This window comes from Brachybacterium sp. YJGR34 (genome assembly GCF_003347015.1).
GTDB lineage: Bacteria > Actinomycetota > Actinomycetes > Actinomycetales > Dermabacteraceae > Brachybacterium.
On the sequence record NZ_PNFB01000003.1, the window covers coordinates 164,397 to 220,343 of the forward strand.

The window sequence follows — 55,947 nt, forward strand, 5'->3', positions numbered from 1 at the left end:
GGTGCCGGGCGTCTCGTGCCGCGGGTAGTCCCAGGACAGCACCCGCCGGGCGAGGCGGTCGGTGACCAGCTGCGAGGTGTGGCCGCCGCTGTTGTAGCGCACGTCCACCACCAGGCCCTCCTTGGTGGTGGCCGCGCGCAGGTCACGGTGCATCTGCGCCCAGCCGGAGGAGACCATGTCCGGGATGTGGAGATAGCCCAGCCGGCCCTCGGAGAGATCGTCGACCAGGGCGCGACGCGAGTCGACCCAGGCCTGGTAGCGCAGCGCGGAGTCGTCGGCCAGGGGCGTGACCGCCACCCGGTGCTCGGCGCCGTCGCGCAGCAGCACCAGCTCGGTGGGCTTGCCCGCGGCGCCGACCAGCGCGGCCTCCACGCCCTCCCGGTGCACGGGGCGGCCGTCGACGCGGAGGATCGCGTCGCCCACCTCGGCGCCCACGCCGGGCGCGAGCAGCGGGGAGCGGGCCTCGGGATCCGAGGAGTCGCCGGGCAGGATCCGGGTGATCACCCAGCGGCCGTCCCGGCGCTCGACGTCGGCGCCGAGGTAGGCCGGCAGCATCGGCGGATCGGCGGTGTAGGGAGCCCCCATGACGTAGGCGTGGGAGGTGCCCAGCTCGCCCTGGACCTCCCACATCATGTCCTGGACGTCGTCCTCGGTGACCAGGCGCTCGATCACCGGGTCGTACCAGGAGGTCATGGCGTGCCAGTCCATGCCGTCCATGTCCGCCCGCCAGAACTGCTGCGCCATGATCCGGTAGTTGTCCCAGAGCATGCCGCGCCGCTCGGCGACCGGGTCGACGGTCAGGCGCAGGCGTCCGGTGTCGATGACCACGCGCGAGGGGTCCTCGTCCTCGACCTTGCGCTGCGCGGGCACCTGCACCCAGTTCTCGCCCTGTGTGATCACGAGCGTCTCGCCGTCTCCGGAGGCGGCGAGATCGGTGACGCCCTCGGCGAGCACGGTGAGCTTCCGGTCCGCGAGGCTCCAGTGCTCGAGCGTGGGTGCCGGGGCCTCGCCCTCGACGCCGGCGCGGGCGCTGCCCAGCACGCCCTGCTGCGGGTGGCGCAGCCAGACGAAGCCGCCGCTGACCGCGGTGAGGTGCGAGTAGGAGCCGGAGACGACCGGGAAGGGGACCAGGCGCGACTCGAAGTCCGCGAGGTCGATGCCGGTACGGGGAGGACGGGAGGCGTCGTCGGCGCCGGCGGCGCTCGTGGAGTCGGCGGCATGGCCGCCCGCCGGGGCCGACGACGCGGCGCTCGAGCCCGCCGCCGCGGCGTGCTCCTCGCTCGCGGCCCCCGCGGGACCGCCGTCCTTCGCGCCGTCCGCGGCGGGGCCCCAGCCGTCGGGATGCGGGCCGAAGGGATCGGGGGTGCTGCGCTCGAGCGGGATGAGGACGGGCCGCTCGGCGTTGACGAAGCCGAGGTCGAAGACCATGTCGTCGTACACCGTCTCGAAGGTGCGCAGGGACAGCAGCGCCAGGTGCTTGCCGTCGGCGCTGAAGGCGGGTGCCGTGTCCTGGTACTTGCCCGAGGTCAGCGCACGACCGGTGGGCTCGGGATCCTCGGTGTCCGATAGCATCAGGCGGCTGAGCTGCCAGGAGTTCGGCTCCGCCCAGACCAGCCAGCGGCCGTCCGGGGACCAGGCCAGGTCGCGGATCTCGCCACCCGAGGAGCGGCCCACCTCGCGCACGTGGTCCAGCTGCGGGACGTCGACGGCGGTCTGTGCATCCTGCTCCCAAGCGGAGGCCCCCGCGGCCGGCGCGCCCTCGCCCCGTGGCGCGGCCGCCGCGCTGCGGGCGGGATCGGTGAGCCCGCGCAGGGTCACCAGGCGCAGCACGTTGTCGTGGGTGGAGATCGCGATCCGGGAGCCGTCGGGCGAGGGGAGGGCGTGCAGGATGCGGCCCACCTCCCCGAGCGGCAGGCGGATCTCCTCGCCGCCGCCGTCGAGCCGGGCGAGGGCCAGGACGTCGGAGCCCACGCCGCCGGACTCCCGGTCCGCGACGGCCTCGACGTCGGAGACGAACAGGGCGTACGGCGTGCGACCCAGCGGGCGCACCTCGCGCAGGCGCAGACCGCAGGTCCCGGCGAGCAGCCGGGCGGGCCCGCCGCGGTGGGTGAGGACGTGGGCGCTGCCCCGCCATTCCACGACGCTCGCGCGGGCATCGTGCACCGGGCGCATGGCCAGCAGGTTCGAGGAGGGGGAGGCCGGGCGCGGCCGACGGGCCGAGCCCACGCCCGAGGCGTGGATCTCGACCTCCCGCGGTGCCGCCTCCAGGGAGTCCATCGCGAACAGGCGCCCGCGGGAGCTGAACACGATGGTGCGGCCATCGGTCGCGGGTTCGCGCAGATAGCCCTGCTCGGAGCTCAGCGTGGTGTGGACCTGCAGGTCGGTCCCGTCCAGCGCGACCGACCAGAGGTTCGCGGAGGCGCGATCGTTCCGCGCGGCGCCGGGGCCGGGGGTGTCCGAGGCGAAGAGCAGGCGGTCCCCGTACCAGGCGATCCGCAGCCGGGAGGCGAGCAGCTCGTCCAGCAGCGGCTCCCAGGGTCGGGCGGCGTGCGCCGCGGCGGGGGCGTCCAGCGGCACGTCCTCGTGGGAGATCCAGAGCTTCACCGCGGTGCCGCCCTGGTAGTGCTTCCAGGAGGCCTGGTCACGGCGCCATGGGGTGGCCACGACCGTGGTGCCCGAGGGGTGGATCGCCACCTCCCCGGACCGGCCCAGCGGCAGCAGCTCGGCAGTGCCCTCGAGATCGAGCGCCCACAGCTGCGCGTCCCGGGCCAGCGGGGCGGCGTAGCTCGTGGAGGCCACGATGCGGCCGTCCGGCAGCCAGCCGACCACCTTCGTGGCCGGCCGCCCCCAGAAGCTCAGGCGGCGCGGAGCGACCTCGCCGTCGGTGGGCACGACCCAGACCTCCGGGCCGCCGGAGGCGCGCGAGGTGAAGGCGACGTGGGTGCCGTCGGGCGAGAAGCGCGGGTAGCCGACCGGGGCGCCCTCGTCGGTCAGCCGCCAGGCGCGCCCGCCCTCCAGCCCGGCGAGCCAGACGTCATTCGCGGCGGTGAAGGTCAGCAGGTCACCCCGGACATCGGGGTGGCGGAGATACGCGGCATGGGCAGGTGTGGTCGACATGGGCCAACTCTATGTGCGGGCCCCGTCACAGGGGCCGAGTTCGCCCGGTCGGAGACCGCTCGCGCAGGCGGGGGCTGGGGCCGCAGTCGGTGGGGGGGGAGGCCGGGTGCGGGGGCGAGAGCGGAGGAAGGGACGGCGGGTGCCGGGTGCCGGGGGCAGCCTTGCTGCAGGCAACTTCACCGTGGAACTGGGGCTCCATAACACGGTGAAGTTGCCTGCATGGGGCATGGGGCATGGGGCATGGGGCATGGGGCATGGCGCCCGGCGCCGGGGTGTCAGCTGCTCGCGTCGACCGCCGCGCCGTCCGCGCGGTGCAGCCACTGGGCCAGCTCCGCCCGGGTCACGGCCGGATCCCCGCTCCAGGACGCGACGTCCTCCGCGGCGGGGCCGATCCCCGCGGCCGCGAGCCAGGCGACGTCCCGCAGGACGGATCCGGGCTCGGTCCCCTCGGGGAGCGCGACCTCGGACGGGATCTCCCAGACGGCGCCGAATCCGGCCAGCGCCGGACGCAGCAGGGCCGTGAGCAGGGCGGCGGCGTCGGCGCGGGTCGCGGGGTCCTCCGGCCGCACCCGCAGCTCGGCATCTCCCCACAGCACCCCGCGGCCGTGCAGCCACAGCTGCGCGGCGGCCCGGTCGCCGTCCGCGCCGAGGTCGACGAGCACCGCCGACGCGGCGTCGAAGGAGACCTCGGGTGCGCCGGCGAGGCGGTGGAGCGCGAGCGCCAGATCGCCGCGGGAGACCTCGGCATCGGGGCGGTAGGCGGTCTCCGTCGACGCCGGCTGCACCCCGGTCTCATGGGCCCAGAGCATCGCCGAGGCCCCGGGATGGTCCGCCGCGACGTCCTCGAACGGGGCGGCGGCCGGCGCCGGGGGTGCGGCATCCGCCGAGGCCGCCGGCGCCGAGGCCCCGGACCGCTCCCGAGTGAGGAGCGCCCCCGTGGCGACCGGGACGGTGATCGCGGCCGCCGCGCCGCCCAGCAGCATCGCGCGGCGAGCGGGCCGGCCACTGCGTGTCCCGCCCCGTCGCTCCGGGGGTGGCTGTGCTCCGCCGACGGCCGAGGTTCGGCGGGGGGTCGCCCCGGCGGCCGGGAGGAGGCGGGGATCCGCTCCGCCGGCGGTCGGAGTCCGGCGCGGGTCCGCCCCGGCGGCGGCAGGGGGACGGCGGGGTTCCGCCCCGGTCGCGGCGGGCGTCCGGGGACCTTCGGGGCGCAGACGAGGCGCGGGAGGTCGCCTCACAGCCACCTCAGCTCCCGCATACGGTGCACGATCGCCCAGGTCACGGCCAGGTTCCCCCAGCCGTTGAGGTGGATGTCGTCCGGCGCCCGCAGGGCCGCGGGGACCACGCCCTCGGCCAGCGCGTCATGGGTCGCGGCCTGCTCGAGCAGGCGCAGCGGGGCCAGCGGTGCGCAGCACAGGCCCTCCTCGCCGGTCAGCAGGGCTGCGAGATCCAGGAAGTGCCGGCCGTAGCGGCGGCTCTGCTCCTCGTTCACGGCGGCCACCGCCTCGGCGGTCTCGGAGCCGATCGGGTCGAAGGGCGTGGGCCAGTGGCCGAGCACCAGCGTGTCCTGGGCGGGGTCGGGGGCCGCGTCCCAGAGGCGTTGGGTGTCCTCGAGGACCTGCGCGACCTCCAGGATGTTGTTCTTGCCCGTCCACAGCACCTGGCGCGAGTCCTCCGTGCGGCGGGCCAGCGAGGAGGTGAAGATGCCCTCGCCGCCGGTCGAGGCGGGGTCCTCGGGCACGAAGAACCAGGAGCCGCTGCTGCCGTCGAGGGCGCCGGGCGCGCCGTCCACGGCGCCGGGGATCCGGATCGGCCCGGCGGGGGCGAGCCCGGAGTCGAGCGCGACGGGCACCCGGCCGTCCTCGGGCGAGGGGTCGGCCAGGCGCCGCAGACGCGGGGTGTCCAGGCCGCGCATGAGCAGGGTGTGCCCCGAGCGGGTGGCGCCGACGCCGTAGGCGTGGACCGGTGCCGGGGCGAGGGCCAGCGCGAGATGCTCGTGGAGGCGCACCGGGAGCGGGGTGGCGTTCGCCCCGCCCTCGGAGCTCATCGACGAGGAGCCCCACAGGGTCAGCGGTCGCGGTTCGAGCGCCGGTGCCAGCAGGCGGCGCGAGGCCTCGGTCCCCGGGGGACCCTCGGCGCCTCCCGCGGGGAGGGGTGCAGCGGGCGCGGCCGGAACGGCGACGAGCTGCGACGCGGGCATCGTGGTCCTTCGTGCGGGTGCTGAGGGCTCCGACAGGTGCCCGCGAGCCCTCACCCTACGGGACGGCAGGGGTCCGGGAAAGGGGTTGCGCGGCCCTCCCCGGCGAGCTCAGCCGTCGGCGACCATCCCGGTGCCGAAGGGCGCCGCCGGATCGGCCACGGCGACGGCGAGGGTGGTGTCCGACTGGCCGTAGTAGGCCAGCCACGTCCCGCGGAACTTCACCAGCCCCTCGACGAAGGTGACGTTGGAGACCAGGCCGTGGGTGTCCTCGAAGGTCTGGGGGCGCAGCCACGGCTCCTGCAGGCGGGCCAGGATCCGGGTGGGCTCAGCGGGGTCGATGGCGATCTGGCCGCAGCGGTAGTCGACATCGACGGTGCCGTCCTCGTGGACCGTGCGGACGGCGCCGTTGGTGAGCATCACCAGCAGCCCCGTGTCGGTCAGGACGGGGGAGGTGCCGATCTCGACCAGGCTCTCGTCGAAGGTTCCGGGCGTGGGGATGTAGATCGGCTCCTGGTCGGTGCCGCCGGGGGTCCAGTGGATGAGGTCGTCACTGGTGGCGTAGTAGATCGCCCCCTCGCCGAAGTACATCCACCAGCGGCCGTCGATCTTCTGGGGCACGATCACGCCGGCCTTCGACCAGTTGCGCTTGGTCTCCTCGCGCACCGCCGCGAAGGTGTTGAAGCCGTCGAACAGAGGGCCGTGCTTCGTCCAGTCCCGCAGGTCCTGCGACGTCGCCAGGCACAGCTGCGCCTCCTCGCGGTCCCACCCGGTGTAGGTGAGGTAGTAGGTCCCCTCGATGAACGCGATGCGAGGGTCCTCGCAGCCGTAGCGCTCGTAGTCGTGCTCGGGAGAGAGGATCGGGGCGTCCTCCCGCTCGAAGGTGTACCCGTCCGTGCTGGTCGCCAGGCCGATGTGGGAGACGATGTCCTCCGCGTGCGCCCGGTACAGCAGCACCACGCGGTCGTCGACGACGAGGGCCGCCGGGTTGTAGAGGTTGCTCGACTCCCAGGAGTCGCCGCGGGGGCGCAGGATCGGGTTGTGCTGGTACGGCGTGAAGGGGCCGAGCGGGAAGCGCGCGTCGCCGAAGAGGCTGGTCGTGGTCATGACGGGGTCTCCTGGAGAGGTGATGGATCGATGGGGGAGTCGGGCGGGGCGGCGGCCTGGGGTCAGCCCTTCACCGCGGCGCCCAGGTCCGAGGGGCGGAAGTGGCGCTGGAACAGGCAGAACAGGATGACGACGGGGAGGGCCAGGGCGCAGGCCCCGGCGAGGATGACGCCGTTGGGGTTGGCCTCCGAGCGCGCCGAGTTGGAGATGAAGTTGGCCAGGGACACGGCCAGCGGCTGGGTGTCCGCGTCCTTGGTGATGAGGAAGGGCCACAGGAATTCGTTCCACGGGCCGATGAAGGTGATCAGCACGACCGTGGCGATCGCGGGCTTGACCATCGGGATCGCGACCGACCAGAGCACCCGCAGCTCCCCGGCGCCGTCGATGCGGGCGGCCTCGAAGATCTCCTCCGGGAGGCCCAGGAAGAACTGGCGGAAGATGAACACGGCGGTCGTGTTGATGAGGAAGGGCAGGATCATCCCGGCATAGGTGTCGCCCAGCTGGTAGTAGGACGCGACCTGCACGTACAGCGGGATCATCAGCAGCTGGAAGGGCACCATCTGCACGCCCAGCATGATGACGAACAGGGCGTTGCGCCCGCGCCAGCGCAGCCGCGCCAGGGAGTACCCGGCCAGCAGCCCGAAGGTGAGCGTGCCCAGCAGCACGCCGGCGGTGAAGACGAGCGAGTTCATCAGCGATCGCGGCAGGTTGATGCGCTCGTTGATGGTCGCGAAGTTCTCGAGGGTCCATCCGCCGGTGGGGAACATGTCCGCCGGGGTGTTGGTGGGGTTCTCCTGGAAGGCGCCGACGACCATGAAGTAGAACGGCGCGATGAAGCCCAGCGCCATGATCGCCAGGATCAGGTACAGCACGACCTGCTTGGGGGAGCGGGACATGTCAGGACTCCTTCGTCAGGCGGGTGGAGAGCAGGGAGAGCAGGCCCACCCCGATCACGAGGATCACGCCGATCGCCGAGGCGACATCGGGGTTCCCCTGCTGGATGCCCTTCTGGTAGATCATGAGCACCGGGGAGCTGGAGGCGCCGTCGGGGCCGCCGCCGTTGGTCAGCAGATAGGGCTCGGTGAAGAGGTTCGCGCCGATGATGATCGACAGGATCAGCACGATCAGCGTCGTCGAGCGCACCCCCGGCACCGTCACGTGCCAGAACCGCTGGATGATCCCGGCGCCGTCGGTGGACGCCGATTCGTAGCGCTCCGCGGGGACGGCCTGCAGTGCGGCGAGGTAGAGCAGGATGTAGAAGCCGAGCTGCTTCCATGTCACGTACAGGGCGATCGACGGCATCGCCAGGTGCTCGTTGACCAGCCACGACGGATCCGGTGCCAGAGGGCCGAGGATCGTGTTGACCAGGCCCTCCTGCGAGAACAGCAGCATCCACACGCCGATCAGGGACACGCTCGCGGTCACGTACGGGACGTAGAAGGCGACCCGGAAGGCCGCCGTCCAGCGCGTCACCGCGTTCAGGGCCGAGGCCAGGATCATCGAGAGCACCACGGTCAGCGGGACGTTGATCGCGAGGAAGATCGCGATGTTGCCGAAGGACTGCAGGACTCGCGGATCGGTGAGGGCCGCCTGGTAGTTGGCGAGGCCCACGAAGTCCGCGTCGATGTCCATGCCGGGGGCGGCGAAGACGTAGTCGAAGAAGGAGATCCACACGGCGTAGGCCAGGGGGTAGGCCATCACGACGGCGAGAAAGACGACGTAGGGGACGGCGAGCGCGAGGCCGAAGGGCTGCTTGCCCAGGATTCTGGTCAACATGTCAGGCTCCCAGGAGGGTGTCGATGGCGTCGGCGACGGCGGGGAACTCCTCGCGCACGGGGCGCTTGCCCAGCACGGCGGAGGCGACGTACCCGTCGCGGAACCGCTGCCAGATCTCGATGGACCCCGGGACGTTGGGGACGTCGGCGACCCGGGCGGACTGCTCGGCGAAGGCCCGGTAGGCGGGGTTCTCGCGGAAGAATTCCGGATGGAGCGCGAGGAGGTCCTGGCGCATCGGCATCTGACCCGTGAGATCGAGCAGGATGCGGTCCTGCTCGGGAGCCGTGGCGAACTGCAGGAACTCCCAGGCGCTGAGCTGGTGCCGGCTCGAGGTGAACATCGAGGCGTTCTTCGCGTCGGCGAAGGTGGTGATCTCCTCCGGGGAGAGGCCGTCCGCCGTGGGAACCGGCATGATCCCGTAGTCGATGGTGCCGTCGTAGGAGGCGATCGCCCACGGACCGGCCATCTGCATCGCCGTGGTGCCCGCCGCCATGGCGTTGTCCGTGGAGGTCTCCGTGGGGGCGAGGCCGCGGGCGTAGATCTCCTCCCAGAACTCCCCGGCGGCGATGCCCTCGTCCGTCGCGAAGGTCGCCCGGTCGTCCTCCACCAGCAGGGTGCCGCCCGTGGAGGCCAGCATCACCGGGTAGTAGTCGAACCAGGACTGGAAGAACTCGGCCGTCGGGGCGGGCCAGATCGCGGAGCGCGCCGCCCCGGAGTCGACGATCGCCTGTGCGCCGTCGAGGAAGCTGTCGTAGCTGGCCATGCCCGGGTCGTCGGGGTCGAGGCCGGCCTGGGCGAAGAGCTCCCGGTTGTACATGATCATCACCGGGTTCGCCTTCCACGGCAGCTGGTAGTAGCGCCCGTCCTCGTGGGCGTAGCCGCGGGCGACCTCGGCCCCCACCCGGCCCTCGATGAAGGCGTCGGCCCCGTCGAAGGCGGAGAGGTCCACGAGACCGCCTGCGCGGACCCAGTCGGTGGTCGCGGCGGGCGAGATCGCGAACAGGAGGTCCGGCGTGGTGCCGGCGACGATGGCGGCGGTGACCGCCTCCTCGGTGCTGGCGCCGGCGGGGACCTCCTGCAGGGTCACCTGCTCCTCGGGACGCTCGGCGTTCCACAGCTCGGCGACGGCCTCGCCCCAGGCGCGCTCCTGCTCGTTGGAGGAGGTCCACACCGTCAGCGGGCCGCGCGAGGAGCGGGCGGCGGACTGATCGGCGACCACGGGGCGGGAGCAGGCGGCGGCGCCGCCGACGACACCGAGGCCCGCCGCGCCGGCGGCCGTGCGCAGGACTGCGCGTCGAGAGATCGTCATGGGACTCCTTCGTCGGGATGCTGCGGTGCACCCCGGTCGGTCGGTCAGGAAGCGGGGATCGAGGGGTGCGTCGGCGCGGGGCCGATGCTTCCGCGCTCGTGGACGCGGACGCAGTCGAGATGCTCGGCGGCCGGCGGATCCCCCAGGAGGTCGGCGAGGAGGCGCTGCGTCGCGCGGACCCCGCTGGCGTAGGGGTCGGAGTCGACGGAGGTGAGGGCGGGGGAGAGGTGGCCGGAGAGCTCGGTGTTGTCGTATCCCGTCAGGGAGAGGTCCTCCGGGACGCGCAGGCCGCGACTGCGGGCCAGCGAGAGCCCGGCGATGGCCATCACGTCGTTGGCGTAGACGATCGCCGTGGGCGGCTCGGGGCCGTCCAGCAGCGCGGCGGTCGCATCGTGCCCCGCCGCGGCGGTGAAGTCCGCCTCGACGACGCGGGTCGGATCCAGGCCGTGGTCGCGGACGGCGGTGACGAAGGCCTCCCGGCGCTCGATCGCGTGCAGCATCGTGAGGGGGCCGGTCACATGGGCGATGTGCCGGTGGCCGGCGTCGACGAGGGCCCCCACCAGGCGCCGGATCGCCGGGGCCCCCTCGACATAGACGGCGGAGAGGCCGTGGCGCTCCGCCTCGGAGGGGCGATGGCCGGTCAGCATCACGGCGGGGAGCTCCAGCTCCGCCATCAGCGCGGGCCGAGGATCGTCGCGGCGGATGTCCAGCAGGAGCACGCCGTCCACGCGCCCGGCGGCGTGACGCCGATAGACGGCCTCCTCCGCTTCGGCGCTGGTCACGACGTTCAGCAGCAGGCCCATCCCGGCGCCGGAGAGCACGGATTCGCAGCCGGAGATGAAGCGTGGGAAGAAGGAATCGGCGGCCAGGACGTCCGGGGTGCGGGCGAGGACCAGGCCGATGGCCGCGGCCCGCGAGGTCGCCAGGGCCCGCGCGCTCTCGCTCGGGGTCCATCCCAGCGTTGCGGCCGCCTCGAGGATGCGCCGACGGGTCTCGTCGGCGACCGGTCGCTTGCCCGAGTAGGCAAGGGAGACGGTGCCCTTGGAGACGCCCGCGGCACGGGCGACGTCGCCGATCGTCGGGCGGACTCGAGGCATCGATGGCTCCTGGGGCGTGACGACCGGCCTGCGACGCAAACCGGTTTGACCCCTGCATCAAACCGGTTTGCAACCCGGTGTGTCAAGGTGTCGGGAAACCGTCCTCCGGCGAGCGGGGCCGATTACAGTGACGCCCATGAACGCTGAGATGCCGATCGGCACCCACCTGGAGACGTCCGAGACCGCGTACCTCCGTGCGCCCAAGCTCAACCGCCACACCTTCTGGTGCGGGCAGAGCGGATCGGGCAAGACCTACGCGCTCGGCGTGGTCCTCGAGCAGGTGCTGCTGCACACGCACCTGCCGCTGGTGATCCTCGATCCGAACTCCGACTTCGTGCACCTGGACAGCCCGCAGGACTCGGCCTCCGAGGAGGCCGCGGCGCAGCTGGCCTCACGGGACGTGCGGATCCTGCGCCCGAGCTCGCCGGGCGATCGGCACCTGCAGGTGCGCTTCGTCGACATGGACATCCGCTCCCGGGCCGCGGTTCTGCAGCTGGACCCGGTGCTCGACGCGGAGGAGTACAACGCCATGCTGCGCGTCGGGGCCGAGTACACCTTCGGGGACGACCGGGGACTGGCGACATGGCTCGAGAACCATGAGGATCCGCTGCTGCGGCGCCTGGCGCTGCGCCTGCAGAACCTCGGCGTGCTCGAGTGGGACATGTGGGCGTGGGGCGGGCGCGACGCCACCGACGTCATCAACGAGCTGCCCGACGCCACCGTCGTCGACCTCGGCGGCTTCGACTCCGCCGCCCAGCTGCAGGCCTCGGCCCTGGCCGTGCTGGACCGGCTGTGGGCGCAGCGGCACGAGCGCACCGGCCGTCTGGTCGTGATCGACGAGGCGCACAACCTCGCCGCCCCCGATGCCGGGACCCCGCTGGCCCGGGCCCTCACCGAGCGCATCGTCCAGATCGCGGCGGAGGGGCGGAAGTACGGCATCTGGCTGCTGCTGTCCACGCAGCGCCCGTCGAAGCTGCACCCCAACGTCATCTCGCAGTGCGACAACCTCGCCCTGATGAAGATGAGCTCGACCCGCGACCTCGACGAGCTCGGTCAGATCTTCGGCTTCGCCCCCTCGGAGCTGCTGGAGCGCTCCCCGCGGTTCACGCAGGGGCAGGCGCTGTTCGCGGGCGGGTTCGCGTCCGAGCCGCAGCTGGTCCAGATGGGGGAGCGGTTGACGCGCGAGGGCGGATCGGACGTGCCCATCGGTCTGCGCTGAGGCGTGACGGGACCTCGCGGCTCAGCTGACGGGGTCCCCCTGGACCGGCCCCTCCGCGTTGGGCCGCCAGCCCAGGGCCGGCGCGACGTGCTCGGCGAAGCTGCGCAGGATGTGCAGGTTCAGGTCCACGCCCGCCTGCGAGGGGATCGTCAGCATGAGGGTGTCCGCGGCCTGGACGGCGGCGTCGGCCTGCAGCTGGGCGATGAGCTGGTCCGGCTCGCCGGCGTAGGTGCGGCCGAAGGTCGAGCGGTGCCCGTCGATGATCCCGACCTGGTCCGCCTCGGCGCCCGGCCGCATGCCGAACAGGAGACGGTCCTGCTCGGTGAGGATCGGGAAGACGCTGCGGGAGACGGAGACCCGCGGGGCGTGCGTGTGCCCGGCCGCGCGGAAGGCGGCGCGATAGCGCTCGATCTGCTCGGCCTGGAGGTCGCCGAACTGGGCACCGGTGGCCTCGGTGAGCAGGGTCGAGCTCATGAGGTTCAGGCCCATCGTGCCCACGCCCTCCGCGCTCTCGCGGGAGCCGGCGCCCCACCAGATGCGGCGGATCAGGTCCGGGGAGTGGGGCTCGATGCGCAGGTCCTGGCCGGGGGAGACCGGGGCGCCGTAGGGTCTCTCGGCGGCGCGGGCCATGCCCTCGCCGCGGATGGCGTCGAGGAAGACCGCGAACTTCTCGCGGGCGATGTCCGCCCCGCGGGGGTCCTCGGAGCCGGTGTAGCCGAAGGCCTCCCAGCCGCGCTCAGCGGGCTCGGGGCTGCCGCGGGAGACGCCGAGGGCCACCCGCGCATCGGCGATGTGGTCCAGCGCGGCCGCCTCCTCCGCGAGGTAGAGCGGGTTCTCGTAGCGCATGTCGATCACGCCCGTGCCCACCTCGATCCGCTGCGTGCGCGCGGCGACCGCGGACAGCAGCGGCATGGGGGAGGCGGACTGCTGGGCGAAGTGGTGGACGCGGAAGTACGCGCCGTTCACGCCGATCTCGTCGGCGCCGACGGCGATGTCCATCGCGTCGTGGAGCATCTGGCGGGCGCTGATGCCGCCTTGGGCGGGGCTGCCGCCGTAGTGGCCGAAGCTGAGGAATCCGAAGGCTCGCATGGGCCCACGGTACCAGGAGATGGTTGAAAACTTCATCAGAGTGATGTGCAAAAGGCCTGTCGGACGCCGCGCAGCGTGCCCTAACGTGGTCAGGGCCGTTCACGGCACGAACGGCTCCTCCGTCACCCGACACCATGATCCGGAGCTCATCGATGACGATGTCCCGCCGTACCCTCGTCGCCCTCACCGCCGCCGCCGTCCCGAGCCTGGGGCTCGCCGGCATCGCCCAGGGCGCCCCACCCACCCCGCGCGCCGAGGCGCCGACCACCCCCGTCGATGCCGCAGAGGCGGTCTCCCGCGCACGCATCGCCGCCGACGTCCTCATGACCGACTACGACCCGGCCAAGGCCTGGTTCCCCTCGAGCTGGTGGAACTCCGCGGTCGCCCTGCAGACCATCGGCGACTACATGCGTCGCACCGGGGACCTGCGCCACCTCGATCAGCTCGACCTCACCTTCGAGCAGAACCAGGGCCCCTTCCCCGCCGGGGAGCTGTCCGGGGACGAGCTCTACGGGAACTTCACCAGCCGGGCCATCGACGACTCCGGGTGGTGGGCGCTGACCTGGATCTGCACCTACGACCTCACCGGCGAGCAGAAGTACCTCGACATGGCCGTCCTCATCGGCGAGTTCATGCTCGACTTCTTCGACACCAGCACCTGCGGCGGCGGGATCTGGTGGGACGAGGAGCGCACCTACAAGAACGCCGTCACCAACGGCCAGTGGATCCGGCTCACCGCGGAGCTGCACAACCGGATCCCGGGGGATGCGGCCTGGCTGGAGCGGGCGCAGGAGGCCTGGGACTGGTACCTGGGCAGCGGGATGATCAACGAGCGCGGCCTGCTCAACGACGGCCTCACCGATGCCTGCGAGAACAACGGCGACCACGTCTACACCTACAACCAGGGCCTCGCCATCGGCGCCGCGCTCGAGCTGCACCGCGCCACCGGCGACCCTGACCTGCTCGAGAAGGCGCGCTACTTCGCGGACTCCGCGCTCGCCGAGGGCGCGCTGACCCGGGACGGGATCCTCGTGGAGTGGACCGACGCACTCGGGGAGACCACCAACGACAACCACAAGCAGTTCAAGGGCATCTTCCTGCGCTACCTCATGGACCTCGCCGACACCACCGGCGAAGCCCGCTACCGCGAGTTCGCCGCGGTGCAGGCGGAGTCCGTCTGGGAGCATCGCACCGTCGCCGACCGCCTCGGTGTGCGCTGGGGCGGCGCCGAGACCGAGGGCTCGCCGAACGTCGCCGACTGGCGCACCCAGGCCAGCGCCCTGAGCGCGCTGCTCGCCGTGGTGCCCGCCGACGGCGCGACGCGCTCCCTCTCCGCGGCGCTGACCTCGCCCCCGGTGGTGGTCCCCGACGACGCCCTCGCCGAGCGCGAGCTCGAACTGACCGTGGGGGCGACCGCGCCCGGGGTCGGCCCCGTGCACGTGCGGCTCGCCGCGGACGCGCCGGACGGCTGGGAGGTGGCCACGCCCCGCACCCTCGACCTCGAGCGCCCCTCCGACGGCGGCCAGGATGCGGTCGCGGAGATCGCCGTCCCCGTCACGGTGACCGTCCCGGCCGATGCCCCGGACGGCGTCCACGAGATCGGGATGCGCGTGAGCGCGCCGGGCGGGCTCGAGCACACCGCCCGCGCGCTCGTGGTGGTGGCCCGGGAGATCGACTTCTCCGGCGGCACCGAGGACGCCGCCTGGCTGTGGGACGGCGGCGGCTCGGGGGTGACCGATGAGCCCGGTCGCTTCGCCGACGGCGTGAGCGCCTTCATCTACCGCTTCCCCTTCCCCGCCAGCACCACCGCGGCGCAGGTCACGGTGACGATCTCGAACCAGTTCGTCGTGGAGCTGAGCGCGGACGGCGAGAGCTGGACCGAGGTGCTGCGCGAGGAGGAGCCGCTGCGCGACGCCTCCAACCGGGGGGAGCGCACGCTGGATCTCGCGCCCTACCTGGCGGGGGAGGAGAAGGACGTGTTCCTGCGCGTCTCCGACGCCTTCCCCGAGGACGGCTGGGGCGGGCAGGTGCACCGCGTGACGGCGGAGTACAGCGGTTCCTGAGCGCCCGGGCCCCGGGGCCCTCCCCGCCGAGGGCTCCGGGGCCGCGGGTGATCCGCGCCCTGACGAGTCGCCATCACCGCCGCCGCCCGGTAGGATCCGTGCCATGTCAGCCGCTTCGTGCTCCGCCGCCTTCGCGGCAGTGATCAGGACCTCCCGCTAGCGGCGGGACGTCCACCACGCACCACTCGTTCCCGGGAACGTCCCGTCGCTCCGTGATCCCTCCGGAGCGGCTCCTCATGCTGCTCCGCTCACTTCTCAGCGACGGAGCAATCGATGCTTTCTGACAAGACCCCTACCTCTCGCGGGCTGAGTCCCGCCCCTGCGCGCGCAGGGCTCGTGCTGGCCACGATGGCCCTGCTGCAGTTCTTCATCGCGGTCGACGTGACCGTGGTCAACATCGCCCTGCCCTCGATCGGCGCCGACCTCGGCGTCGACGGCCACGCGCTGACCTGGGTCGTGGTCGGCTACACCATCACCGGCGGCGGGCTGCTGATGCTCGGCGGGCGGCTCGGCGACCTCCTGGGCCGACGCCGCACCCTGCTGGTCGGCACCACCGTCTTCGGGGCGGCGTCCCTGCTGGCGGGTCTGGCGCCCTCCTTCCCCGTCCTGGTCGCCGCGCGCCTGCTCCAGGGCGTCGGCGAGGCCGTCGCGTTGCCCGCGGCGATGGCGACCATCGTGCTGATGTTCCCCGAGGGGCCGCGGCGGTCGCGGGCGCTGAGCGTCTGGGCGGCGGTGGCCAGCTGCGGCCTGGTGCTCGGCTTCGCCCTCTCGGGGATCATCACCGCCCACCTGGGATGGCGCTGGATCTTCCTGATCTCGGTGCCGTTCATCCTGGTCGTCCTCGTGGCGGCGCTCCTCCTGGTCCCGGCCGACAGGCCCGCAGCCCGTGAGAAGGTGCGCCTGGACCTGCCGGGCTCGCTGCTGCTGACCGCGTGCCCGCTGCTGTTCGTCACCGCCGCGGTCGAGGCCGGCGAGCCGAGGAGCTCGCTCTGGGTGAGCGTCGTGGCGCTGGCCGGCGCGGTGGCGGCGGCGATCGGCTTCGTGCGCGTCGAGGCGAGGTCCCCCAACCCCCTGGTGCCCCTGAGCTTCTTCGCGGACCGCTCCCGGGTGCGGGCGAACCTCACCACGATGCTGCTCAGCGGCGCCCTGTCGACCTCGTTCCTGCTGTTCACCTTCTACCTGCAGGACCGGCTCGGGATCGGCCCGCTCGGCGCGGGGCTCACGATGCTGCCCCTGGCCGTGTCCCTGATCGCGGCCTCGGTGCTCGTCCCGCGACTGCTGGGGCGCTGGGGCGCCCGTGCGTGCGTGCTGCTCGGGCTCGCGGCGGCCGCGGGGGCGATGGCCGTGGTCGCGACCGTGGCCGCGCAGGGCGGCGGAGCGCTCTGGCTGCTGCCGGCGATGCTGCTGATCGCCGCGGGCATGGGCTTCGGCATCGTGGGGCTGCAGTACATCGCCGTCAGCGGGACCACCGAGGAGGACGCCGGGATCGCCTCCGGCGTCCAGCGCGCGGCGGACCAGCTGGGCGGGGCCGGCGGCGTGGCCGTGTACGTGGGCCTCGGCTTCGCCCCGGCGCTGCACGGCGGGGACCCCTTCGTGATCGCCGCCCTGCTCGCCGTCGCGGGGCTGGCCGTCGGCGCCCTGGTCATCTCCCGCCCGGCGGTCGCCGCGGAGGTGCCCTCGCAGGTCGGATAGCAGACCCTGCCTCTCCGCCGCCGGCCGGTCGGCCGCGGCGGGGAGGCACCGGCCGCTGTCGGGTCACCGAGCATCGGGCGGGCACCGGCTGCGGGCCCTCACTCTGCCCGGCGATAGTGCAGGTCCAGCGCGCCGTTGCTCATCGGCGTCGCCGCCAGCAGATCGAGAGTCCGCGTCGAGGGCAGCCCGCCCGCGAACAGGGTGGGACCGTGGCCGGCGATCTGGGGATGCAGCAGGATCCGGTACTCGTCGATGAGATCCAGGCGGTCCAGCGCGGTGGCCAGCTGCCCGCTGCCCAGGAGCACCCCGCGCGGCGTGGCCTCCTTGAGCTCCAGCACGGCCGTGCGGAGGTCTCCGGTGAGGTGATGGCTGCCCGTCCACGGGAAGTCCCGGCGCGTGGAGGAGACCACGTACTTGGGCATTTCCTCCAGGGTCAGCGCCCACTCGCGGATCGCCGACGGCGCCTCCACCTCGCCGCGGGCCACGGCCGGCCAGTAGCTCTCCATCATCTCGTAGGTGGTGCGGCCCCAGAGCATGGCGCCGCTCGTCTCCAGCAGGCGCGTGAAGTGCGCGTGCGTCTCCTCGTCGGCGATGCCCTCGGTGTGGTCCACGCAGCCGTCCAGGGTGGTGTTGATGCTGAAGGTCAGGGTGCCCATGCGTCGTTCCTCCTCGCGAGCCCTCGGCGGTGAGGGCCCCGGGGCCGACGCTACTCTGGGCGGGGTCACGACACCACCGACCCTGGACGGCGCCACCCGGCGGCCCCTGATCGCCGCGCGCCTGCGAACAGCACGTCATCGACCGATGCACCGAGAGAGGACCACGATGTCCCGAGCCGCCGACGCCCTCCAGCAGTGGATCGAGGAGGCCGGCGCCCTCGAGCCCGATGAACGGGCCCCGGCCCTGCGCGCCACGGATCTCGCCGGTGGCTTCGCCGTCCTGGTCGGGGAGGATCAGGACCGACTCCTGCAGCTGATGATGACCGTTCGTGGCACGCCGGACTGGGAGCTCTTCATCGCGGCGATCGGCAGCGCGAAGGACACCGGCGCCCTCGAGACGAAGCTGCTCCCGCTCTGGCTCGAGCACGGTGACCAGGTCAGGTGTGCCGGCGACTTCTTCGTCCTCTACGCCCTGATGCGCGGACGCGGCAAGGACGCGGCGCGGGTCGTCGTGCGGCTCCGGAAGTTCTCCGCCTATTCCGGCCTGATCGCGAAGCTCGACACGGTCATCGACGATCTCCCGCTGGATGACGAGCTGCTCACCGTCGCTGCCGAGGCGCTGAGGGCCAGCAGCAACGGCCTGGACGCGACGGTGCTCTGGGGCCTGTCCGCCTATCTCCTGCGCACCGGGCGGCCCCAGGACATGGACGGCGTGGTCGGCGCGTTCGATGCCTTCCTCACCGAGCGCGTCCCGCGCCCGCGGCTCGCCGGACGCCTCTGCGAGATCATCGACACCTACGCCCGCGGTGACGAGGCGACCCGATGGGCCGAGGACTGGAACCCCCGACTGCGCGCCACCCTCGCGCGCCACGGGGACTGAACCGCTCCCTGACCTGCCGCGGTGATGATCCAGCAGCTCACGGCCACGCGTACTCGACCACCACGGGGGCGTGATCGGCCAGGCGCACGCCGCGGAACTCCCGGTCCACCTCGACGCTCTGCGCGCTGCGCGCGAGCCGGGGTGTGGCCAGCTGATGGTCGATCCGCCAGCCGGTGTCCTTCGCGAAGGACTGCCCCAACCACGACCACCACGAGTACGGGCCATCCTCCTCCGGGCGCAGGCTCCGCACCACGTCCACGAGCGTGCGCGGTGAGAGCTGCTGGGCGAACCACTCCCGTTCCTCCGGCAGGAAGCCGTCGGTCTGCTGGTTTCGGCGCCAGTTGGCGAGATCCTGGCGCGTCGGCGCGATGTTCAGGTCTCCCACCAGCAGGAACTCCCGGCCGCGGGCCCGGGCGGCGCGGCGGGTGGCGGTGAGATAGCGGGAGAAGGCGGCCAGGAAGCCCATCTTCCGCCGATACTTCGCCCCGCCGTCGGGTGCCTCCCGCATTCGCTCGGGGCGCTGCAGCTCCGCCGGCAGGCCGCCCTTGGGGAGGTAGAGCGAGGCGATGGTCAGCGGCGCGTCCGCGAGATCGACCTCGAGATAGCGGCCCTCCCGCGCGAAGGGGCCGAGTCCGCGCGCGAGCGGCACCTGATCGGGTGCTTCGACCTCCTCCAGGGCGGGACCGGCGGCGGACGGAGGGCCGACCAGGTCGGCGCGGAGAGCGCCGGGGGCGACCGCCGGACCGCCCACGACCGCCCGGCCGCTCCACGTCCGGACCGCGGCGGGCGGCCGGCGCGTCAGCATCGCGACCCCGTTGCGACCGGGGAGCGAGCCGGGGTCGAGGGCCACGTGGAACGTGCCGAAGGCCGCCTCGGGGAGCTTCGCGACCTGCGCCCGGACCTCCTGCAGCGCGATGACGTCCGCCCCGCGCCCGGCGAGCCAGTCCCCGAAGCCCCTCCGGTGCGCAGCGCGGATCCCGTTGACGTTGGCGGTGACGATGCGGAGCATGCCCTGAGGCTACGGGCCGGATCGGAGCCAGAATGTGCACAGGAAGGCGCTCAGGGCAGGGCTCCTGTGCACATGCTGGCTCCATATCAGGGTGTCGCGGGCGGCGGCCCGGACGAGACAAGCGCCCCAAAATCCGGCAGCGAGACCCTGTGCGAGGCCATCGGCCCCTACTGTGGAGCGCTCTGCGACCGGGTCACGTCCGTGTCCGCCCCATGCCACGACGATGCCGACCGCCCACCATCCTCCCCGGACGATGGAGTGAGGTCCGGAATGCACGGCGAGGCGTCCCCCGTCGAGCTCGACGGGCGGACCATCGCCACATCCTCGGTCGGGATCTCGATCTCCAGAACCTCTCCCATCCTCCACCGCCCGCGCGCTGACGTGGCAGTGCCCTCACGGAACGGACCGCGCCATGCCTCCGGACGCCCCTCCTGAACCTCCCCCGACCGTCGCCCCGGACGGCCCGTCCGCGCGCCGCGCCCGGCGCGCCGCCGAGCGCTTCCCGAGCAGCCCGCACCGTCCCGGCAGCTCGCTGAACGGGGTCCTCTGGACCTCGGTGGCGCTCGTCGTCGCCCTCCTCGCCGTCGCCGCACTTCGACCTGCGCAGCTGAGCGCCGCGGCCGACGCCGCGATGAACTGGGTGACCGCCACGAGCGGATGGTCCCTGCTGCTCATCCCGCTGAGTCTCATCGTCCTGCTGCTGGTGCTGGCCTGCACCCGCTTCGGCACCATCCGCCTCGGCCCCGACGACTCCCGTCCCGAATACCCCACCTACGCCTGGATCGCGATGCTGCTGGGTGCGGTGATGGGCATCGGGCTCATCACCTACGGCGTGGCGGAGCCGGTCTCCCACCTGGTCGATCCGCCCCACGATCTCGCCGAGCCCGGCAGCCAGGACGCGGTGGTGGACGCGCTGCGCTTCACCTTCCTGGACTGGGGTGTGCACGCCTGGGCGGTGTTCGCCACCTTCGGGCTGGCCATCGGCTACTCCACGCACCGGCTGGGCAACAAGGGGCTGGTCTCCCCGATCCTGCGCCCGCTGATCGGACGTCACGCCGACGGCGTCGTCGGCAAGGCGGTCGACGTCCTGGTGATCCTCTCCACGCTGTTCGGCACCACCACCTCGCTGGGCCTGGGCGCCGCCCAGATCAGCCAGGGTCTGAGCCAGATCACCGGAGTCGATCTGACCGCCGTGAGCGTGCAGATCACCGTGATCGCCCTGCTCACCGTGCTGTTCACGGCGTCGGCGATGAGCGGTATCGGGCGCGGCATCCGCTACCTGAGCCAGGCCACCATGGCGATCGCCGCGGCGCTGCTGCTCTTCGTGCTGATCACCGGCCCCACGAGCTGGCTGATCAACGTCTTCCTGCGGTCCCTGGGCGGGTACGCCGGCGGCTTCCTCGAGATCAGCCTCATGCTGCCCACCGATGGTGAGGAGCTGACGTGGATGCGGGGCTGGACCTACTTCATGATGGCCTGGTGGATCTCCTGGGGGGCCTTCGTCGGCATCTTCCTGGCGCGCATCTCCCGCGGCCGGACCATCCGGCAGTTCGTGCTGGTCGTCCTCGGCATCCCGAGCCTGATCTTCTCCGCCTGGTTCACCGTCTTCGGCGGAGCGGCGATGTTCATGGACCTCGAACGGGGCGCCGCCATCGGCGAGGCCGCGGCGAAGGACGTCAACACGGCCTTCTTCGGCCTGCTCGACCAGCTGCCCCTGACGCCGCTGACCTCGGTGGTGGCCGTCGCCCTCGTGGTGCTCTACTTCATCACCGGTGCCGACTCGAACACCTACGTGCTCTCCGTGATCTCCTCCGACGGGCGCATGGCCCCGAGTCGTCGCGTGATGGGGATGTGGGGGCTGCTCACCGGAGCGACCGCCGCCGTGCTGCTCTACGCCGGTGGTCTGGAGGCGCTGCAGACGGCGGTGATGCTCTCGGCGGCTCCGTTCATCTTCGTGATCCTCGCGCTCGCGGTGTGCCTGGTGATGCTGCTGCGCCGCGATCCGCTGATCACGGGGGAGCCCGTGCCGCCGCCCGTGAGGTGACCTCGGCGGCGGCGCTGCGCTCGCACTGAGCACCCGCCGCACACCGAGGGCCCGGCATCGCTGCCGGGCCCTCGGGGGTTCTCGCACAGACGGCGCTTTCTGCCTGCGCTCCTGCCGGCTCATCCTTCGCCAGCACGTCGCACAGACGGCGCTTTCTGCCTGCGCTCCTGCCGGCTCATCCTTCGCCAGCACGTCGCCCAGGCGGTGCTTTCTGCCTGCGCTCCTACCGGCTCATTCTTCGCCAATACGTCGCGCAGGCCGGGCCTCAGCGCGGAGCGGTCACTCGGCGTCGGCCTCGGTGCCCTTGGCGGGGCGCGCGCCGAGCTCGGAGTCCAGGCGGAGCAGGCCGGAGCCGTCCTCGCCGATCATCCGCACGCGGCCGATGATCTCGCTGACCGTGGCCTCCTCCTCGATCTGCTCGTCCACGAACCAGTTGAGCAGGGGGCGGGAGTCGTAGTCGCCCTCCTTGTCCGCGCTGCGGTAGAGCTCGCGGATGGCCTCGGAGACCTTCTGCTCGTGCGCGAGCGCGGCCTCGAAGATCTCCAGCACCGTCAGGCCCGGCGCCACGGCGGGCGCGGTGATGGTCCCGATGGCGGCGTGGTTGTCGCGGTCCGAGACGTGCTGGATGAACTTGTTGGCGTGGACGATCTCCTCGTCCGCCTGGTGGCGCAGCCACGCGGCGATGCCGGGGAGATCCTGCTCGTCGGCCTCGATGGCGAGCTGGCGGTAGGTGAGGGAGGCGGCGAACTCCAGGGTGATCTGCTCCTGGAACTTCTTCTCGAGATCAGTGCTCATCTTCATGCTCTGGACGATAGCCCTGACCAGGTCCCCTGTCATCCGTGGACAGGCTTACCTCAGCGGTGCCGCGACGTCGGCGGGACCGAGAGCGTCCGTCCGGGCAGGAAGGTCCCGGCGACCACGACGTGGCGCGCCGGCGGGGGCGCCCCCGCGCCGGAGCCGCCGTCCGGGCCGGGGGCATCGGCCGCGTGCTCCAGCAGCTCGTCCATGCGGGCCACGGCCCGCTGCGCCACCTCCGCCACCGGCAGCCGCATCGTCGCGAGCCCCAGCAGGTCCAGGCCGTCGCCCATCCCGTCGAAGCCCACGGTGCTGACATCCTCGGGGATTCTCGTACCGCGCGCGGCGGCGGCGCGCAGCAGGTCGAGCGCCACATAGTCCACCGGGCAGACGATGCAGGTCAGACCCTGCTCCCGCGCGGCCTCGAGCGCCCGGACCACGCCGTCCTCGACCGGCAGGAGGTCGATCGGGACCGTGGTGACGCCGAGCTCGGCGCAGCGCTCGACGAGGCTGCGGGTGCGCAGGGCGAAGACGCGGGAGTAGAGCAGGGGAGCGGTGAGCACGGCGATCCGGCGGTGCCCGAGGGCGGCGATCTCGTCGGCCATGGTGCGGCCGTGGGTGCGCTCGTCGTAGCTGACGGACTCGATGCGGGGGTGCTCGTTGGGGCGGCCGACGATCATCATCGGCACGGAGGTGACGGTCTCGACGAGGTCCTCGGCGGCGGTGACGCCGGTGCCGACGAAGACGCCGGCCACCCGCTGCCCCAGCAGCCGGCGCAGCCCGTCGACCTCGGCGGTGCCGTAGTCGTGGCGGAAGGCGGTGACGGAGATCAGGGTGCGGTCGGCGCTCTCCACGGCGCGGTTCATCTCGGCCAGGAGGTGTCCGTAGGCGGGGTTGGTCGCGTCGCGGACGAGCAGGCCGAGCTGCCGCCCGTGCCGCATGGCGAGCCCGCTGGCGACCAGGTTGTGGACGTAGCCCAGCTGCTTGGCGGCCCCGTGGACCTTGATCAGCGCGTCGGGGGAGACCCGCTCGCCATGGTTCTGGAAGACCCGGGAGACGGTCGAGCGCGAGACGCCCGCGGCGCGGGCCACGTCCTCCATCGTCGGCGGTCGTGGCATGGCGGCTCCCCTTCCCCTCGGCGCCGTCCCCGAGCGGCACCCGCGCGGCGGTCGGCACTTTCGGCGCACCCTAGCGCAGCGGCGGGCACCCGGCGGGAGGAACGGGTGACCGGAGGGTGAAGTCCGAGTTCGTCGACGACCGGCCGGGGCCGCCGGACGGCGAACTCTTGCGGTACCCCGGATGAACAGCCGATGGATCGCGCCCCGCGGTGGCGGCGGCAGGGCATGGGGAAGCGGTTGCCGCTTCGCCATGGGAGCGCTCCCACCTGCAGTGACAGGTGCTGTTCACGCGGGATTCACCGCCGCGCACCCCGCACTGGCGTCCCTGGTCAGACGGTATCTACGGTGAGATCCGTCGACGGCGCCGAGGCGGCATCCAGCAGCCCGGTGGCCGGATCGCGGAGATGCTCCGCGCGACGCAGCCGCCACTCTCATCGCGACGGCCCCGCTCCGGGGCCCGTCCTCCGCACAGGAAGCTGGGAGCGCTCCCATGTCCATCGCAGTCCGACCGAACACCCCCGCGGACCCACCGGTCCCGGCCGGGGCCGACGAGCAGGGGGGTGCCATGGCGACGACCGCGACCACGACGCCGGCCCTCGCGCGTCCGCCGCGCCGCAGCTCCCCGCAGCTACGTCGGCGCCGCCGCCGCGACGCGCTGCTGTTCTGCGCGCTGATCGGCCCGAACCTGCTGGCGATCATCGTCTTCTCCTACTATCCGGCGCTCTACAACATCGGGCTGAGCTTCTTCGACTGGGACTTCGTCGCCCCGACCCCCGAGTTCGTGGGACTGGAGAACTACACCGGCTTGTTCACCTCGCCCGCCTTCGGCGAGGTCATGGCCAACACCGTCATCTTCACCCTGGTCAGCGTGCTGGGCTCGATCATCGGCGGCATCCTGCTGGGCAGCCTGCTGGCCTCCAAGCTCCCCCTGACCGGCTTCGCACAGACCATGGCCTTCGCGCCGCACATGCTCCCCGGAGCCGCCGTCGGCATCCTGTGGCTGTTCATGTTCGACCCGAACTACGGTCTCTCGCGCTGGTTCTTCTCCCTCTTCGGCGCCGACTCGCCGGACTGGACCACCACCTCGGACTGGTCGCTGTGGGCGATCACCATCGCCTACACCTGGCAGCGCCTCGGCTTCGTGACCGTCATCTGCTACACCGCGATCCTCGATCTGCCCAAGAGCCTCTACGAGGCCGCGGCCCTCGACGGCGCCCACGGCTGGAAGCTCTTCCGCCACCTCACGCTGCCGCTGCTGAGCCCGATCACGTTCTTCCTCTCGATCACCGGCATCATCTCCGCCGCCCAGGCCTTCGACATCATCTCGATCATGACCGGCGGCGGTCCCGGGCGCTCCTCGAGCACGCTGAGCTGGATGGTCTACGACGAGGCCTTCCAGAAGTTCGACATCGGCACCGCCTCGGCCGCCGCGACCGTCCTGCTGGTCCTGCTGCTGGTCCTCACCTTCGTGCAGGTCCGGATCGGCGAGAAGAAGGTGAACTACGACTCATGAGCACCGCGACCCTCGAGACCGACCAGGTCACCGGCACTCCCGTCCCGCAGAACCGGGGCCGCCGGCGCGGACCCCGCCGCCCGCTGTGGCTCACCGGCCTGATGTTCGCCGGCGTCCTCGGCGTCATCGCCGTCTTCCTGGTGCCGCTGTACTGGCTCTTCTCCTCCGCGCTCAAGCCCCAGGACCAGATCTACACCTGGCCGCTGCAGTGGATCCCCGGGCAGCTGACGCTCGACAACTTCCTCGAGGCCTGGAACTCCGCGCCCTTCGACCGCTTCTTCCTCAACTCGATCATCACGACCGCGGTGGGGACCTTCCTGGAGCTGACGCTCGCGATCCTGTGCGCCTATGCGTTCGTGTTCGTCGAGTTCCGCTTCAAGAAGATCGCCTTCGTCCTGATCATCGCCTCGCTCATGCTGCCCGGCCACGTGACCCTGATCGTCAACTACATCACCGTGGCGAACCTGGGCTGGCTGAACTCCTACCAGGGCATCATCCTGCCCGGCATCGCGAGCGCCTTCGCGATGTTCCTCCTGTACCAGTACATGCGGACGATCGACAAGGACATCCTGCAGGCCGCGGAGATCGACGGCGCGGGCCATCTGCGACGGATGCTCGCCATCGTGGTCCCGCTGTCCAGCCCGATGATCCTCACCGCGACCCTCATCGTCATGGTCAGCAAGTGGAACGAGTACGTCTGGCCCCTGATCGTCACCAGCACCGCGGACATGCGCACCCTCCCCATCGGTCTGCTCTTCCTGCGCAGCCAGGAGGGCTACTCGAACTGGGGCGTGATCATGGCCGGCGCCGTGTTCGTCTCCCTGCCGATGCTGATCCTCTTCTTCCTCGCCCAGAAGCGCATCATCGGCGGCCTCGCCGCCGGCGCCCTGAAGTGAGGCCGGCGGCCCCCGCGCCGCCTGGTCGGTCCCGCGCCCGAGCGTCGGACCGCCCCACCGCCCGGGCCGTGACCCGGGCGGGCCCCGGGTCCCCTCCCGGGGCGCACCACCCGCCGGACCCCGCCTGAGAACGCACCGGACCCTCCCGATCCGGACCCACCCAAGGAGCGATGCACATGTCCCGCAGTCCCCTCGACCTCTCCCGCCGCGGCCTGCTGACGGCGCTGGGCCTCGGCGCCGGCGCCGCCTCCCTCGCCGCCTGCGGCGCCCCGAGCGGGGGCGGCGACAGCGCCGAGAGCAACATCCGCGACGGCTTCTCCCAGGCCGACCTCACGGTGCCCTCGGAGTACGAAGGCCGCACCCCGATCCTGTTCTGGGCGCCCTTCACGGGCACCAACTACGAGGTGCTCTCCCAGCTGTTCGCCGAGTTCAACGAGTCGCAGGACGAGATCGTCGCGATCGCCGAGTCCGTGGGCAGCTACGCGGACCTCAACCAGAAGTTCACCGCCGCCCTGCAGGCCCGCACGGTGCCCGACATCGTCTGCTTCCCCGAGATGCAGTGGCTGCAGTTCTACCAGTCCGATGCGCTGGCCCCGCTGGACGGCTACTTCGACGACGAGTGGAACACGGACATCTTCATCCAGAACTTCGTCCCCGAGGGCAAGGCGGCCGGGGAGACCTTCGTGGTGCCCTTCGCCCGCTCGACCCCGCTGTTCTACTTCAACAAGACCCGCTACATCGAGGCCGGCCTGCCCGAGGAGGGTCCCGAGACCTGGGAGGATCTCGCCGAGTTCGCCCCCGAGCTCGCGAAGATCCAGGTCGAGGGACGTCCGCTGTCCGCGCTCGCGCTGGGAGCCGACGACGCCTGGCACGCGCAGGCGGACATCTGGGGCTTCGGCGGCGCGAACTCCACCCAGGACTTCGAGGTCACCATCAACGAGGCCCCGGGCGTCGAGTGGCTCGAGTGGCAGCGGGCATTCCTCAACGACGACGGCTTCGGCTACATGGCGAAGGCCGCCGGCACCGACTTCACCGCGGGGCTCACCGCGGGAATGCGCGGCTCCACCGCGGGGCTGACCGGCACCACCGAGGCCGCGGATTTCGAGGTGGGCACCGCCTTCATGCTCTCCAAGGAGGGCGAGGAGAAGGCTGTCCCCACGGGCGGCTCGGGGCTGTCGATCGTGCGCAACGACTCGCAGGACCGCCAGGACGCCTGCGCGGAGCTGTTCCGCTTCCTTGCCGGGCCCGAGCAGTCCGCCACCTGGCACATCGGCACCGGGTACGTGCCGATCGTCCAGGCCGCGGCCGATACCCAGCGGGTCACGGAGAACGTCGCCGCGGACCCGAACTACGGGGTGGCCATCGACCAGCTCGCCAACGCGCGCACCGCGGACTACACCAACTGGTCCCAGGGCGCCGTCACCGAGATCAGCGCCTCGCAGGCCCAGGTGTACGGCGACGACGCGGACCCCCAGAGCGTGCTCGACGCCCTCGCCCCGACGCTCCAGGAGTACCTGGACGACAACCGCGAGGACTACGAGGCCATCGGCTTCGAGGGCTGGAGCTGATCCGAGCCGCACCGCGCCCGCGCCCGTTCCCGGGGGCGGGTGCACGTCGGCCCCGGGCATGATGGACGCCCGGGGCCGACGCGCCGCCGCGGACCCCGCGGCGGTTCGGGGCCCGTCGGGCCCGCACTGAACGAGGAGAACGAGAGCATGACTTCCCAGCTGCCCACTCTGGTGGGGCATCGCGGCGCCGCCGCGATCGCGCCCGAGAACACCATCGCGTCCTTCCGGCGGGGTGTCGCCGAGGGGGTCCGGTGGCTCGAGTGCGATGTGCACCTCAGCGCCGACGGCGCCGATGTGATCCTGCACGACGCCACCATCGATCGCACCGCGCAGGAGGACTCCCCGCTGCGCACCGGTGCGGTCGCAGACCTCACCCGCGCCCAGCTGGACCGGGTCCTGGTGGGCGCGGACCAGCACATCCCCACGCTCGCCCAGGTGCTCGAGGCCTCCGTGCGCGAGGACGGCACCCGCGTCCCCCTGCTGGTGGAGATCAAGGCGCCTGCCGCCGCGGACCTCGTGGTCGAGATCCTGCTGGAGCAGCTGGGCGCGGAGGCGTTCGCGGACGAGGTGGACCGGCCGGCCCCGGCGGTCATCCTGTCCTTCCACGAGGAGCCCCTGCGCCGCGCGGCGGAGCTCGCCCCGCAGATCCCGCGGATGCGCACCACCACGGCGACCAGCCCGGAGTGGTGGGAGTCCTGCCGCGAGCTGCAGCTCGCCCACGTGGGGGTGCGGATCGCCGACGCCCGGCAGGCCGACGTCGAGCGGGCGGCCGAGCTCGGCGCCGCGCTGAACCTGTGGACCGCCCGCTCCGAGGAGGAGCTCGAGCGCGCCCTCGAGCTCGGATGCGACACGATCACCGTGGACGATCCCGCCTGGGCCGCCGAGCTGATGGCCGCCCGCGTCCGCGCCTGATCCCGCGCCGGTCCTCCCGGTCCGCCCCGCCCCGTCCCGTCCCGACCCAGGAGAGTCATGACCTCGTCGTCCACCCCGATCCCGCCCCGCCGCCCCGCGATCGTCGGCCATCGCGGGGCCGCCGCGCACGTCGCCGAGAACACCATGGCGTCCTTCCGCCGTGCGCTCGCCGATGGCGCGCAGCTGCTCGAGTGCGATGTGCATCTGAGCGCCGACGGGCAGGTGGTGATCATGCACGACGAGACCATCGACCGCACCGCGGCGGCGGACTCCCCGCTGCGCAGCGGGGCGATCGGCGCGCTCACCCGCGCCGAGCTGGACCGGGTGCGGCTGGCCGAGGGGGAGGGGGTCCCGTCCCTGGACGAGCTGCTGGCGGCGACCACCGTCCCGGTGTTCATCGAGGTCAAGGTCGCCCGGGCGGCGGCCGCGGTCGCCGCGGCGCTGCGCGCGCTGCCCGCGGACGCGCCCGCCGCCGCGTCCACGGTCATCTCCTTCCATGCCGAGGCCCTCGCGGAGATCCGCCGCGACGCGGAGACCGCGGTGTCCTACCTGGTCGGGACGGTCGACGAGCAGGCGATCGAGACGGCGGTCGCGCTCGGGGCCCGCGGCCTCGGCCCCGCCATCGGCGGCCTGAGCCTGCGGGGCGCGGAGGCCGTGCACGCCGCCGGCCTGGAGCTGAATCCCTGGACCGTGAACCGGCCCGAGCAGCTCGAGGTCGCCCTGGCCTGCGGGGCGGACACGATCACGACCGACGATCCCGGCTGGGTGCGCCGCGAGCTGGACGCCCGGGGGCTCTGAGCGTCCCGACGCGGACCATCGGCGTGTCAAGGGTCGTTGACTTTGCATGTCAAGAACCCTTGACCGTCATGTCAAGGACTCTGTACATTCTGGGGTGTGGACGCGAGGGGTTCCGGGCCGGCCGACCGGCTCGGGAGGCCCTCCGGACCGCAGTGACCACCGCCTCCCGCCTCAGGAGACATCATGTCCACCTCCGCCCGCACCCGCGCCAACCGCGCCTTCGCCCTCCGCTTCGCCGTCGGCATGGTCCTCTACGGGGCCGCCCTCGCCCTCGCCGGGGTCGCCGAGGGCCTCGGCGTCGCCGCCTGGCTCCCCGCCCTGCTGGTCCTCCCGGCTGTCGGCCTGATGGCCTGGGCGAACATCGAGATGTACCGCAGCGGTGACGAGTTCCAGCGACGCAAGATCGCCGAGGCGGTCCTGCTCGCCTTCGTCATCGCGACCCCGCTGATCCTCGCCGTCGGCGTACTGCAGTTCTTCGGTCTGCCGGCGCTGAACTGGATCTTCGCGTTCTCCCTGCTGATGGTCTCCTGGATCCTCGGCACCGTCGTCGCCGCCGCGCGCTACCGCTGAGGAGCCCGTCATGCGCAACGACATCAAGGCACGCCGTGCCGAGCTGCGCTGGTCGCAGGCCGAGCTCGGCGCCGCGCTCGGCGTCTCGCGGCAGACCGTCATCGCCATCGAGAACGACCGGTACGACCCCTCCCTCCCGCTCGCCTTCCGGATCGCCCGGCAGTTCGGCGTCCCGATCGAGGAGATCTTCACCCCCGAGGGCGAGGAGCTCGCCGGGGAGGGGTGACGTGCCGACGGCCCGGGGCGGCGCCCGCCGTCCCGGGTCGGCCGCATGTGGCCTGCATCGCTTCTGCGCACCCTGCATGTTCACTCACTGAACAGGCCGTTCCGCGATCAGCAGGGCCCGCGTACTGTGGGCGGCGCTCTGACCTCCGACCGCCGGGGCCCCGGACTCCGTGGGCCGCCGGGCCCGTGAAAGGACTGCGATGCTCGACTCGACTCTCCAGGACACCTACGACCACGTTCTTCGCCGCAACCCCGGCGAACCCGAGTTCCACCAGGCCGTCCGGGAGGTCTTCGAGTCCCTCGAGGTCATCCAGAACCGTCACCCCGAGTACCAGGACCACAGCATCCTCATGCGGCTCTCCGAGCCGGAGCGCCAGATCATCTTCCGGGTCCCCTGGGTGGATGACAAGGGTGTCGTGCAGGTCAACCGCGGCTTCCGCGTCGAGTACAACTCCGCGCTGGGCCCCTACAAGGGCGGCCTGCGGTTCCACCCCTCGGTGAACCTCGGCATCGTGAAGTTCCTCGGCTTCGAGCAGATCTTCAAGAACTCGCTGACCGGCCTGCCCATCGGCGGCGGCAAGGGCGGCTCCGACTTCGATCCGCGCGGTCGCAGCGACGGCGAGGTCATGCGCTTCTGCCAGTCCTTCATGACCGAGCTGCACCGCCACATGGGCGAGTACACGGACGTCCCCGCCGGCGACATCGGCGTGGGTGCCCGCGAGATCGGCTACCTCTTCGGCACCTACAAGCGCCTGACCAACCGCTACGAGGCCGGCGTGCTGACCGGCAAGGGCCTGGACTGGGGCGGCTCGCTCGTGCGCAAGGAGGCCACCGGCTACGGCGCGGCCATCTTCGCCGCCGAGATGCTGGAAGCCCGCGACGCCTCCTTCGAGGGCCGCCGCGTGGGCGTCTCCGGCTCCGGCAACGTCGCGATCTACGCGATCGAGAAGGCCCGCCAGCTGGGCGGCCTCCCCGTGACCGCCTCGGACTCCTCCGGCTACGTGGTCGACGAGAAGGGCATCGACCTCGAGCTGCTGCAGCAGATCAAGGAGGTCGAGCGCGGCCGCATCGCCGAGTACGCGGAGCGGCGCGGCGACTCGGCGCGCTTCGTGGCCGGGGGGAGCGTCTGGGACGTCCCCATGGACATCGCCCTGCCCAGCGCCACCCAGAACGAGCTCGATGCGGACTCCGCGCGCACGCTGGTCAAGAACGGCGTGCTCGCCGTCTCCGAGGGTGCGAACATGCCCTGCACCCCGGATGCCGTGACCGTGTTCCGCGAGGCCGGCATCGCCTTCGGCCCGGGCAAGGCCGCGAACGCCGGCGGCGTGGCGACCTCCGCGCTCGAGATGCAGCAGAACGCGAGCCGCGACGCGTGGAGCTTCGCGCACACCGAGGAGCGTCTGACGCAGATCATGAAGAACATCCACGCCACCTGCCTGGAGACCGCCGAGGAGGTGGGTCGCCCCGGCGACTACGTGGTGGGCGCGAACGTGGCCGGCTTCCGCAAGGTCGCCGACGCGATGATCGCCTTCGGCGTCATCTGAGCCCCGCCGCACCCTCGTAGCGCCTCCGCGGCGCACCCGTGGCGCCCCCGCTCCGCACCCTCCGAGAAAGGTGCGATTCCGACCCGGATCAGTCCCGATCCTGGGTCGGGATCGCACCTTTCTCGCGTCCGGGCGGTGCGGTGGGCGCGCGGCCGGCTCGGCGCAGCACGCCGGGATGCCGAGTGAGCCGCGGGGCGAGGGCGATCGCGAAGGCGCTCAGGCCCGTCCAGGGGCGCAGGTGCGGGCGGATCGTGAGCACTCGGCCGTCCGCGTCGGTCTCGAGCAGCATCGCGTCGTGCAGCTCCGCGCCGAGCACGCGGGCACGGCCGAGGACCGTGTGCATCCGCCCGTCCCGGTAGTGCTCCTCCCAGCGCAGGTCGCGCAGGATCTCGTAGACCGCTCCGAACAGGATGCCCAGGTCCTCGGGCTCGCGGAAGACCGCGCCGCCGACCAGTGGTGAGCTCAGCGAGGCGCCCGGTGCGAGCGTCCCGAGCAGGGCGGGGACGTCGGCATGGACCGTGGCGCGCAGGTAGGTCTCGACGGGGTCGTCCATGCCCGGGACGCTACGGCAGCGCGGGGGAGACTCGCCAGGGTTCGGCGGGCGCCCCGGCCGCCCATGCTGCGTGACCCACGGCACAGAGGCTCAGCTGGGAACGGTTCTCAGGAACTGCTAGCCTCCTGGGCATGCATCTTATGAAAACCATTATCATGAAGCGGCGAGCGCTCGCCCTCGCCGGGATCGGCGCCCTCGCCCTGGCCGCCTGCGGGACCGGGCCGGGGGAGAGCGGCGGGAGCGGGGCCTCCGACGGCGACAGCGCGGCGCAGTCCCCGGCCTCGGACCGCACAGAGGTCGGCGCCCTCTCCCCGCGAATCGTCCTCGCCCACGACGGCGGGGTGACCACCCTCGACTCCGCCGACGGCTCCGAGCTGGGCAGCGCGGAGCTCGAGGGCTACGTGCGGCTGAACCCCGCGGGCGACGGCCGGCACGTCGCCGTCAGCGCCTCCGACGCGATCACCATGTACGACACGGGCCTGCTCGCCCAGGGTCACGGCGACCACTTCCACTACTACGTCCAGGACCCCGTCCTGACCGACCTGTCCGTCGCGGCGCCGCATCCCGGTCACGTGGTCCCCCATGACGGCCGCACCGCTCTCTTCGCCGACGGCACCGGCGACATCACCGTGATCGACCCGGCCGCGCTCGCCGAGGGCGAGCTGGACGTGGTCGAGGAGACCGCGACCGACGACCCGCACCACGGGGTGGCGGTGCCTCTGACCGGCGGCGGCATGCTCCTCACCCAGGGCACCGAGGACGCCCGCAGCACCGTGCAGGTGCTCGATGCCGAGGGCGAGGTCACCGCGCAGACCGACGATTGCCCGGGTGTGCACGGCGAAGCCGCCGCGCAGCCCACCGAGTCCGGCGACGTCATCAGCCTGGGCTGCGAGAACGGCTCGGTCGTCTACCGCGACGGCGCGTTCCACAAGGTCGCCATCGAGGGCGACTACCAGCGCTCCGGCAACCAGAAGGGTCACGAGGACTCGCCCATCGTGCTCGCCGATCACAAGGTCGATCCCGAGCCCGCCGGCGGCATCGAGCGGCCCACCGAGATCGCGCTGATCGACACCCGCGACGCCACGCAGCAGATCGTCGACCTGGGGGCGGAGTACTGGTTCCGCTCCCTGGACCGCGGTCCCAACGGCGAGGCGCTCGTGCTCACCACCGACGGCGAGCTGAACATCCTCGACCCGGAGACCGGCGAGATGCTCCACGAGGTCCCGGTGGTCGGCGAGTGGACCGAGCCCGACCAGTGGCAGGAGGCCGCGCCGATGATGGCGGTCGCCGACGGCACCGCCTTCGTGGTGGACCCGGAGGCGCAGAAGCTGGTCATGGTGGACGTCGCCAGCGGCGAGATCTACCGCGAGATGGACCTGCCGGTGATCCCGCACGAGATCCAGGTGACCACCGGCACCGCCTCGGGCGAGTACGAGATCGCTCCGGGCTCCGACGGCGAGCACGAGAGCGCCGCGAGCGACGCCGGCGGCGAGGACCACGAGGGACACGACCACGAGGGCGAGGACCACGAGGGCCACGACCACTGATCGACCCGATCCCCGCCGCGCCGTGCACCCCGATCCCGGGGGCGCGGCGCGCCGCTGGTCTCTCCACCCCTCCGAGGGGTCGTCCTCAGAACCCCAGCCCGTCCGCGCGGTCGATGATCGCCTCGGCGGTGGCGACGGTGCGATCCGCATAGGCCTCGCCGAAGAGGCGCACGTGGGCGAGCAGCCCGAAGAACAGATGGGCGGGGAGATCCTGCCGCCAGTCGCCCGGCATCGGGTGCTCCGCCTCGTATCCCTCGAGGATCTCGTCGAGGTACGGCGCCCCGAACAGCGACAGCATCGCCAGGTCCTCCAGCCGGTGTCCGCCGTGCGCGGCGGGGTCGATGAGGGTCGCCCCGTCCGTGGTCCACAGCAGGTTCCCGGACCACAGGTCGCCGTGCACGCGGGCGGGTTCCTCGCGCCCCTGCCCGCTGACGCCGTCGAAGGCGCCGTCGGCGATGACGTCGATCGCCTGGTCCACGATGTCGTGGCCCGCGGCGCCCAGGGTGCTGGTGACCGCATCGGCGAGGGGCAGCAGCCGGTCGCCGGCCCAGTAGGCGGAGAAGTCCTCGCGCACGGTGCTCGAGACCTCGAAGGGATTCTCGAGAGGGCCGAACCAGGCGCCGTCGGCCGGGGTCCAGCCGAACCCGGGCGCCCCGGCATCGTGCAGGCGGGCCAGGTCGCGTCCCGCCTGCCGCGCGGCATCGGCCGTGGGTGTCACCTGCTCGAGCCGTGTCAGGCGCAGCTCGGCCCGGCTCTCCGCGAGGACCTCCACCACGGGCATCGTGCCGGCCTCGGCCAGCCAGCGCAGCCCCGCCGCTTCCGCGGCGAAGAAGCCCGGGGGCAGACCGGTTCGGGTCTTGACGACGTCGCTCATGGGCCCAACATAGGCACGCGGTCCCGGGGTGGGGCCACCCATGCAGGTGAGAGCGGTGCGGAGTCTCTCAGGAGAGGCCGAGCTCCGCGGCGAGGGTCCCGCGCAGCACCGGCAGCACCCGGCGGTGCACGGCATGGTGGCGGGAGCGGGAGGCGACGTGCACGAGCATCGCGGTGCGGTCGTACGCGGTCCAGGCGCGCATCCGCTCCCGCAGCGCGGCGACGTCCGTGACCGAGGCGGGGACCGTCCCGTGCGCTGCGCGGGCGCGCACGTAGGTCCGGACCATGTCGTCCACCTGCTCCGCGTCCAGCGGCACGTACCAGGGGCCGCCGTGCACGGAGCCGCCGATGATCGCGAGGTCGCGAGCGGGGTCGTCGCCCTGGGCCCACTCGAAGTCGATGTACCGGGGCACCGGCCGGACGTCCTCGGGCGAGGCACGGTCCCACACGATGTTGGTCGCGCAGAGATCGCCGTGGGCGAGCACGAAGCCGTCCAGCTGGGCGATCTGCTCCTCGATGTCGGCGACCCGCGCGAGCGCGGCCTCGAGGAACGGCTCCAGGGCGTGCTCGGCGATCACCGCGCCGTGATCACGGCGCCAGGCCGCGGTCTCCGCCTCGACCTCGGCGAGCAGCGAGGGCGGGCCGGGAGGCAGGTCCGCCCAGGGGTCGGCGCCGAGGGCGGCCGCGGCGCGACCGGGGGCGGGGACCGCGTGCAGGTCGGCCAGCAGCGTCGCATGCGCCGCGCAGTGCGCGGCGGTCCAGGCCTCGGGGGCTGCCGCCGTGCCCGGAACGTCCGTGGTCACCACGTACGGGTGGCCGATGGGGCTGGTCGTCGCCTCGTCGTGGAAGGCGATCGGCGCGGGACCCACCTCCGCCGGGACCAGCGTCAGCGCGGCGATCTCGCGATCCAGGCCCTGGTGCAGCGCCTCCGGCGGGACATGCGGTATCCGCACGATGACCGGGGCGTTCTCCTGCGGGATCAGCCGCCAGGCGGCGAAGCGCTCGCCCACCCCGGCGAGGCTCGCGCGGGCCGGGCCGGACAGCGACGCCGGGAGCACCGACTTGTGCAGGCCCGGGAAGCGCACCGGCGTGGTGTCCTCGCGCAGGGGCAGCACGAGTGTCCCCTCCCGCCAGGCTTCGACCAGCCGCTCGCCCATCGCGGGGGAGGCGGGATCCAGCACGGCCGGGGCGCGGCCGGGGGGACTCGATGCCATGGCGACTCCTGTCCGGGTGAGGCCTCGATCCTAGCGACCGCCTCGGCGGCCGGCGGCTCTGGCACGATGAGCTCCATGACCTCGACCGCTCAGCGCCCCGTCGCCGCCGCGCAGGTCAGCCTGCGCCTGCTGGCCCTCGAGGACGCCCCTGTGCTCGCCCGGCTGGAGCACGAGAACCGCGAGGAGCTCCTGGTCGGTGCGCCGCTGCGCGAGGAGGAGTGGTTCACCGCGGCCGGGCAGCGGAGCATGATCGAGCAGTCCCTCGCCGACGGCGAGGAGGGGCGCGGCGTCCCGCTGGCGATCTGGCTCGCCCAGGACGGAGCGGAGCGCCTGGTGGGACGGCTGAGCCTCAGCGGGATCGTCCGCGGCGCCGCGCAGTCGGCCTCGCTGGGGTACTGGGTGGGCCGCGAGGTCGCCGGCCGCGGGATCGCCACCCATGCGGTGCGCGCGAGCCTCCCGCTCGCCTTCGGCGCCCTGGGACTGCACCGCCTCCAGGCCGAGGTGCAGGACGGCAATGCCGCCTCCGAACGGATCCTCACCCGCTGCGGCTTCCAGGAGATCGGCCTCGCGCCCGCGTACCTGCACCTCGGCGGCCGATGGGTCGACTGCCGCCTGTTCCAGCTGGTGGACGCCGGATGGCGGGAGGGGACCCCGGGCCCGGCGGCGGCCGGTCTCTCACCGCGCTGACCGGCTCCATCGAGCACCGGCCCTGTCGGCCGTCGGGCGTCGCCTCTAGGCTGACGTCCATGGACGTCGCCGTCATCGGAGCCACCGGAACCCTCGGACGCCTCATCGTCCCCCGCCTCGAGCAGGCGGGGCATCAGGTGCGGGCCCTCAGCCGCTCCACGGGCGTCGATGCGCTGACGGGGGAGGGGCTCGAGGAGGCCGTGGCCGGGGCGGACGTCATCGTGGACACGCTGAACCACCTCTCCCTGCGCCCGGACCCGGCGATCTCCTTCTTCACCCGCGCCGCGCAGAACATCTCCCGCGCCGCCGAGCAGGGCGGCGTGCGGCGCATCGTGTGCGTGTCGATCGCCGGGGCCGCCGATCCGGCCGTGAACCGCTTCTACGGCTACTACCGCGGCAAGGCCGCGCAGGAGCAGGTCTACGGGATGCTGCGCACCCCGGCGACGATCCTCCGCTCCACCCAGTGGTTCGAGCTCGCGGAGATGTTCGTGGCGATGACGACCCTGGGGCCCCTCGCGGTGCTCCCGGCGCAGCGCATGGCGCCTGTCGCCGCGGACAGCGTCGCCGCGCGCGCGGTGCGCGCGATCGAGGAGGCCGACGGGGCGGCCGATGAGGACCGCGTCATCACCGTGCGCGGCCCGGAGGAGATGACCACGGCACCGATGGTGCGACGGATCCTCGCCGTCCGCGGCGAGCTGGGTGGGAAGTCCCCGCGCCGGCTCCTCGAGCTGCCCTTCCTGGGCCGCTCGATCGCCCGCGGCGGCCTGGTCCCGGCCGATGCCGAGGTGGACGGCGTGACCCTCGAGGACTGGCTCGCGGCCGCCGCCTGAGCGCCCGGGTCTCCCGCGCCGGACGGGCCGCCGCTCAGTGCGGGAGGCCGGCGGCGACGGTGCGCACCGCGTCATCGACGAGCCGGGCCGCGGCGCGGGCCGTGCGGGCGTCGAGGTCCAGGGAGGGGTTCAGCTCCACCACGTCCAGCAGGGCGAGCGCCCCGCTGCCCGCCGCCGCCCGCACAGCCGCGGAGATCAGCGGCAGCGGCACCCCGTAGGCCGCCGGGGCGGAGACTCCGGGGGCGGTCGCGGCCGGCAGCACGTCGAGGTCGATGGTCAGATAGAGGACGTCGAGGCCGGCGGCGAACTCCTCGACCGCCGCGCGGATCCCGGCGGCGCCCGCCTCGAGGCACTGCTCGTCGGTCCACCACCGGACGCCCAGCTCCCGCGCCCGGTCGACGAGCGCTCCTGTGTTCGAGGCCTCCGCGATGCCGAGCACCATGTAGTCCAGCTTCCGGCCGGCCTCCTGCTCGGCCGAGGCCATCTGCGCGAAGGGGGTGCCGGAGGTGGCCCGGGGCTCCTCGCGCAGGTCGAAGTGCGCATCGAGGTTCAGCACGCCCCAGCGGGTGCCCTCGTCGAGACGGCGGGAGCGACGCAGCCCCAGGTAGGAGGACCAGGCGGTCTCGTGGCCGCCCCCGAGGACGATGGTCAGCAGGCCGTCCGGGCTCTCCAGGGCGGCAGCGGTCAGCGCTGCGGCCCGCTCCTGACCGCCTTCGAGATCCTCCCCGACGGTGACGGCGTCGCCCCGGTCCACCAGGGCCACCGCGCCGCGGGCCAGGGAGCCGTGCAGCGCCATCGGGGCGAGGGCCCGACGCAGGGCCTCGGGCCCCTCGGCCGCGCCCACCCGTCCCCGGTTGCGGCGCACCCCCTCGTCGGTGCGGAAGCCGAGCAGCGCGACGTGCGGGCCGTCGGTGCCGTCGTCGCTGTCGTCGAGGACGCGGATTCGCTGGTGCCAGCGGGCGTGCTCTGGTCCGGGGCCGTCCTCGCGGCCGGTCCAGGGGCTGGGGGTCCGTGCGGTCATGGGTGCACCTCCGGCGCCCATGATCGCACCGCGCCGTCGGCCCGGCGGGGCGTCGCTAGGATCGGCACGTGGACGATGTCGTGCCGGCCCGCGAGGGGTCCGAGGAGCCGTCGCCGTGAGCGCCCCGCCGCCCGGAGCGGCCAAGGCGCCCGCGGCCGACGCCACCCTGCGCCTGCTCACCTTCCTCGCCGCCCAGCGCGCCCCGGTCGCCGCGGTGCGCATCGCCGAGCAGCTCGCGCTGCCGCGCTCGACGGTCTACGACCTCCTGGGCGCCCTGGTGGCGCGGGGCTATGCCCTGCACCTGCCCGAGGAGCGCCGCTACGCCCTGGGGCCGGCCGCCTACGAGCTCGCCGCCGGCTACGCGCGCCACGATCCCCTCGCGCGCCTGGGCCGACGGGCGATCGCCGGCATGGTCGACGCGGTGGGGGAATCCGGCCATCTCGCGGTGCTCCACGGGCGCGATGCGCTGTACCTCGTCGAGGAGCGTGCCCGCCGCCGACCCAGCCTCGTCACCGACGCCGGGGTGCGCCTGCCCGCCCACCTCACGGCGAGCGGTCGGGCCATGCTCGCCGCCCTCACCCCGGCCCAGCTGCGCAGCCTCTATCCCTCCCGCACGCCCTTCGAGCGTCGCACCGAGGCGCCCTCGGTCACCTCCCGGGGCGAGCTCGTCGCCGCGCTCGCGGCGGTGCGCCGCGACGGCGTGGCCTGGGAGGACGGCGAGGTCACGGCCGGCTTCGCCTCGGTGGCCGCGGCAGTGACCGATCACGCCGGGTGGCCCGTCGCGGCGGTGGCCCTGACCTGGCCCACCGCCACCTCGAGGCCCGAGATCGCCGGCCGCTGCCGGGAGGCGGTGCGCCGCGTCGCCGGCGAGGTCGGCGCCGCGGTCGGGTAGGCGCACGCCGCCGAGGAGCTGACCCGCCGCCTGCGGGGAGGCAGCAGAGGGGCGCCTGACCAGGTGGTCGCTTCCGCCGGTCCCGGCCGTTCCTGGGAGTAGCGTGCGGCTCGACCGGCCCCGATCCAGGAGAGAAGACGTCACCCATGAGCGACGAGACGACGCAGGGCGCGACGGCGCACGACGAGTCAGCGCACGACGGATCGGCCGGGGACGAGCAGCGCGAGCGTGCCCAGCTCGGCGACTCCGACGAGCCCGTCGAGGACAAGCTGGTCGAGGAGTTCCGCAGCACTGTCGAGGAGGGCGCGAACCGCCTGAACCGCACCCGGCGCGCCCTGGTCGTCACAGGCCTGTTCGGCGGCATCGACGTGGGGCTCGGAGTGATGGCCATGCTCGCCGTCCTCGCGGCGACCGACTCGAAGCTGCTGGCCGGGCTGGCGTTCGGCATCGGCCTGTACGCCCTGCGCCTGGCCCACTCCGAGCTGTTCACCGAGGACTTCCTGGTGCCCATCAACGCGATCGCGGCCGGTCACGGCACGTGGTGGCAGCTGGTGCGGCTGTGGACGGTGACCCTGGTGACGAACCTGGTCGGGGGCTGGCTGTTCACGTGGTTCATCGTCGCGGCCTTCCCCCGGTTCGACGCCGTGCTGATCGAGGCAGCCACCGGGTACATGGAGAAGGGGCTGACGCTCGAGACGGCGGCGCTGGCGCTGCTGGCGGGCTTCACCATCACCCTCGCCACCCGGATGGCGCAGGGGTCCGGCGAGGGCATCACCACGCTGGCGAACTCCCTGATCAGCGGCTTCCTCGTGGTGGGGCTCGGCATGCTGCACGGAGCACTGAACTCTGCGGTGATCTTCGGGGCGATGCACGCGGGGGCCGACATCACCTATGCCTCCTGGCTGGTGTGGTTCGCCTGGGTGATCCCCCTGAACATGGTGGGCGGGCTGCTGCTGCTCACGCTTCCGCGCCTGGTGCGGATGAGGGAGCTGCTGGCCGGGGAGCGTGCCGCGCAGCGCGAGAGGAGCGCTGCGCACGCGGGGTAGCGTCGGGTCATGGACTTCGTGACGATGAGCGACGGCGCGCGCCTGGCGACCTGGACCGATCCCGGTCCGGACGGTGCTCCGGCGGTGATCCTCGTCCACGGCGGTCCGGGGCTGTGGGACTACCTCGCCCCGCTCGCCGGCCTGCTCGCGGGGTACGCCACGGTCCATCGCTACGACCAGCGGCGCTGCGGCAGCTCGACCGGCCCGGCCGGGGCCGGTGCGGAAGAGGACGACGTCCCCGACGGGGGCGAGGCGGACGCCCCGCCCGCGGACCTCACCATGGAGCGTTCCGTGGCGGACCTCGAGGAGCTGCGGATCGTCTTCGGCCACGAGCACGTGGTGCTGGTAGGGCACTCCTTCGGGGCGACCCTCGCCCTGGCCTATGCCGGAACGCATCCTCAGCGGGTGATCGGGCTCGGCTATCTCGACGGAGTGGGGGTGGGCGACTGGCGCAGCGCCTACCGGCCCGAGCGCGCCCGCCGCCTGGCGCCCTGGGCGGAGCGCTTCGCTGCGCTCGACGGCCGCGAGCGCAGCCGGGAGGAGGAGATCGAGTGGCGGCGCATCCAGTGGGCCACCGACTACGCCGATCCGCGTGCCGGCTACGAGCTCGCGCTGCCGATGGCGCGCTCCGACCACGCGATCAACCGCGCCGCGAACCGTGCGCTGATGAGCTGGGACGACATGGACCAGATCACCTGGGCGACGGCGACGCGCTGCCCGGTGACCTTCATCCACGGCAGCGCCGATCCCCGCGCCGTCGGCCCCGTCATGGCCCTGTCCGCCCACACCCGGGCGCCCCGCAAACGCGTGGTCAGCGAGGCCGGGCACCTGCCCTGGGTCGAGGAGCCCGCGCAGGTCGAGGAGATCCTCGCCGAGCTCGTCGCCTCCGCCCGCAGCCGGGACTGACGCCGGCGCGGCCGCCCGCGCGACCCCGCCCGTCCGGACCGCGCGGCACCGGCGGGTCCAGCTGTCCGGTATCCCGGACAGCTTTCGGTTCCGGGCCGTCCCGGCACCGCCTGCGGCGTGGTGTCCTGACATCACGCCCGCACCCCCCCGATCAGGAGCCGACCATGACTCTCCCCGGAGCCCGTCCCGTCCGCGCCCCGCGCGGCACCGCCCTGACCGCGAGGTCGTGGCAGACCGAGGCGCCGCTGCGCATGCTCATGAACAACCTCGACCCCGAGGTCGCCGAGCGTCCCGATGACCTCGTCGTCTACGGCGGCACCGGCCGCGCCGCCCGCTCCTGGGAGGCCTACGACGCGATCGTGGACACCCTGAAGGACCTCGAGGACGACGAGACGCTGCTGGTCCAGTCCGGCAAGCCCGTCGGGGTGCTGCGCACCGACGAGTGGGCTCCGCGCGTGCTGCTGGCGAACTCGAACCTCGTCGGCGACTGGGCCACCTGGCCCGAGTTCCGCCGGCTTGAGGTGGAGGGCCTGATGATGTACGGCCAGATGACCGCCGGGTCCTGGATCTACATCGCCACCCAGGGCATCCTGCAGGGCACCTTCGAGACCTTCGCGGCCGTCGCGGCGAAGCGCTTCGGCGGCTCCCTGGCCGGCACCATCACCCTGACCGGCGGCTGCGGCGGCATGGGCGGCGCCCAGCCTCTGGCCGTCACCCTCAACGACGGCGTGTGCCTGATCGTGGACGTCGACCGCAGCCGCCTCGAGCGACGCGTCGCCAAGCGGTACTGCCACGAGATCGCCGACGACCTCGACGACGCGATCGCCCGCGCGAACGCCGCGAAGGCCGCGCGGCAGGGTCGCTCGATCGGCATCGTCGGCAACGCCGCTGAGATCTTCCCGGCGCTGCTGGCCCGCCATCGCGCCGGCGAGGTCACCATCGACGTCGTCACCGACCAGACCAGCGCCCACGACCCGCTGAGCTACCTCCCGGTGGAGCACACCATGGAGGACTGGCAGCGCGAGGCGGAGGCCGATGCCGAGGGCTTCACCAAGAAGTCCCGCGAATCCATGGCCGCGCAGGTCCGCGCGATGGTCGAGTTCCAGGACGCCGGCGCCGAGGTGTTCGACTACGGCAATTCGATCCGCGACGAGGCGCGCCACGCCGGCTATGACCGCGCCTTCGCCTTCCCCGGTTTCGTCCCCGCCTACATCCGCCCCTTGTTCTGCGAGGGCCTGGGGCCCTTCCGCTGGGTGGCGCTCTCCGGCGACCCCGAGGACATCGCGGTCACCGACGCGGCGCTGAAGGAGCTGTTCCCCGAGAACGAGCACCTGCACCGCTGGCTCGACGCGGCCGCGGAGTTCGTGGAGTTCGAGGGTCTGCCGGCGCGGATCTGCTGGCTCGGCTACGGCGAGCGGCAGAAGGCCGGCATGCTCTTCAACGATCTGGTGCGGGAGGGGACGGTGAAGGCCCCGATCGTCATCGGCCGCGACCACCTCGACTCCGGCTCCGTCGCCTCCCCCTACCGGGAGACGGAGTCCATGCTCGACGGCTCCGACGCGATCGCGGACTGGCCCCTGCTGAACGCCCTGACCGCCGCGAGCTCGGGCGCGACCTGGGTCTCGATCCACCACGGCGGCGGGGTGGGCATCGGCCGCTCGATCCACGCCGGCCAGGTGGGCGTGGCCGACGGGACCGAGCTCGCCCGCCGCAAGCTCGAGCGGCTGCTGACCAACGACCCCGCGATGGGCGTGCTCCGCCACGTCGACGCCGGCTACTCGCGGGCCGACCAGGTCGCCCACGAGCGCGGCGTCCGCGTCCCGATGGCTCCCGTCCACCGCGACTGAGCCGCGCGCCCGCCGCCCCGACCGACCAGGAGGATCCCGATGACCAGCACGCTGCTGACCGGCCTCTCCGAGCTGTGGACCCTCGATCCCGCGCTCGATGATCCTGGCCGTCCCGGCGATATCGCCGAGGGCCAGGTGCTCCGCGACGCCGCGCTGGTCATCGAGGACGGCGTGATCGCCTGGACCGGTCCGGCGGCGGCGGCGCCCAGCGCGGACCGCGCCGAGGACCTGGGCGGCCGGGCCGTGCTGCCCGGCTGGGTGGACTCCCACTCCCACCTGATCTTCGACGGCGACCGCGCCGCCGAGTTCGAGGCCCGGATGGCCGGGCAGCCCTACGCCGCCGGGGGCATCGGCGTGACCACCGAGGCCACCCGCGCCGCGAGCGAGGAGCGGCTGCGGGACCTGACCCGCGCCCGGATCGCCGAGGCGCGGCGCGGGGGCACCACCTGCCTGGAGACCAAGACCGGGTACGGGCTGAGCGTCGAGGAGGAGCTGCGCGGCGCCCGCCTGGCCTCGGCGCTCGTCGCGGAGGGGGAGCTCGACGAGGCGACCTTCCTCGGTGCGCACCTGGTGCCGCACGAGTACACCGGCCGCGCCGAGGAGTACGTCGACCTGGTCACCGGGCCGATGCTCGCCGCCGTCGCCCCGCACGTGCGCTGGATCGACGTGTTCTGCGAGGAGGGGGCCTTCGACCCGGAGCAGTCCGAGCGGGTGCTGTGCGCTGGCGCGGAGGCGGGGCTGGGGCTCCGTGTCCACGGCCACCAGCTGGGCCGCAGCGGCGGGGTCGCGCTCGCCGTGGAGCTCGGCGCGGCGAGCGTGGACCACCTCAACCACCTCGACGCCGCGGACCTCGAGCAGCTCGCCGCCTCCGACACCGTCGCCACCGTGCTGCCGGCCTGCGATCTCTCCACCCGCGCCCCGCTCGCCCCCGCGCGGGAGCTGCTGGACGCGGGCGCGCGCCTCGCGATCGCCTCGAACGCCAACCCGGGCACCAGCTGGACGAGCTCGGTGAGCTTCTGCGTCACCACCGCCGTGCTGCAGATGCACCTGTCGCTCGGCGAGGCGGTCCGCGCCGCCACCCGCGGCGGGGCGCTCGCGCTGCGCCGCGAGGACGTGGGCCACCTCGCCGTCGGCGCCCGGGCGGACCTCCACGTGCTCGACGCCCCCGCCGCCATCCACCTCGCCTACCGTCCCGGCATGCCGCTCACCCACCAGGTGTGGCGCGCCGGCATCCGGCAGCGCTGAGCGCGAGCCCGCCGCGGCGGAGTCCGCCCAGCCCCACCACCCGCTTCCCGGAAGGAACCCCATGACCAGCACCGTCACCCTCTCCACCACCGGCCTCGCCGCCGCCGACGTGCTCGCCGTCGCACGTCACGGCGCGAGCGTGCAGCTCGATCCCGCGGCCCGCGAGACGGTGGCCGCGGTGCGCCGGCACATCGAGGAGCTCGCCCTCGGCGAGACGCCCGTCTACGGCGTCTCCACCGGATTCGGCGCCCTCGCGGACACCTCGATCCCGCCGAGCATGCGCCATGCCCTGCAGCGCTCCCTGATCCGCTCGCACGCCGCGGGCGCCGGTCCCGAGGTGGAGACCGAGGTGGTGCGCGCCCTGATGCTGCTGCGCGCCCGCACCCTCGCCTCGGGGCGCACCGGGGTGCGCCCGGTGGTGGTCGAGACGATGCTCGCCCTGCTCAACGCCCACATCACCCCGATCGTCCACGAGTACGGCTCGCTGGGATGCTCGGGCGATCTCGCGCCGCTGTCCCACTGCGCGATCGTGCTCATGGGCGAGGGGCGCGCCCGCGACCGCGCCGGCGTGGAGCGGCCGGTGCCCGAGCTGCTCGCCGAGGCGGGCATCGAGCCGGTGCTGCTCGAGGAGAAGGAGGGCCTGGCCCTCATCAACGGCACCGACGGCATGCTGGGCATGCTGCTGATGGCCATCGCGGACCTCGAGGACCTGCTGCGGGTCGCGGACCTCACCACGGCGCTCTCGGTGCAGGCGCTGCGCGGCCGCGACACCGTCTTCCACCCGGAGCTGCACGGGCCGCTGCGCCCGCATCCGGGCCAGGCGGCCTCGGCCGCGAACATCCTCGCGCTGCTCGAGGGGTCGGGGATCATCGCCGACGTCGCCGCGGAGGGCTCCCGCGTGCAGGACGCCTACTCGCTGCGCTGCGCCCCGCAGGTCGCCGGCGGCGCGCGCGACACCGTCGAGCACGCCCGCACGGTCGCCGAGCGCGAGCTGGCCAGCGCGATCGACAACCCCGTGGTGCTCGAGGACGGGACCGTCACCTCCAACGGCAACTTCCACGGCGCCCCGGTCGCCTATGTGCTCGACTTCCTCGCGGTCGTCGGCGCGGACCTCGCCTCGATCGCGGAGCGCCGCACCGACCGGATGCTCGACAAGGCCCGCTCCCACGGCCTGCCGCCCTTCCTCGCCGACGACCCGGGCGTGGACTCCGGCTTCATGATCGCCCAGTACACGCAGGCCGCCCTGGTCTCGGAGATGAAGCGGCTCGCCGTGCCGGCGAGCGTGGACTCGATCCCCTCCTCCGCCATGCAGGAGGACCACGTCTCGATGGGCTGGCACGCCGCCCGGAAGCTCCGCACCGGCGTGGAGAACCTCCGGCGGGTGCTCGCGATCGAGCTGCTGACCGCCGCCCGCGCGATCGACCTGCGCGCCCCGCTGACCCCGTCGGCCGCGAGCGCCGCCGCCCTCGCGGTGCTGCGGGAGACCGTGGACGGGCCGGGACCGGACCGCTTCCTCGCCCCGGACATCGCCGCCGCGGAGGCGCTCCTGCGGGACGGCACGGTGCTCGCCGCCGTCGAGGAGGTCGCCGGGCGCCTGCGATGACGCGGCGGCGGCGCGCTCAGCGCGCGTACGGGCCGCGCTCGCCGACCTCCGCCCAGCGTCGGCGAGGGATCGCCAGCGCGATCACCACGGCGGCGAGGGCGTGCACGGCCCCGCTGGCGAGCCAGAACGCCGGCCCCGTCACGCCGAGGCCGAGGATCACCAGCACCACGGTCGCGAGGTGGAAGCCGCCGTGGATGCCGACGGCGGCCCAGACCGAGCGGAGCGCGATCGCGAGGACCCCGGCGGAGAGCGCGAAGCCGAACGGCGTGGCCAGGTACAGCACGTGCTCGAGGGCGCTGCTCTGCCCGCCGTTCGAGGCCAGGTGCGGGACCGTGAAGACCACCGCGCTGACCAGGACGGCCGTGACCGGGCGGCGGGAGAGGCTCTGCATCAGGTAGCCGCGGAAGAGCACCTCCTCGCCGATGCCCTGCAGCACGAAGGCGCGCAGCACCACGGTGCCGAGCAGGACCAGCAGCGCGGCGAGGCCCTCCCCCTCGCCACCGGTCCCGGCCGCGGGCCCGGGCGTCGCGGTGTCCCCGGCGGCGAGGAACGAGCTCACCAGCCCGGCCACGACGCCCAGCACGATCGCCAGGCCGATCCCGGCCCCGAGGGCGGCCGCCGCGCGGACGTCCACGGCGAGGCCGAGGGCCGAGAACGGCCGACGGTCCACGACACGGACCAGCGCCCAGGAGACCAGCAGGTAGGCCGCGAGCGGGACCGCGCAGACCAGGGCATAGGCGGCCAGGCCCACGGCATCGGGCCGCTCCATGGCGGCGCCCACGCCCGGGACCAGGGACGGGAGGACCGCGGTGCTCGCCACGGGCAGCAGCAGGGCCATGGCGAGCAGGGCCCGCGCCCAGCCGGGCAGGCGGGCGGAGGGCCCCGGGCCGGGGGCGGTGCGAACGTCGGCGGAGGTGCGCGGGGTGTCCATGTCCTCGACCCTAGGGAGGCGCGGGGAGCGCTCGCATCGCCCGACGGTCACCTGAGGTCATGACCGTGGTCATGGGTCGATGCCGGGGGCGCCCTCCTAGGGTGGGGACATGCTCACCGACCCGCGCCGCACCATCGCGGTGCTGCAGGTGCTGTCCCTGCTGAGCCTCGGGAGCGCGGCGCTGGTGACACTGAGCGGGGTCCCGGCGGGCACCGGCGGCGCAGTGGCCGCGGCCTTGACCTTCGTGCTGGCGGCGCTGTGCATCGCGGTGCTCTGGGCGATCCGTGCCCGGCTCGGGACCGCGCGCGGCCGGGCGGCGTGCTCGGTGGCCGTGGTGGTGCTGTCCACCCCGGCGGCGATGCTGGGCACGGTGGGATTCGCGATCCCCGAGCTGATCCTGGCGGTGGCGCTCGCCGTCATCGACCTCTCCGTGCTCGCCGGCGCCCTCAGCATCGCCTGGATCTCCCTGCTGGGCGTGGTCCTGCATCTGGTGCGTGCCGCCGACCCTCTCTCCGGTCTCGCCGTCGGTCTGGTCAACGCGGTCCCGCTCGCGGTGCTGCTGTGCTTCGGGCTCGCGCTCGGGGCGGCGCTGCGCGGCTACGAGTCCCGCCGGGCCCGGGACCAGGAGGTCATCGAACGGCTCCGGCGCGCCGCCGCGACGGAGAAGGAGCTGGTGCTGGCCGATGAGCGCGCCCGCTCCGCCCGGGACCTCCACGACGGGCTGGGGCACCGCCTCACCGTGGTCGTGATGAGCCTCGACTTCGCCGAGCGGATGCGGGAACGGGATGCACGACGGTCCTGGGAGGAGATCGCCGCCGCGCGGGACGTCGCCCAGGACGCCCTGGCGCACATGCGCACGTGGGTGCGGGCGCTGAGCCCCGTCCGCGTCCCCGAGGCGCGCGGACTCGCGGCTCTCGAGGCGATCGCCGAGTCCTTCCGCGGCACGGGGCTGAGCGTGCGCCTCGAGGCAGAGCGCGGCGCCGACGCCGCGCTGCGCGGGGCCCGGGAGCCGGTGAGCCTGCTCGTCTACCGCGCCGTGCAGGAGGGCCTCGCCAACGCCCTGCGCCATGCCCGCGCCCGCGAGGTGCTGCTCGCGGTCACCGCCGCGGACGGCAGTATCGGGGTGCGGCTGTGCAACGACCTCGACGACCGTGCCCGGCGCGAGGTCCCCGAGGGGCCGGCCGCAGAGGGCTTCGGCCTGCGCGCCCTCGCCGAGCGAGCCGCGACGCACGGCGGTCACGTCCGCGCCGCCCGCGAGGGCGAGCGCTTCGTGCTCACCCTGCACCTCCCGGACGGGGCCGAGCGGTGACCGCGCGAGCCCTGCGGGTGGTGGTCGTCGACGACCAGCAGCTGCTGCGCCGCGGGCTGACGATGCTGCTGTCGACCGTGGAGGATCTCGAGGTGGTCGCCGAGGCGGCCGACGGGCACGAGGCGCTCGCCGTCCTCGCGCGTCACCGGCCGGACGTTCTGCTCACCGATGCGCGGATGCCGGGCATGGACGGCCTCGACCTGCTGGCCCGCTGCGCCGAGGAGCATCCGGAACTGCCCGTCCTGCTGCTGACCACCTTCGATGACGACGCCCTGGTGCAGGGGGCGCTCGCCGCCGGCGCCGCCGGCTTCCTGCTCAAGGACACCTCGACCGACGCGCTCGCCGCGGCGATCCGAGCGGCCGCCCGCGGAGGCCTGGTCATCGATCCCCGCGTCGCGCGGGCCGCCCTCGCCCCGCCTCCCTCCGCGGACGAGGAGCCGCTGGCGGTCCTCACCCGCAGCGAGCGGCTGGTCGCGGAGCTGGTCGCCGAGGGGCGGACCAATGCGGAGATCGCCGCCCGCCTGGTCCTCGCCGAGGGCACGGTGAAGAACCACGTCTCCGCCCTGCTGCGCAAGCTCGAGGAGAGGGACCGCACCGCGCTGGCGCTGCGCCTCCACCGCGCACTGCACGAGAGCTGAGCACGCGCCGCGACGGCGCGGGGAGGATCGCGCTCCGCCCGGTCCCCGGGGAGCGGATCCGCGAGTACCCTTGGTCCGTTCTGCCCCGGGGCGGTCCGCGCGGAGCGGTCCGATCCGGCGCTCCGCAGGATCTCACCGACACCGAAAGAACTTCTATGGGACAGCTGCACCTCGGGTTCGAGATCGTGGCACTGGTCGTGCTCGTCGCGATCCTCATCGCCGACCTGCTGCTCGTGGTCAAGCGACCCCACGTGCCCTCCCCGCGGGAGTGTGCGGCGTGGATCGGGTTCTACGTCGGGCTGGCGCTGATCTTCGCCGTCGTGCTGTTCTTCGTGGGCGGCATGGAGCCGGCCTCCGAGTTCGTCACCGGCTGGCTGCTCGAGTACTCGCTGAGCATCGACAACCTCTTCGTCTTCATCGTGATCATGGCGAAGTTCGCGGTGCCGCGGCGCTATCAGCAGGAAGTGCTGATGGTGGGCATCATCATCGCGCTCATCGCCCGCGCGCTGTTCATCCTGGCCGGCTCCGTGATCATCGAGAACTTCGCCGCCGTGTTCTATCTCTTCGGCATCTTCCTGCTGTGGACGGCGTGGAAGCAGATGGGCGACGAGGAGGACGGCGGCTCCGACTCCTTCATCATGCGCACGGTGCGGCGCGTGTTCCCCGTCTCCGAGGACTACGACGGCAACAAGCTGCGCACGGTCGTGAACGGGAGGACGCTGTTCACCCCGATGCTGCTGGTGTTCATCACCATCGGCCTCACCGACGTCATGTTCGCCCTGGACTCGATCCCGGCGATCTTCGCGGTCACCCAGAGCCCGTTCCTGGTCTTCACCGCGAACCTCTTCGCGCTGATGGGCCTGCGGCAGCTGTACTTCCTCCTGGGCGGGCTCCTGGATCGCCTGGCCTACCTGCACTACGGCATCGCCGCGATCCTCGGGTTCATCGGCGTCAAGCTCCTCATCCACGCGATCCACGAGGCCCCGCTGCACTTCATCCCGGGCTTCGAGGTCCTCGAGAGGATCCCCGAGGTGCCGATCTGGCTCTCGCTGTCGGTCATCGTGGTGGCGATGTCGGCGGCGGTCATCGCCTCCCTCATCGCGTCCTCCCGCGCCGCGAAGGCGGCGGTCGCCGACGGCTCCGGGGCCGACTCCGAGAGCTGACCGGAGGGCCTCAGAGCGCCGGGCTCGCGAACCCGCCGTTGGAGTGCAGCAGCTGGCCGCGGATCCAGGCACCCTGCTCGGAGACCAGGAAGCGCACCAGGTCCGCGACCGTCCCGGTGCCGCCCAGGTGCCCGGCCGGGGTGGCCGCCGTGACCGTGTCGCGCAGCTCCGCGTCCATCCACCCGGTGTCGATGGGGCCGGGGTTGATGACGTTGGTGCGCAGCGCACGATCGGCGAGCTCGTGGGTCCCGGCCAGCACCAGGCGGTCCAGCGCCCCCTTGGTGGCGCCGTAGGGCAGGTTGTGCACGGTGTGGTCGCTGGTCAGGGCGATCATCGCGCCCCCGGGACCGTCCTCGCCCACCGGCAGCTGCTCGGCGAAGGCGCGCAGCAGCAGCCAGGTGGCCCGCACGTTGACCGCGTAGTGGCGGTCGAAGCTCTCCACCGTGGTGTCCAGGATCGAGGAGTCCACCGACTCGCAGTGGCAGGTCACGAGCACGCCGAGCGGGCCCAGCGCCTCCCGCGCCTGCGCGACCGCGCGCGGCGGGACCTCCGGATCGGCGAGGTCCCCGGGCAGCAGGGTCACCCGCCGACCCGTCGCGCGCAGCTCCTCGGCGAGCAGCTCGACGTCGGCCTCCTCGTGCAGCACGCGCTCGTCGTAGGGGGCGTGGAAGGAGAGGGCGAGGTCGACGCCGTCCTCGGCGAGGCCGCGGGCGATCGCGGCACCGATGCCGCGGCGGCGGCCGACGCCGGTGATCAGGGCGGTGCGGGGCAGGGCGGGGGATCGGTGCATGGGGCCGACGGTAGGGCCGGGTGGCCGCCGGCGGCCAGCGCTTTTCCGCAGGCCCGCCTCGGGGGTGCCTTCTCCGACCTCGCTGGGCCGGCAGGCTCAGCGGCCGGGTCGGCCCCCGCCCAGCACCTCGGCGCTGGTGCGCAGCTCCACCTGGGGTGCGAACAGGCTCATGGTGTGCAGCGCGGCCGCACCGTTCTGCGGGGTGGAGGCGGCGACGGCATCGGTGACCACGGTGACGCGGGCGCCGGCGTCGGCCGCGGCGAGGACGGTGGCGATCACGCAGCAGTCGGTCGACACACCCGTGACCAGCAGGTGCGGCCGGTGCTCCTGACCCGAGCCGGGACCTGCCCCGATCCGCGCCGCGAGCTGCGGACCCCACTTGCCGAAGGTCGGCTCGTCGAGCGGCTGCTGGGCGGAGAGGCCCCGCGCCTGATCGACCAGCGCGTACAGCGGGTCCTCGGCGGGGACGTCGGCGAAGGGCCAGGCGGCGAAGTAGTCGCCCCAGGAGCTCGAACGATCCGCCGTGGGCAGCCAGCGCGTGACCACGGTGCGCTCGGGACCCACCTGCGCGGCGAGCACCCGGATGCGCTCCATCGCGGCGGGGAAGGTGGGGGCGGCCCACTCCGACGAGGGATCGGCGAAGATCCGCTGCGGGTCGATGACCAGCAGCCACGGGGCCGCGCCGCTCATGCGCCCTGCTCCTGCGCCCGGATCCGCCCGCGCCGCGCGAACCAGGTCACCGCGAAGCTGAACACCAGCGCGAACAGCACGCCGACGTTCGCGTACGCCCAGTTCCCCTCCCAGTAGGAGCCGGCCGGGTCCTCGACGAAGGTCCCCAGGCCCAGCGGCTCGAGGAGGTAGCCCTGCCAGTTGTTCCACGGAGCGGCCTCGGCGAAGGAGTTGACCACCAGGCCCCAGCCGATCACCGAGGCGACCACGAGGGTGATCAGCGAGACGGCGTCGAACGCGCCGTAGCGGCCGGCGGGGTCGAACAGCGCGTCCTCGTCGTAGTCGGCGCGCCGACGCAGGATGTCCGCGATGAGGATCCCGGCCCAGGCCGCGATCGGCACGCCCAGGGTGATGAGGAAGCTCTGGAACGGTCCGATGAAGCTGGTCGCGAAGAACGCCACCCAGATGGTGCCGGCGGTGAGGATCACGCCGTCCACCGCCGCGGCCGCCGGGCGGGGGATGCGGATCCCCAGGCTGATCAGCGTCAGGCCGGAGGAGTAGATGCCCAGCACCGCACCGGAGACCAGGGTCAGCACGGCCACGATCCAGAAGGGGATCAGCGCCCACAGCGGCAGGATCGAGACCAGCGCGCCCACCGGGTCGCCCTCGATCGCGGCGCTCAGCTCCGGATCGGAGCCGGCCAGGAGCAGGCCGAAGATCACCAGCATCACCGGCGCGGCCGCGCCGCCCACGGTGTTCCACAGCACGATCGAGGCGTCGGAGGCCGAGCGCTTCTGGTAGCGCGACCAGTCCGCGGCGATGTTGATCCAGCCCAGCCCGAAGCCCGTCATCACCATCACCAGCGCCCCGACCATCGCCTGCGGCGGCCCGTTGGGCATCGCGGCGACCGCCGAGATGTCGATGTGGGGGATCGTGAGGATCATGAAGAGGATCGTCATCGCACCGGTCGCCCAGGTCAGCACCGACTGGAGCTTCATGATCGTGTGATAGCCCAGCACGCTGGCGGTGACGATGAGCGCGGCGATGAGGAGCGCGGCGATCACGGTCACGGCCTGACCGCGGGCCAGGCCCAGCACGTCGAACACGGTCGCGGTGGCGAGCACCGCGGAGATCGCCAGCGAGGTCTCCCAGCCGATCGAGGTCAGCCAGGAGATGATCCCGGGCACCTTCTGCCCGTGCACACCGAAGGCCGCACGGGAGAGCACCATCGTGGGCGCGCTGCCGCGCTTGCCGGCGATCGCGATCAGCCCGCACAGCGCGAAGCTGATGACGATGCCGATCAGCGCCACGATCGTGGCCTGGACGAAGCTGATCCCGAAGCCCAGCAGGTAGGAGCCGTAGCTCATGCCGAACACGGAGACGTTCGCGGCGAACCACGGCCAGATCAGGTCCCGGGGCTTCGCGGTGCGCTCGGACTCGGCGATGATCTCGATGCCGGTGGTCTCGATGATGCCCGCGCCGCCGCGGGCGGCGAGGGCGGGGCCGTTCTCGGTGCTGGTCATGTCTGCTCCGCGGGGAGGAGGGGCCGCGGGGGCGGCCGGGAGGGGATGACCTGTGCAGTCTCCCACGCCCCACGCGCAGGCGGCGGGGGAGGGGTGCGGCGGCGGGAATACCCTGTCCTCGCGCACCCCCGCGCGCCGTCCCCGGAAGGATCACCGTGCCCGCACCCCCGAACCGCCTCCGGGCCGCGGTGCGGCGCCTGGTCAGCCTGGGTCCGGGCCGTGTGGACCACATCCCCGCGCTCCGGATCGCCGCGGGCGTCGCGGTCCCGCTGAGCATCCTGCTGCTCACCGATCACATCGGCTGGGCGATGTACGCGGGCTTCGGGGCGTTCACCGGCATCTACTCCCGCTACGAGCCGACGGCGCTGCGCTTCCGCCGCCAGTCGCTGGTCGCGGTCCTGCTCACCGCCTGCGTGACCCTGGGCGCGGCGCTCTCGCAGCTGGCCCAGGTGCTGCCACAGGCGGCGGGGTCCTGGATCATCCTGCTGGTCTCGGCGCTGGTCGCGGGTGCCGCGGCGACCCTGGTCATGGTCCGCGGCCTGAAGCCCGGCGGGGCGATCTTCCCGCTGTTCGCCGTCGCCGCGGTGGCCTCGGCGCCGCCGGCGGCGCCGGTGTGGGTGGCCTTCGCGGTCGCGGCCGGCTCGGCGGGTCTCTGCGTGCTGCTGGGGCTGGCGGGACACTGGCTCGGGGAGCGGCATCCCGGCGCCGACGTCACCCCCGCGGCGGAGAGCTGGAGCCGGGCGGAGCGCGCCGCGGAGTTCGCGCGCTTCGCGCTCGTGGCCGCTGCTGCGGGCGCCGTGGGCCACGTCTCCGGGCTGCCGTTCCCCTACTGGGCGCAGATCGCCGCGATCGCCCTGCTCACCCCGCCCGGCCGCAGCCTCCAGGTGGAGCGGGGGATCCATCGCGTGGTCGGCACGGTGCTGGGCATCGTCACCACCGCCTTCCTGCTGTCCTTCCCCGCCGAGCTGTGGCAGCTGGTGGTCTGGGTGGTGGTCCTGCAGTTCCTCGCCGAGCTGTTCGTGCTGCGCAACTACGCCTTCGCCCTGCTGTTCATCACTCCGCTGGCGCTGCTCATGGTCCAGCTCGCGCATCCGCAGCCGGTGACCCCGCTGCTGCAGGCGCGCGTGCTCGAGACGGTGATCGGCGCGTCCGTGGGCATCGCGGGCGTGCTCCTGGCCGCCCTGTGGGATCGGCGCCGCGCCCGCACGGTCGCCTGATGGGCGGGGGAGGCGCACGCGGCGGGGCCGGACGTAGCGTCGGCCCATGAGCGAGACCGCCGCGACCCCCGCGTACACCCCCGGCTACGGCGCGGCCGTGCTGGACAGCCACCGTCTGCGCACCGCGCAGAACTCCGCGGCGCACCTGCTGGAGCACCTGCGCCCCGGCCAGCGCCTGCTCGACGTGGGCAGCGGGGCCGGGACGATCACCGCGGACCTCGCCCGGATCGTCGGCCCCGCGCAGGTCACCGCGCTCGAGGTGAGCGAGGAGGCCGCGGCGATCACCCGCGCGGAGCTCGACCGGCAGGGTCTGGCGGAGGTGGAGGTGCTCGTGGGCGACGCCCAGGCGCTGGACCTCGAGGCGGACACGGTGGACGTGGTCCACGCCCACCAGGTCCTCCAGCACCTGCCGGACCCCGTGCGGGCCCTCGCCGAGTTCCGGCGCGTCGCGCGGCCCGGCGGGATCGTCGCCGTGCGGGACAGCGACTACGAGGGCTTCCGCTGGTGGCCCGAGGCTGCGGGCATCGCCCAGTGGCGGGAGCTCTACCTGCGCGCCGCCCGCGCCAACGGCGGCACCCCCGACGCGGGGCGCCGGCTGCTGGCCTGGGCGCGAGCGGCCGGCTTCGCCGAGGTCACCGCGAGCTCCTCGACCTGGACCTACGCCACCGAGGCCTCCCGCGCCGCCTGGGCGGCGACCTGCGGGGGCCGCCTGACGGCCGGACCGCTGGCCGCGCAGCTCGAGCGGGAGGGCTGGGCGGACGCCGCCGCGCGGGAGGAGATCGCCGCGGACTACCGGCGCTGGGCGGCCGATCCCGACGCCTGGTTCGCGCTGCTGCACGGGGAGATCATCGCGCGGGCCTGACGCCGCGGGGCGATGGTGGACAGCACCCGTCCCGTCCCATATGGTTGAAACCGAAACGATCTCGATCCCAGGAGTTCCCATGAGCCTCAGCACCACGATCCTCCGCGCCGTCCCCGGCGCCTTCATCCTCAACTCCGGCATCGGCAAGCTCGGCCTGCCCGCCGAGGCCGCCGAGGGCCTGCAGGCCATGGCCGCCCGGGGCGTGCCGCCGCTGGAGAACCTCACCCCCGAGCAGTTCGCGAAGTTCCTCAGCTACGGCGAGATCGCCGTCGGCGCCGCCCTCCTGCTGCCCATGGTGCCCACCCGCCTCGCGGGCCTCGCGCTGGCCGGCTTCTCCGGCTCGATGGTGGCCATGTACCTCCGCACCCCGGAGATGACCGAGGCGGACGGCATCCGTCCCAGCCAGGAGGGCACCGCGGTCGCCAAGGACAGCTGGATGCTGGCGATCGCCGCCGCCCTGCTGCTCGAGGGCGGCCGGACGGGTGCGAAGGCGGCCAAGCGCGCGCAGGCCGCCTGATCCTCAGCGGTCCCCGTCGGGAGCGCCGCCGTCCTCGCGGGCCCGGGCCAGCCGCCGCTGGATGAAGCGGCGCTCGCCGGTGCCCTCGGCCAGGGCGAGCGCCCGCTCCCAGTCCGCGACGGCCGCCTCCCGCTGGCCCACCTCCTCACGGACCAGGGCGAGGGCCACGTGGAAGGGGTGGTGCCGGGCGAGCTCCGGCTCCTCGGCGAGCTCCTCGAGCAGGTCCAGCGCGTCCCGCGGCTCCCGCGCCCGCCCCACCGCGATCGCCCGGTTCATCCGCACCACCGGATCCTCGCCGTGCATCAGCAGCATCGAGTACAGCGCGACGATCTGCTCCCAGTCGGTGGTCGCGAAGCGGGCGGCCTCGCCGTGCAGGGCCGCGATCGCGGCCTGGATCGTGAAGCGGCCGGCGTCCTCGCGCCCCGCGGCCTCCTCCGCGAGGGCGAGACCCTCGGCGACCTGCTCGTGGTCCCAGAGCGAGCGGTCCTGGTCCTCGAGCGGGACGGGCACGCCGTCCGCGTCGAGGCGGGCCGGGGTGCGGGCGTCGGTGAGCAGCAGCAGGGCCAGCAGTCCCGCGGGCTCCGCGGCACCGGGGGAGAGGTGGTGCATGATCCGCGCCAGCCGGATCGCCTCCGCGGTCAGCTCGCGCCGGATCGGCGCGTCCCCGCCGGTCGCCGAGTACCCCTCGGTGAAGACCAGCGAGATGGCGGTGAGGACCAGCGGCACTCGCCGGTCCCGCTCCTCGGGGTCCGCCGGGACGGTCAGCGGGATGTGCTGGGTGCGGATGCGCTTCTTGGCGCGCGTGATCCGCGCCTGCAGGGTGGGCACCGGGATCAGCAGCGCCTGGGCGACCTCGGCGGTGCTCAGCGGGCC

General features: G+C 73.2%; 50 protein-coding genes (2 of these 50 running past the window's edge). 28 read left to right on the top strand and 22 right to left on the bottom strand.

The genetic code is table 11. From position 1 onward, the window contains the following. The 8 genes from CXH06_RS04675 to CXH06_RS04710 form a co-directional block, all read right to left on the bottom strand. Positions 1 to 3,117 carry the 5' portion of a S41 family peptidase gene (locus CXH06_RS04675; protein WP_114853988.1) on the bottom strand. The gene continues 408 nt to the left of window position 1, outside the view, so 3,117 of the gene's 3,525 nt are visible here — the first part of the coding sequence; its start codon is at positions 3,115 to 3,117; its stop codon lies beyond the left edge, outside the window. Between the two features lie 275 nt (positions 3,118 to 3,392). Next, positions 3,393 to 4,100: an S-layer homology domain-containing protein gene (locus tag CXH06_RS04680; RefSeq protein ID WP_114853989.1), complete on the bottom strand. Its 708-nt coding sequence runs from the start codon at positions 4,098 to 4,100 to the stop codon at positions 3,393 to 3,395. 248 nt (positions 4,101 to 4,348) lie between these two features. After that, positions 4,349 to 5,314, bottom strand: coding sequence for a hypothetical protein (locus tag CXH06_RS04685; RefSeq protein WP_114853990.1), 966 nt, complete (start codon positions 5,312 to 5,314; stop codon positions 4,349 to 4,351). Between the two features lie 108 nt (positions 5,315 to 5,422). Next, positions 5,423 to 6,418, bottom strand: a complete 996-nt coding sequence (locus tag CXH06_RS04690) for a glycoside hydrolase family 130 protein (RefSeq protein WP_114853991.1) — start codon at positions 6,416 to 6,418, stop codon at positions 5,423 to 5,425. A gap of 62 nt (positions 6,419 to 6,480) precedes the next feature. Then, positions 6,481 to 7,314: a carbohydrate ABC transporter permease gene (locus tag CXH06_RS04695; protein ID WP_114853992.1), complete on the bottom strand. Its 834-nt coding sequence runs from the start codon at positions 7,312 to 7,314 to the stop codon at positions 6,481 to 6,483. 1 nt (position 7,315) lies between these two features. Beyond that, positions 7,316 to 8,194 (bottom strand): carbohydrate ABC transporter permease, encoded by an 879-nt coding sequence (locus tag CXH06_RS04700; RefSeq protein WP_114853993.1) that lies wholly within the window; start codon positions 8,192 to 8,194, stop codon positions 7,316 to 7,318. Between the two features lies 1 nt (position 8,195). Further along, on the bottom strand, positions 8,196 to 9,503 hold the full coding sequence (locus CXH06_RS04705; RefSeq protein ID WP_114853994.1) for an extracellular solute-binding protein: 1,308 nt from the start codon (positions 9,501 to 9,503) through the stop codon (positions 8,196 to 8,198). 44 nt (positions 9,504 to 9,547) lie between these two features. Then, the gene (locus tag CXH06_RS04710; RefSeq protein WP_114853995.1) at positions 9,548 to 10,600 is read right to left on the bottom strand and encodes a LacI family DNA-binding transcriptional regulator; all 1,053 of its coding nucleotides are present in this window, start codon (positions 10,598 to 10,600) and stop codon (positions 9,548 to 9,550) included. A gap of 136 nt (positions 10,601 to 10,736) precedes the next feature. On the opposite strand from CXH06_RS04710, the gene CXH06_RS04715 reads away from it, so the two are divergent. Beyond that, positions 10,737 to 11,819 carry an ATP-binding protein gene (locus CXH06_RS04715; RefSeq protein ID WP_114853996.1) on the top strand — a complete coding sequence of 361 codons (1,083 nt, stop codon included), beginning with the start codon at positions 10,737 to 10,739 and terminating at the stop codon, positions 11,817 to 11,819. A gap of 21 nt (positions 11,820 to 11,840) precedes the next feature. On the opposite strand, the gene CXH06_RS04720 is transcribed toward CXH06_RS04715, so the two are convergent. Further along, positions 11,841 to 12,908, bottom strand: coding sequence for an LLM class flavin-dependent oxidoreductase (locus tag CXH06_RS04720; RefSeq protein ID WP_114853997.1), 1,068 nt, complete (start codon positions 12,906 to 12,908; stop codon positions 11,841 to 11,843). Between the two features lie 152 nt (positions 12,909 to 13,060). On the opposite strand from CXH06_RS04720, the gene CXH06_RS04725 reads away from it, so the two are divergent. After that, positions 13,061 to 14,971 carry a glycoside hydrolase family 76 protein gene (locus tag CXH06_RS04725; protein WP_114853998.1) on the top strand — a complete coding sequence of 637 codons (1,911 nt, stop codon included), beginning with the start codon at positions 13,061 to 13,063 and terminating at the stop codon, positions 14,969 to 14,971. 273 nt (positions 14,972 to 15,244) lie between these two features. After that, positions 15,245 to 16,663, top strand: coding sequence for an MFS transporter (locus CXH06_RS04730; protein WP_198684007.1), 1,419 nt, complete (start codon positions 15,245 to 15,247; stop codon positions 16,661 to 16,663). A 98-nt stretch (positions 16,664 to 16,761) separates the two neighbouring features. Here the strand turns inward: CXH06_RS04730 and CXH06_RS04735 are convergent, their stop codons facing one another. Next, the gene (locus CXH06_RS04735; RefSeq protein ID WP_114853999.1) at positions 16,762 to 17,319 is read right to left on the bottom strand and encodes a dihydrofolate reductase family protein; all 558 of its coding nucleotides are present in this window, start codon (positions 17,317 to 17,319) and stop codon (positions 16,762 to 16,764) included. Between the two features lie 166 nt (positions 17,320 to 17,485). On the opposite strand from CXH06_RS04735, the gene CXH06_RS04740 reads away from it, so the two are divergent. Beyond that, positions 17,486 to 18,199: a hypothetical protein gene (locus CXH06_RS04740; protein ID WP_114854000.1), complete on the top strand. Its 714-nt coding sequence runs from the start codon at positions 17,486 to 17,488 to the stop codon at positions 18,197 to 18,199. 37 nt (positions 18,200 to 18,236) lie between these two features. On the opposite strand, the gene CXH06_RS04745 is transcribed toward CXH06_RS04740, so the two are convergent. After that, complete coding sequence (locus CXH06_RS04745; RefSeq protein ID WP_114854001.1) at positions 18,237 to 19,208, bottom strand: exodeoxyribonuclease III; 972 nt, start codon at positions 19,206 to 19,208, stop codon at positions 18,237 to 18,239. A 412-nt stretch (positions 19,209 to 19,620) separates the two neighbouring features. Here CXH06_RS04745 and CXH06_RS04755 point away from each other — a divergent pair, with 412 nt between their 5' ends. Continuing rightward, positions 19,621 to 21,252: a BCCT family transporter gene (locus CXH06_RS04755; protein WP_114854003.1), complete on the top strand. Its 1,632-nt coding sequence runs from the start codon at positions 19,621 to 19,623 to the stop codon at positions 21,250 to 21,252. A gap of 279 nt (positions 21,253 to 21,531) precedes the next feature. Here the strand turns inward: CXH06_RS04755 and CXH06_RS04760 are convergent, their stop codons facing one another. Together CXH06_RS04760 and CXH06_RS04765 are read right to left on the bottom strand one after the other, a co-directional pair. After that, on the bottom strand, positions 21,532 to 22,053 hold the full coding sequence (locus CXH06_RS04760) for a ferritin (protein ID WP_114854004.1): 522 nt from the start codon (positions 22,051 to 22,053) through the stop codon (positions 21,532 to 21,534). Between the two features lie 53 nt (positions 22,054 to 22,106). Beyond that, complete coding sequence (locus tag CXH06_RS04765) at positions 22,107 to 23,165, bottom strand: LacI family DNA-binding transcriptional regulator (RefSeq protein WP_114854005.1); 1,059 nt, start codon at positions 23,163 to 23,165, stop codon at positions 22,107 to 22,109. Between the two features lie 490 nt (positions 23,166 to 23,655). Here CXH06_RS04765 and CXH06_RS04770 point away from each other — a divergent pair, with 490 nt between their 5' ends. From CXH06_RS04770 to gdhA, 8 genes are all read left to right on the top strand, one after another. Beyond that, positions 23,656 to 24,678 carry a carbohydrate ABC transporter permease gene (locus CXH06_RS04770; protein WP_114854006.1) on the top strand — a complete coding sequence of 341 codons (1,023 nt, stop codon included), beginning with the start codon at positions 23,656 to 23,658 and terminating at the stop codon, positions 24,676 to 24,678. Further along, a complete protein-coding gene (locus CXH06_RS04775; protein WP_114854007.1) occupies positions 24,675 to 25,574 on the top strand; it encodes a carbohydrate ABC transporter permease in 900 nt (299 codons plus the stop codon). The genes CXH06_RS04770 and CXH06_RS04775 overlap by 4 nt, the downstream gene beginning before the upstream one ends. Before the next feature lie 176 nt (positions 25,575 to 25,750). Further along, positions 25,751 to 27,142, top strand: coding sequence for an ABC transporter substrate-binding protein (locus CXH06_RS04780; RefSeq protein ID WP_114854008.1), 1,392 nt, complete (start codon positions 25,751 to 25,753; stop codon positions 27,140 to 27,142). Between the two features lie 147 nt (positions 27,143 to 27,289). Then, a complete protein-coding gene (locus CXH06_RS04785) occupies positions 27,290 to 28,054 on the top strand; it encodes a glycerophosphodiester phosphodiesterase family protein (RefSeq protein ID WP_114854009.1) in 765 nt (254 codons plus the stop codon). Between the two features lie 57 nt (positions 28,055 to 28,111). Further along, a complete protein-coding gene (locus CXH06_RS04790; protein WP_114854010.1) occupies positions 28,112 to 28,852 on the top strand; it encodes a glycerophosphodiester phosphodiesterase family protein in 741 nt (246 codons plus the stop codon). 183 nt (positions 28,853 to 29,035) lie between these two features. After that, complete coding sequence (locus CXH06_RS04795) at positions 29,036 to 29,422, top strand: hypothetical protein (RefSeq protein WP_114854011.1); 387 nt, start codon at positions 29,036 to 29,038, stop codon at positions 29,420 to 29,422. Between the two features lie 10 nt (positions 29,423 to 29,432). Beyond that, on the top strand, positions 29,433 to 29,648 hold the full coding sequence (locus CXH06_RS04800; protein ID WP_114854012.1) for a helix-turn-helix transcriptional regulator: 216 nt from the start codon (positions 29,433 to 29,435) through the stop codon (positions 29,646 to 29,648). Positions 29,649 to 29,847: 199 nt separating this feature from the next. Beyond that, positions 29,848 to 31,191, top strand: coding sequence for an NADP-specific glutamate dehydrogenase (gene gdhA / locus CXH06_RS04805; RefSeq protein ID WP_114854013.1), 1,344 nt, complete (start codon positions 29,848 to 29,850; stop codon positions 31,189 to 31,191). 88 nt (positions 31,192 to 31,279) lie between these two features. On the opposite strand, the gene CXH06_RS04810 is transcribed toward gdhA, so the two are convergent. Next, positions 31,280 to 31,744, bottom strand: coding sequence for a nuclear transport factor 2 family protein (locus CXH06_RS04810; RefSeq protein ID WP_114854014.1), 465 nt, complete (start codon positions 31,742 to 31,744; stop codon positions 31,280 to 31,282). A 131-nt stretch (positions 31,745 to 31,875) separates the two neighbouring features. Between CXH06_RS04810 and CXH06_RS04815 the strand changes: the two genes are divergently transcribed. Further along, positions 31,876 to 33,291 (top strand): hypothetical protein, encoded by a 1,416-nt coding sequence (locus CXH06_RS04815; protein ID WP_232820198.1) that lies wholly within the window; start codon positions 31,876 to 31,878, stop codon positions 33,289 to 33,291. 85 nt (positions 33,292 to 33,376) lie between these two features. On the opposite strand, the gene CXH06_RS04820 is transcribed toward CXH06_RS04815, so the two are convergent. Then, positions 33,377 to 34,165, bottom strand: a complete 789-nt coding sequence (locus CXH06_RS04820; RefSeq protein WP_114854016.1) for a fructosamine kinase family protein — start codon at positions 34,163 to 34,165, stop codon at positions 33,377 to 33,379. Between the two features lie 67 nt (positions 34,166 to 34,232). Further along, the gene (locus tag CXH06_RS04825; protein WP_114854017.1) at positions 34,233 to 35,378 is read right to left on the bottom strand and encodes an aminoglycoside phosphotransferase family protein; all 1,146 of its coding nucleotides are present in this window, start codon (positions 35,376 to 35,378) and stop codon (positions 34,233 to 34,235) included. Positions 35,379 to 35,453: 75 nt separating this feature from the next. Between CXH06_RS04825 and CXH06_RS04830 the strand changes: the two genes are divergently transcribed. Both CXH06_RS04830 and CXH06_RS04835 read left to right on the top strand, forming a co-directional pair. Next, entirely contained in the window at positions 35,454 to 36,065 is a 612-nt protein-coding gene (locus tag CXH06_RS04830; protein WP_114854018.1) for a GNAT family N-acetyltransferase, read from the top strand. A 59-nt stretch (positions 36,066 to 36,124) separates the two neighbouring features. Beyond that, complete coding sequence (locus CXH06_RS04835; RefSeq protein ID WP_157975605.1) at positions 36,125 to 36,895, top strand: SDR family oxidoreductase; 771 nt, start codon at positions 36,125 to 36,127, stop codon at positions 36,893 to 36,895. 34 nt (positions 36,896 to 36,929) lie between these two features. Here the strand turns inward: CXH06_RS04835 and hutG are convergent, their stop codons facing one another. Further along, positions 36,930 to 37,916 carry a formimidoylglutamase gene (gene hutG, locus CXH06_RS04840; protein WP_114854020.1) on the bottom strand — a complete coding sequence of 329 codons (987 nt, stop codon included), beginning with the start codon at positions 37,914 to 37,916 and terminating at the stop codon, positions 36,930 to 36,932. A gap of 115 nt (positions 37,917 to 38,031) precedes the next feature. Between hutG and CXH06_RS04845 the strand changes: the two genes are divergently transcribed. The 6 genes from CXH06_RS04845 (at position 38,032) to hutH (ending at position 45,455) form a co-directional block, all read left to right on the top strand. After that, positions 38,032 to 38,808, top strand: a complete 777-nt coding sequence (locus CXH06_RS04845; protein ID WP_232820199.1) for an IclR family transcriptional regulator — start codon at positions 38,032 to 38,034, stop codon at positions 38,806 to 38,808. A 146-nt stretch (positions 38,809 to 38,954) separates the two neighbouring features. Beyond that, positions 38,955 to 39,854 (top strand): formate/nitrite transporter family protein, encoded by a 900-nt coding sequence (locus CXH06_RS04850; protein ID WP_114854022.1) that lies wholly within the window; start codon positions 38,955 to 38,957, stop codon positions 39,852 to 39,854. Between the two features lie 9 nt (positions 39,855 to 39,863). After that, a complete protein-coding gene (locus CXH06_RS04855) occupies positions 39,864 to 40,760 on the top strand; it encodes an alpha/beta fold hydrolase (protein ID WP_114854023.1) in 897 nt (298 codons plus the stop codon). A 164-nt stretch (positions 40,761 to 40,924) separates the two neighbouring features. Further along, positions 40,925 to 42,607 (top strand): urocanate hydratase, encoded by a 1,683-nt coding sequence (gene hutU / locus CXH06_RS04860; RefSeq protein ID WP_114854024.1) that lies wholly within the window; start codon positions 40,925 to 40,927, stop codon positions 42,605 to 42,607. Positions 42,608 to 42,646: 39 nt separating this feature from the next. After that, positions 42,647 to 43,852 carry an imidazolonepropionase gene (gene hutI / locus CXH06_RS04865; protein WP_114854025.1) on the top strand — a complete coding sequence of 402 codons (1,206 nt, stop codon included), beginning with the start codon at positions 42,647 to 42,649 and terminating at the stop codon, positions 43,850 to 43,852. 61 nt (positions 43,853 to 43,913) lie between these two features. After that, positions 43,914 to 45,455 carry a histidine ammonia-lyase gene (gene hutH, locus CXH06_RS04870; protein WP_114854026.1) on the top strand — a complete coding sequence of 514 codons (1,542 nt, stop codon included), beginning with the start codon at positions 43,914 to 43,916 and terminating at the stop codon, positions 45,453 to 45,455. A gap of 16 nt (positions 45,456 to 45,471) precedes the next feature. Here the strand turns inward: hutH and CXH06_RS04875 are convergent, their stop codons facing one another. Further along, positions 45,472 to 46,386 carry a CPBP family intramembrane glutamic endopeptidase gene (locus CXH06_RS04875; protein ID WP_114854027.1) on the bottom strand — a complete coding sequence of 305 codons (915 nt, stop codon included), beginning with the start codon at positions 46,384 to 46,386 and terminating at the stop codon, positions 45,472 to 45,474. Positions 46,387 to 46,495: 109 nt separating this feature from the next. On the opposite strand from CXH06_RS04875, the gene CXH06_RS04880 reads away from it, so the two are divergent. From CXH06_RS04880 to CXH06_RS04890, 3 genes are all read left to right on the top strand, one after another. Beyond that, on the top strand, positions 46,496 to 47,695 hold the full coding sequence (locus CXH06_RS04880; protein ID WP_114854028.1) for a sensor histidine kinase: 1,200 nt from the start codon (positions 46,496 to 46,498) through the stop codon (positions 47,693 to 47,695). Beyond that, positions 47,692 to 48,333, top strand: a complete 642-nt coding sequence (locus CXH06_RS04885; RefSeq protein WP_232820200.1) for a response regulator transcription factor — start codon at positions 47,692 to 47,694, stop codon at positions 48,331 to 48,333. The genes CXH06_RS04880 and CXH06_RS04885 overlap by 4 nt, the downstream gene beginning before the upstream one ends. A 155-nt stretch (positions 48,334 to 48,488) precedes the next feature. Further along, positions 48,489 to 49,496 carry a TerC family protein gene (locus tag CXH06_RS04890; protein WP_114854029.1) on the top strand — a complete coding sequence of 336 codons (1,008 nt, stop codon included), beginning with the start codon at positions 48,489 to 48,491 and terminating at the stop codon, positions 49,494 to 49,496. A gap of 10 nt (positions 49,497 to 49,506) precedes the next feature. Here the strand turns inward: CXH06_RS04890 and CXH06_RS04895 are convergent, their stop codons facing one another. From CXH06_RS04895 to CXH06_RS04905, 3 genes are all read right to left on the bottom strand, one after another. Then, positions 49,507 to 50,286, bottom strand: a complete 780-nt coding sequence (locus CXH06_RS04895) for an SDR family oxidoreductase (RefSeq protein WP_114854030.1) — start codon at positions 50,284 to 50,286, stop codon at positions 49,507 to 49,509. Between the two features lie 96 nt (positions 50,287 to 50,382). Further along, positions 50,383 to 50,976, bottom strand: a complete 594-nt coding sequence (locus CXH06_RS04900; RefSeq protein ID WP_114854031.1) for a cysteine hydrolase family protein — start codon at positions 50,974 to 50,976, stop codon at positions 50,383 to 50,385. Continuing rightward, positions 50,973 to 52,478: a cytosine permease gene (locus CXH06_RS04905; RefSeq protein ID WP_114854032.1), complete on the bottom strand. Its 1,506-nt coding sequence runs from the start codon at positions 52,476 to 52,478 to the stop codon at positions 50,973 to 50,975. The genes CXH06_RS04900 and CXH06_RS04905 overlap by 4 nt, the downstream gene beginning before the upstream one ends. A gap of 155 nt (positions 52,479 to 52,633) precedes the next feature. On the opposite strand from CXH06_RS04905, the gene CXH06_RS04910 reads away from it, so the two are divergent. The 3 genes from CXH06_RS04910 to CXH06_RS04920 all read left to right on the top strand — a co-directional run bounded on the left by CXH06_RS04910 (position 52,634) and on the right by CXH06_RS04920 (position 55,074). Continuing rightward, entirely contained in the window at positions 52,634 to 53,695 is a 1,062-nt protein-coding gene (locus tag CXH06_RS04910; protein ID WP_114854033.1) for an FUSC family protein, read from the top strand. Between the two features lie 46 nt (positions 53,696 to 53,741). Further along, positions 53,742 to 54,557 (top strand): class I SAM-dependent methyltransferase, encoded by an 816-nt coding sequence (locus CXH06_RS04915; RefSeq protein WP_114854034.1) that lies wholly within the window; start codon positions 53,742 to 53,744, stop codon positions 54,555 to 54,557. A gap of 79 nt (positions 54,558 to 54,636) precedes the next feature. Further along, positions 54,637 to 55,074, top strand: a complete 438-nt coding sequence (locus tag CXH06_RS04920) for a DoxX family membrane protein (protein WP_114854035.1) — start codon at positions 54,637 to 54,639, stop codon at positions 55,072 to 55,074. A gap of 3 nt (positions 55,075 to 55,077) precedes the next feature. On the opposite strand, the gene CXH06_RS18755 is transcribed toward CXH06_RS04920, so the two are convergent. Then, on the bottom strand, positions 55,078 to 55,947 hold the 3' portion of the coding sequence (locus tag CXH06_RS18755) for an RNA polymerase sigma factor (protein WP_114854036.1). Its footprint extends 435 nt past the window's final position; 870 of the gene's 1,305 nt are visible here — the last part of the coding sequence; its start codon lies beyond the right edge, outside the window; it ends in the stop codon at positions 55,078 to 55,080.

Coding starts and splice junctions, on each gene's coding strand:
- CXH06_RS04680 (WP_114853989.1), bottom strand. CDS start 4,100: ATGCTGCTGGGCGGCGCGGCGGCCGCGATCACCGTCCCGGTCGCCACG.
- CXH06_RS04685 (WP_114853990.1), bottom strand. CDS start 5,314: ATGCCCGCGTCGCAGCTCGTCGCCGTTCCGGCCGCGCCCGCTGCACCC.
- CXH06_RS04690 (WP_114853991.1), bottom strand. CDS start 6,418: ATGACCACGACCAGCCTCTTCGGCGACGCGCGCTTCCCGCTCGGCCCC.
- CXH06_RS04695 (WP_114853992.1), bottom strand. CDS start 7,314: ATGTCCCGCTCCCCCAAGCAGGTCGTGCTGTACCTGATCCTGGCGATC.
- CXH06_RS04700 (WP_114853993.1), bottom strand. CDS start 8,194: ATGTTGACCAGAATCCTGGGCAAGCAGCCCTTCGGCCTCGCGCTCGCC.
- CXH06_RS04705 (WP_114853994.1), bottom strand. CDS start 9,503: ATGACGATCTCTCGACGCGCAGTCCTGCGCACGGCCGCCGGCGCGGCG.
- CXH06_RS04710 (WP_114853995.1), bottom strand. CDS start 10,600: ATGCCTCGAGTCCGCCCGACGATCGGCGACGTCGCCCGTGCCGCGGGC.
- CXH06_RS04715 (WP_114853996.1), top strand. CDS start 10,737: ATGAACGCTGAGATGCCGATCGGCACCCACCTGGAGACGTCCGAGACC.
- CXH06_RS04720 (WP_114853997.1), bottom strand. CDS start 12,908: ATGCGAGCCTTCGGATTCCTCAGCTTCGGCCACTACGGCGGCAGCCCC.
- CXH06_RS04725 (WP_114853998.1), top strand. CDS start 13,061: ATGACGATGTCCCGCCGTACCCTCGTCGCCCTCACCGCCGCCGCCGTC.
- CXH06_RS04730 (WP_198684007.1), top strand. CDS start 15,245: ATGCTTTCTGACAAGACCCCTACCTCTCGCGGGCTGAGTCCCGCCCCT.
- CXH06_RS04735 (WP_114853999.1), bottom strand. CDS start 17,319: ATGGGCACCCTGACCTTCAGCATCAACACCACCCTGGACGGCTGCGTG.
- CXH06_RS04740 (WP_114854000.1), top strand. CDS start 17,486: ATGTCCCGAGCCGCCGACGCCCTCCAGCAGTGGATCGAGGAGGCCGGC.
- CXH06_RS04745 (WP_114854001.1), bottom strand. CDS start 19,208: ATGCTCCGCATCGTCACCGCCAACGTCAACGGGATCCGCGCTGCGCAC.
- CXH06_RS04755 (WP_114854003.1), top strand. CDS start 19,621: ATGCCTCCGGACGCCCCTCCTGAACCTCCCCCGACCGTCGCCCCGGAC.
- CXH06_RS04760 (WP_114854004.1), bottom strand. CDS start 22,053: ATGAAGATGAGCACTGATCTCGAGAAGAAGTTCCAGGAGCAGATCACC.
- CXH06_RS04765 (WP_114854005.1), bottom strand. CDS start 23,165: ATGCCACGACCGCCGACGATGGAGGACGTGGCCCGCGCCGCGGGCGTC.
- CXH06_RS04770 (WP_114854006.1), top strand. CDS start 23,656: ATGTCCATCGCAGTCCGACCGAACACCCCCGCGGACCCACCGGTCCCG.
- CXH06_RS04775 (WP_114854007.1), top strand. CDS start 24,675: ATGAGCACCGCGACCCTCGAGACCGACCAGGTCACCGGCACTCCCGTC.
- CXH06_RS04780 (WP_114854008.1), top strand. CDS start 25,751: ATGTCCCGCAGTCCCCTCGACCTCTCCCGCCGCGGCCTGCTGACGGCG.
- CXH06_RS04785 (WP_114854009.1), top strand. CDS start 27,290: ATGACTTCCCAGCTGCCCACTCTGGTGGGGCATCGCGGCGCCGCCGCG.
- CXH06_RS04790 (WP_114854010.1), top strand. CDS start 28,112: ATGACCTCGTCGTCCACCCCGATCCCGCCCCGCCGCCCCGCGATCGTC.
- CXH06_RS04795 (WP_114854011.1), top strand. CDS start 29,036: ATGTCCACCTCCGCCCGCACCCGCGCCAACCGCGCCTTCGCCCTCCGC.
- CXH06_RS04800 (WP_114854012.1), top strand. CDS start 29,433: ATGCGCAACGACATCAAGGCACGCCGTGCCGAGCTGCGCTGGTCGCAG.
- gdhA (WP_114854013.1), top strand. CDS start 29,848: ATGCTCGACTCGACTCTCCAGGACACCTACGACCACGTTCTTCGCCGC.
- CXH06_RS04810 (WP_114854014.1), bottom strand. CDS start 31,744: ATGGACGACCCCGTCGAGACCTACCTGCGCGCCACGGTCCATGCCGAC.
- CXH06_RS04815 (WP_232820198.1), top strand. CDS start 31,876: ATGCATCTTATGAAAACCATTATCATGAAGCGGCGAGCGCTCGCCCTC.
- CXH06_RS04820 (WP_114854016.1), bottom strand. CDS start 34,165: ATGAGCGACGTCGTCAAGACCCGAACCGGTCTGCCCCCGGGCTTCTTC.
- CXH06_RS04825 (WP_114854017.1), bottom strand. CDS start 35,378: ATGGCATCGAGTCCCCCCGGCCGCGCCCCGGCCGTGCTGGATCCCGCC.
- CXH06_RS04830 (WP_114854018.1), top strand. CDS start 35,454: ATGACCTCGACCGCTCAGCGCCCCGTCGCCGCCGCGCAGGTCAGCCTG.
- CXH06_RS04835 (WP_157975605.1), top strand. CDS start 36,125: ATGGACGTCGCCGTCATCGGAGCCACCGGAACCCTCGGACGCCTCATC.
- hutG (WP_114854020.1), bottom strand. CDS start 37,916: ATGACCGCACGGACCCCCAGCCCCTGGACCGGCCGCGAGGACGGCCCC.
- CXH06_RS04850 (WP_114854022.1), top strand. CDS start 38,955: ATGAGCGACGAGACGACGCAGGGCGCGACGGCGCACGACGAGTCAGCG.
- CXH06_RS04855 (WP_114854023.1), top strand. CDS start 39,864: ATGGACTTCGTGACGATGAGCGACGGCGCGCGCCTGGCGACCTGGACC.
- hutU (WP_114854024.1), top strand. CDS start 40,925: ATGACTCTCCCCGGAGCCCGTCCCGTCCGCGCCCCGCGCGGCACCGCC.
- hutI (WP_114854025.1), top strand. CDS start 42,647: ATGACCAGCACGCTGCTGACCGGCCTCTCCGAGCTGTGGACCCTCGAT.
- hutH (WP_114854026.1), top strand. CDS start 43,914: ATGACCAGCACCGTCACCCTCTCCACCACCGGCCTCGCCGCCGCCGAC.
- CXH06_RS04875 (WP_114854027.1), bottom strand. CDS start 46,386: ATGGACACCCCGCGCACCTCCGCCGACGTTCGCACCGCCCCCGGCCCG.
- CXH06_RS04880 (WP_114854028.1), top strand. CDS start 46,496: ATGCTCACCGACCCGCGCCGCACCATCGCGGTGCTGCAGGTGCTGTCC.
- CXH06_RS04890 (WP_114854029.1), top strand. CDS start 48,489: ATGGGACAGCTGCACCTCGGGTTCGAGATCGTGGCACTGGTCGTGCTC.
- CXH06_RS04895 (WP_114854030.1), bottom strand. CDS start 50,286: ATGCACCGATCCCCCGCCCTGCCCCGCACCGCCCTGATCACCGGCGTC.
- CXH06_RS04900 (WP_114854031.1), bottom strand. CDS start 50,976: ATGAGCGGCGCGGCCCCGTGGCTGCTGGTCATCGACCCGCAGCGGATC.
- CXH06_RS04905 (WP_114854032.1), bottom strand. CDS start 52,478: ATGACCAGCACCGAGAACGGCCCCGCCCTCGCCGCCCGCGGCGGCGCG.
- CXH06_RS04915 (WP_114854034.1), top strand. CDS start 53,742: ATGAGCGAGACCGCCGCGACCCCCGCGTACACCCCCGGCTACGGCGCG.
- CXH06_RS04920 (WP_114854035.1), top strand. CDS start 54,637: ATGAGCCTCAGCACCACGATCCTCCGCGCCGTCCCCGGCGCCTTCATC.